General features: G+C 43.4%; 44 protein-coding genes and 1 pseudogene. 7 read left to right on the forward strand and 38 right to left on the reverse strand.

What is annotated here, in order from left to right:
- A partial coding sequence (locus tag HUJ21_RS17830) for an endonuclease/exonuclease/phosphatase family protein (RefSeq protein ID WP_291371919.1) occupies nt 1–965 on the reverse strand: 965 nt, incomplete at its 3' end.
- 145 nt (nt 966–1,110) lie between these two features.
- Nucleotides 1,111–2,388: a DUF445 domain-containing protein gene (locus tag HUJ21_RS17835; RefSeq protein WP_291371920.1), complete on the reverse strand. Its 1,278-nt coding sequence runs from the start codon at nt 2,386–2,388 to the stop codon at nt 1,111–1,113.
- Between the two features lie 388 nt (nt 2,389–2,776).
- On the opposite strand from HUJ21_RS17835, the gene HUJ21_RS17840 reads away from it, so the two are divergent.
- Complete coding sequence (locus HUJ21_RS17840) at nt 2,777–4,132, forward strand: ATP-binding protein (protein ID WP_366483711.1); 1,356 nt, start codon at nt 2,777–2,779, stop codon at nt 4,130–4,132.
- A 2-nt stretch (nt 4,133–4,134) separates the two neighbouring features.
- On the opposite strand, the gene HUJ21_RS17845 is transcribed toward HUJ21_RS17840, so the two are convergent.
- The 12 genes and pseudogenes from HUJ21_RS17845 to HUJ21_RS17895 form a co-directional block, all read right to left on the reverse strand.
- Nucleotides 4,135–4,872 (reverse strand): NYN domain-containing protein, encoded by a 738-nt coding sequence (locus tag HUJ21_RS17845; RefSeq protein ID WP_291371922.1) that lies wholly within the window; start codon nt 4,870–4,872, stop codon nt 4,135–4,137.
- A 67-nt stretch (nt 4,873–4,939) separates the two neighbouring features.
- The gene (locus HUJ21_RS17850; protein ID WP_291371923.1) at nt 4,940–5,800 is read right to left on the reverse strand and encodes a universal stress protein; all 861 of its coding nucleotides are present in this window, start codon (nt 5,798–5,800) and stop codon (nt 4,940–4,942) included.
- Complete coding sequence (locus tag HUJ21_RS17855) at nt 5,797–7,398, reverse strand: BCCT family transporter (RefSeq protein WP_291371924.1); 1,602 nt, start codon at nt 7,396–7,398, stop codon at nt 5,797–5,799. The genes HUJ21_RS17850 and HUJ21_RS17855 overlap by 4 nt, the downstream gene beginning before the upstream one ends.
- A 12-nt stretch (nt 7,399–7,410) precedes the next feature.
- Complete coding sequence (locus HUJ21_RS17860; protein ID WP_291371925.1) at nt 7,411–8,739, reverse strand: hypothetical protein; 1,329 nt, start codon at nt 8,737–8,739, stop codon at nt 7,411–7,413.
- Nucleotides 8,740–9,247: 508 nt separating this feature from the next.
- Complete coding sequence (locus HUJ21_RS17865; RefSeq protein WP_291371926.1) at nt 9,248–10,090, reverse strand: alpha/beta hydrolase; 843 nt, start codon at nt 10,088–10,090, stop codon at nt 9,248–9,250.
- A 284-nt stretch (nt 10,091–10,374) separates the two neighbouring features.
- Complete coding sequence (locus HUJ21_RS17870) at nt 10,375–11,445, reverse strand: putative zinc-binding metallopeptidase (protein ID WP_291371927.1); 1,071 nt, start codon at nt 11,443–11,445, stop codon at nt 10,375–10,377.
- A 336-nt stretch (nt 11,446–11,781) separates the two neighbouring features.
- Complete coding sequence (locus HUJ21_RS17875) at nt 11,782–12,339, reverse strand: Uma2 family endonuclease (RefSeq protein WP_291371928.1); 558 nt, start codon at nt 12,337–12,339, stop codon at nt 11,782–11,784.
- A 204-nt stretch (nt 12,340–12,543) separates the two neighbouring features.
- Nucleotides 12,544–13,398 (reverse strand): sugar phosphate isomerase/epimerase, encoded by an 855-nt coding sequence (locus tag HUJ21_RS17880; protein ID WP_291371929.1) that lies wholly within the window; start codon nt 13,396–13,398, stop codon nt 12,544–12,546.
- 249 nt (nt 13,399–13,647) lie between these two features.
- A complete protein-coding gene (locus HUJ21_RS17885; RefSeq protein ID WP_291371930.1) occupies nt 13,648–14,259 on the reverse strand; it encodes a Uma2 family endonuclease in 612 nt (203 codons plus the stop codon).
- Between the two features lie 195 nt (nt 14,260–14,454).
- A pseudogene (locus tag HUJ21_RS25110) lies at nt 14,455–14,631 on the reverse strand (RNA polymerase sigma-70 factor); the annotation flags it as partial.
- A 21-nt stretch (nt 14,632–14,652) separates the two neighbouring features.
- Entirely contained in the window at nt 14,653–15,645 is a 993-nt protein-coding gene (locus HUJ21_RS17890; protein WP_291371931.1) for a sugar phosphate isomerase/epimerase family protein, read from the reverse strand.
- An 11-nt stretch (nt 15,646–15,656) separates the two neighbouring features.
- Nucleotides 15,657–17,066, reverse strand: coding sequence for a Gfo/Idh/MocA family oxidoreductase (locus HUJ21_RS17895; protein ID WP_291371932.1), 1,410 nt, complete (start codon nt 17,064–17,066; stop codon nt 15,657–15,659).
- Nucleotides 17,067–17,268: 202 nt separating this feature from the next.
- On the opposite strand from HUJ21_RS17895, the gene HUJ21_RS17900 reads away from it, so the two are divergent.
- The 4 genes from HUJ21_RS17900 to araD1 all read left to right on the forward strand — a co-directional run bounded on the left by HUJ21_RS17900 (nt 17,269) and on the right by araD1 (nt 23,207).
- Entirely contained in the window at nt 17,269–17,844 is a 576-nt protein-coding gene (locus HUJ21_RS17900) for an RNA polymerase sigma factor (RefSeq protein WP_291371933.1), read from the forward strand.
- On the forward strand, nt 17,831–19,129 hold the full coding sequence (locus tag HUJ21_RS17905; RefSeq protein ID WP_291371934.1) for a hypothetical protein: 1,299 nt from the start codon (nt 17,831–17,833) through the stop codon (nt 19,127–19,129). Before HUJ21_RS17900 ends, HUJ21_RS17905 begins: the two co-directional genes overlap by 14 nt.
- A 119-nt stretch (nt 19,130–19,248) precedes the next feature.
- Nucleotides 19,249–22,182 carry a PVC-type heme-binding CxxCH protein gene (locus HUJ21_RS17910; RefSeq protein WP_291371935.1) on the forward strand — a complete coding sequence of 978 codons (2,934 nt, stop codon included), beginning with the start codon at nt 19,249–19,251 and terminating at the stop codon, nt 22,180–22,182.
- 62 nt (nt 22,183–22,244) lie between these two features.
- On the forward strand, nt 22,245–23,207 hold the full coding sequence (gene araD1 / locus HUJ21_RS17915) for an AraD1 family protein (protein WP_291371936.1): 963 nt from the start codon (nt 22,245–22,247) through the stop codon (nt 23,205–23,207).
- A 495-nt stretch (nt 23,208–23,702) separates the two neighbouring features.
- On the opposite strand, the gene HUJ21_RS17920 is transcribed toward araD1, so the two are convergent.
- The 17 genes from HUJ21_RS17920 to HUJ21_RS18000 all read right to left on the reverse strand — a co-directional run bounded on the left by HUJ21_RS17920 (nt 23,703) and on the right by HUJ21_RS18000 (nt 44,387).
- The gene (locus tag HUJ21_RS17920; RefSeq protein WP_291371937.1) at nt 23,703–24,704 is read right to left on the reverse strand and encodes a carbon-nitrogen hydrolase family protein; all 1,002 of its coding nucleotides are present in this window, start codon (nt 24,702–24,704) and stop codon (nt 23,703–23,705) included.
- Between the two features lie 90 nt (nt 24,705–24,794).
- Nucleotides 24,795–25,661 carry an alpha/beta hydrolase-fold protein gene (locus HUJ21_RS17925; protein ID WP_366483712.1) on the reverse strand — a complete coding sequence of 289 codons (867 nt, stop codon included), beginning with the start codon at nt 25,659–25,661 and terminating at the stop codon, nt 24,795–24,797.
- Between the two features lie 41 nt (nt 25,662–25,702).
- Complete coding sequence (locus HUJ21_RS17930) at nt 25,703–26,665, reverse strand: ThuA domain-containing protein (protein WP_291371938.1); 963 nt, start codon at nt 26,663–26,665, stop codon at nt 25,703–25,705.
- Between the two features lie 286 nt (nt 26,666–26,951).
- The gene (locus HUJ21_RS17935; protein WP_291371939.1) at nt 26,952–28,394 is read right to left on the reverse strand and encodes a sulfatase; all 1,443 of its coding nucleotides are present in this window, start codon (nt 28,392–28,394) and stop codon (nt 26,952–26,954) included.
- A 12-nt stretch (nt 28,395–28,406) separates the two neighbouring features.
- On the reverse strand, nt 28,407–28,709 hold the full coding sequence (locus HUJ21_RS17940) for a hypothetical protein (protein WP_291371940.1): 303 nt from the start codon (nt 28,707–28,709) through the stop codon (nt 28,407–28,409).
- 143 nt (nt 28,710–28,852) lie between these two features.
- On the reverse strand, nt 28,853–29,236 hold the full coding sequence (locus HUJ21_RS17945) for a PIN domain-containing protein (RefSeq protein ID WP_291371941.1): 384 nt from the start codon (nt 29,234–29,236) through the stop codon (nt 28,853–28,855).
- Nucleotides 29,233–29,439, reverse strand: a complete 207-nt coding sequence (locus HUJ21_RS17950; protein ID WP_291371942.1) for a type II toxin-antitoxin system VapB family antitoxin — start codon at nt 29,437–29,439, stop codon at nt 29,233–29,235. The genes HUJ21_RS17945 and HUJ21_RS17950 overlap by 4 nt, the downstream gene beginning before the upstream one ends.
- Before the next feature lie 345 nt (nt 29,440–29,784).
- On the reverse strand, nt 29,785–30,882 hold the full coding sequence (locus HUJ21_RS17955) for a hypothetical protein (RefSeq protein WP_291371943.1): 1,098 nt from the start codon (nt 30,880–30,882) through the stop codon (nt 29,785–29,787).
- 24 nt (nt 30,883–30,906) lie between these two features.
- On the reverse strand, nt 30,907–32,286 hold the full coding sequence (locus HUJ21_RS17960) for an FAD-dependent oxidoreductase (protein WP_291371944.1): 1,380 nt from the start codon (nt 32,284–32,286) through the stop codon (nt 30,907–30,909).
- Nucleotides 32,287–32,429: 143 nt separating this feature from the next.
- A complete protein-coding gene (rhaT, locus tag HUJ21_RS17965; protein ID WP_291371945.1) occupies nt 32,430–33,488 on the reverse strand; it encodes an L-rhamnose/proton symporter RhaT in 1,059 nt (352 codons plus the stop codon).
- A 130-nt stretch (nt 33,489–33,618) separates the two neighbouring features.
- Nucleotides 33,619–33,915, reverse strand: a complete 297-nt coding sequence (locus HUJ21_RS17970; RefSeq protein WP_291371946.1) for a glycosylhydrolase-like jelly roll fold domain-containing protein — start codon at nt 33,913–33,915, stop codon at nt 33,619–33,621.
- A 168-nt stretch (nt 33,916–34,083) separates the two neighbouring features.
- Nucleotides 34,084–35,496 carry an L-fucose/L-arabinose isomerase family protein gene (locus tag HUJ21_RS17975; protein ID WP_291371947.1) on the reverse strand — a complete coding sequence of 471 codons (1,413 nt, stop codon included), beginning with the start codon at nt 35,494–35,496 and terminating at the stop codon, nt 34,084–34,086.
- Between the two features lie 223 nt (nt 35,497–35,719).
- Nucleotides 35,720–37,144, reverse strand: coding sequence for a sulfatase (locus HUJ21_RS17980; RefSeq protein ID WP_291371948.1), 1,425 nt, complete (start codon nt 37,142–37,144; stop codon nt 35,720–35,722).
- 227 nt (nt 37,145–37,371) lie between these two features.
- A complete protein-coding gene (locus HUJ21_RS17985; protein WP_291371949.1) occupies nt 37,372–38,898 on the reverse strand; it encodes a RagB/SusD family nutrient uptake outer membrane protein in 1,527 nt (508 codons plus the stop codon).
- 27 nt (nt 38,899–38,925) lie between these two features.
- Nucleotides 38,926–42,360, reverse strand: coding sequence for a TonB-dependent receptor (locus tag HUJ21_RS17990; protein WP_291371950.1), 3,435 nt, complete (start codon nt 42,358–42,360; stop codon nt 38,926–38,928).
- Nucleotides 42,361–42,517: 157 nt separating this feature from the next.
- Complete coding sequence (locus HUJ21_RS17995) at nt 42,518–43,633, reverse strand: FecR family protein (protein WP_291371951.1); 1,116 nt, start codon at nt 43,631–43,633, stop codon at nt 42,518–42,520.
- Nucleotides 43,634–43,787: 154 nt separating this feature from the next.
- Nucleotides 43,788–44,387 carry a sigma-70 family RNA polymerase sigma factor gene (locus tag HUJ21_RS18000; RefSeq protein WP_291371952.1) on the reverse strand — a complete coding sequence of 200 codons (600 nt, stop codon included), beginning with the start codon at nt 44,385–44,387 and terminating at the stop codon, nt 43,788–43,790.
- Between the two features lie 405 nt (nt 44,388–44,792).
- Here HUJ21_RS18000 and HUJ21_RS18005 point away from each other — a divergent pair, with 405 nt between their 5' ends.
- On the forward strand, nt 44,793–45,899 hold the full coding sequence (locus HUJ21_RS18005) for an aldo/keto reductase (protein WP_291371953.1): 1,107 nt from the start codon (nt 44,793–44,795) through the stop codon (nt 45,897–45,899).
- 126 nt (nt 45,900–46,025) lie between these two features.
- Here the strand turns inward: HUJ21_RS18005 and HUJ21_RS18010 are convergent, their stop codons facing one another.
- Nucleotides 46,026–47,525, reverse strand: coding sequence for a hypothetical protein (locus HUJ21_RS18010; RefSeq protein ID WP_291371954.1), 1,500 nt, complete (start codon nt 47,523–47,525; stop codon nt 46,026–46,028).
- 316 nt (nt 47,526–47,841) lie between these two features.
- Between HUJ21_RS18010 and HUJ21_RS18015 the strand changes: the two genes are divergently transcribed.
- On the forward strand, nt 47,842–48,453 hold the full coding sequence (locus HUJ21_RS18015) for a Uma2 family endonuclease (RefSeq protein WP_291371955.1): 612 nt from the start codon (nt 47,842–47,844) through the stop codon (nt 48,451–48,453).
- Between the two features lie 489 nt (nt 48,454–48,942).
- On the opposite strand, the gene HUJ21_RS18020 is transcribed toward HUJ21_RS18015, so the two are convergent.
- From HUJ21_RS18020 to HUJ21_RS18045, 6 genes are all read right to left on the reverse strand, one after another.
- A complete protein-coding gene (locus tag HUJ21_RS18020) occupies nt 48,943–49,614 on the reverse strand; it encodes a DUF502 domain-containing protein (RefSeq protein ID WP_291371956.1) in 672 nt (223 codons plus the stop codon).
- Between the two features lie 214 nt (nt 49,615–49,828).
- A complete protein-coding gene (locus HUJ21_RS18025) occupies nt 49,829–51,142 on the reverse strand; it encodes a M23 family metallopeptidase (RefSeq protein WP_291371957.1) in 1,314 nt (437 codons plus the stop codon).
- Nucleotides 51,143–51,341: 199 nt separating this feature from the next.
- Nucleotides 51,342–51,902, reverse strand: coding sequence for a type 1 glutamine amidotransferase domain-containing protein (locus HUJ21_RS18030; RefSeq protein WP_291371958.1), 561 nt, complete (start codon nt 51,900–51,902; stop codon nt 51,342–51,344).
- 229 nt (nt 51,903–52,131) lie between these two features.
- Nucleotides 52,132–55,335 (reverse strand): error-prone DNA polymerase, encoded by a 3,204-nt coding sequence (locus HUJ21_RS18035; protein WP_291371959.1) that lies wholly within the window; start codon nt 55,333–55,335, stop codon nt 52,132–52,134.
- 39 nt (nt 55,336–55,374) lie between these two features.
- Nucleotides 55,375–56,865, reverse strand: a complete 1,491-nt coding sequence (locus HUJ21_RS18040) for a DNA polymerase Y family protein (protein ID WP_291371960.1) — start codon at nt 56,863–56,865, stop codon at nt 55,375–55,377.
- Nucleotides 56,858–57,601: an Error-prone repair protein ImuA gene (locus HUJ21_RS18045; RefSeq protein ID WP_291371961.1), complete on the reverse strand. Its 744-nt coding sequence runs from the start codon at nt 57,599–57,601 to the stop codon at nt 56,858–56,860. The genes HUJ21_RS18040 and HUJ21_RS18045 overlap by 8 nt, the downstream gene beginning before the upstream one ends.
- Between the last annotated feature and the right edge of the window lie 70 nt (nt 57,602–57,671).

Here is a 57,671-nt window from a genome sequence, read left to right on the forward strand (position 1 = left end):
GAAAACTGCGCCAAAAATGACAAATGATCCGAAATTCTCCAGGACATTAGAAAGGGTGATAAGGCCCTGGTCTTCAACAAGTGGGGGCCAAAATCAAAAACACCACCCGCTACGTATTTTATGGAGAGTTGGGGGATATGAAAGTGATTTTCAAACCAGGCAATTTGAGAATAAAATTTGGTTTGGTTATCGATTAGTGTTCTTCGGATATGCCAAAGATCTTCAGGGACCGTAATACCTGTAGAAACAAAAGCCTCATAGCGTGGATCCCCCATTCTATCAATATTGAAATCGCCCAGCAAAATTAAACTCTGGTCAAAGGACTGCATATTGCTGGCCCAGTCCTTCATCCATTCCGCAATGGCCTTCAATTCATTTTCTCTATCCGAGATTACTTTTCCATACAAAACATGCATGCTTACCAATACAAAAGTCTTGTCTTCCACTTTAAAACCAACGGCATAGGGTGTCCTGGCAAACTGCCTTGAAAAAGCCCCTTCTTTAATGCCTTTTATTTTTTCATTGGGAACCACCAATTCGCAGGCAAGTCCGGAAAGTTTTACCTTTCTGGTATCAAACAGAAAACCCAGTCTTTCGTCATTGCCTTTATTGCCACCTGAAACATCTGTTAAAATAAAGCTCCAGTGATTTCCCAAAACTTTCAGCATGTGCCGGAAAGCCTTTATGTTCCCCTTAATTTCCTGTATGGCAACAATATCAAATCTTGCAATGATCTGGGCAATGGCCAGCAATGAATGCAGGTCCCTTTTGGGAGAATCCGCCGGTTCTGCCTCCCATTTTTCTGTTAAATCTCCAAAAGTACGGATGTTCCAGGTAGCGATCAGGATGTTATGGTCTAGCTTTTTAAATGGCAGCTCCAGGTCCAGAACCTGATTCAGGGCAGCGATTTCCTCCAGCACTGGTGCAGGTGGCTCTTCTAAAATTTTAATGGTTTTATGACTCATTCCGAATGAAGGTGAAGGGTTTATAAAACAGTAACTCAGGATAAAAATAAGCTTTTAAGCCTTTATTAAAAAATAAGCCTGATTTTGTCCTGTTTATAAATTTAAAAATTGGTCTTTTTCCCATTTTTCGAAAAAAATAAGAATGCTAAAGCAAGAGCCACCTGACAGTGGCAATCAATATACCGACCATACCGCCTACAACCGCCCCGTTTAAGCGGATATATTGCAGGTCATTTCCCACTTTTTCTTTAATCTGCAGCATGATGCCTTTATCATCCAGCTTACCCAGACTGCTTCTCACCATATTTCCCAGTTCATGATGGTACTGATTGACCAACTGGGTTACGCTGGCCCTGATCCACTGATCCAATTGGCTTCTGCTGTCACTGTCAGCTCTCAGATCTTCCAGGAACCGAATCAGTTGGTTTTGAATAAACTGCATCAAAGGGGTATCAATGGTCACCAGTTGATCGGCAACATTTCCTTTCATTTGCAGCAAAACTTCCCGAATTATATCTTTGGTTCTGTCATTCAGTACCCAATTTTGCTTTAATTTTTCTATATATGCCAGGGTTTTTTCCTCTCCATTCTCCAGATTGTCAGCAAATTCCAATAGGTATTGGTCCAATTTCAGCCGCAAAGGATGGTTGGGATCATCCTTGGTCTCCTCAATCAGTGCCAGCGCCAAATCAAGAATCCGGTCGGTTAGCAAGTCCGGATCTATCCCTCCTGTTCTTCGACCAATCCATACAGCCGATTTTTTGACCCAATCCCTGTTAGCGTAAGCCGCCAATGCCTCCTTTAGTTTATTCAGCACAAGCATTCTGGTCTCCGGCTCCTGAATAGAAAGTGAAAACTGATTTAGTGCCATACTCATCAATTCATGGTGTTTCCTACCCGTAATGGCTTCCCGAAGCCACCTTCCAAGAGGCTTGGCCAGGTCAATATGCTGAAGCTTGTCCTTTAGAAATTTTTGTAGGAGAACAGGCAACTTAGGATGGTCCATTTCACCTGCAAAGCGGAGAAAAATTTGCCTGATAAAATCCAGTAGTTTGTCCACATTTTCTTTTGTTTCCAGGGACTGCAAAAGGGTTGTGGAAATCTGCATATTGGCTAACTTTTCCTGAAGTACCTCTGGAGAAAGCCATTTGGTGGTCACCAGCTCAACGATACCTTCTGTCAACTTTGCCCGGTTTTTTACAATAATATTTGTATGCTTCCGTACATAGGGAATGGGAATTTCATAAAAAAGGGCACTTACGGCAAACCAGTCAGCCAGCCCACCTATGGTGCCTGCTTCAAATCCGGTGGTCAGTATCCGCCAAAATGGCCCCTCCAACCATTTTAGGTGAAGCGCTGTTTCCAGGGAAACAAAACCAATAATGGCCAGCAATAGGGAGTAAATTCCGACTTTACTTTTCAAAGGATAATTTTTTTTACAAGGTACAAAAATGAAACAAAAACCAGGCTTTATTTGCGGCCAGAAAGGGTCAGTGATCCTTAGCGACCAATGGCTTTTAACTGTCTCCTATTGAGAATACCCTTAAATCTTAATCCAATAGCTAATTCAGCAAACGAATTTGCGGTGAAACTTATACCCACATTGTGAATGATGGCCAAACATCATGCCCTTCCTGCCGGTTAAAAATAATTCCAATAAGAAATGGCCGAGATGGTAAAGAGAAGCAACTATAATTGATTAAATTTACATCATGATATGTAGCGTTTATGGATACATTTTTTCGACTGAATATAGCCTCAGCCGTTTTTAATGCAAGAAAGAGCGCTTTGGATAAAAGCCCAAATTTGCCATGTTGGAAAAGTATCGACTATATATATTAAAAACCTGTCTAACCCCTCACCAACCATCAGGGACTTTAAGCTATTGGAGAGATTATTTGTTCGTTTCAGCACTCATTTTTGTTATTCCATTGTGCACCATAGCCCTTATTCCGGGTCTTTACCTATCCTACCTATCAAACCTTTGGGGACTACTGATTTTTGACTGTATGGCCTTCCTTGGTTTTATTGGAATAGCGGGTATTCCTGGAATACCTTTGTCTATCAGGAAGTGGATTTTTATAGCAATTACCTATATGGCTGGGTTCTTCCTGATCTATTTTTTAGGAAATTTTGGCCCTGGCTTATTATACCTGCTTTCGGTTTCGGTTTTCATGCTCCTGGTACTACCGGAAAAATATGCCTTCGTTAGTTTTATTTTGAATTTATTGACCTGCATTTTTTTTGGATGGCTGATCTATCGGGAGGATTTACAGCAATCTTACTTTTCCTCTACTGTAGACATCCAATCCTGGGTTGCCATCTCTTCAAACCTGGTTTTTTTAAGTGCGATGTTTTCCATATTGATTCCAATGTTATTTAAAGGGCTTCGTCAAAGCCTTGAAGAACAATCACAGCTGGAAACAGCACTTAAACGACAAAAGGAAAAGTTGAAGCAATCCCTGACTGATCTTGAAACCAAAAATAATGAGCTGGAACATTTTACCTACGTGGCTTCTCACGATTTGCAGGAACCCTTGCGCATGGTGACAGGTTTTCTGCAATTATTGGAAAAAAAATATGGGCATCTGTTGGACGCTAAAGGTAAAACCTATATCAATTTTGCTGTGGATGGTGCCCAGCGCATGCGACAACTTATTTTAGATTTATTGGCCTATTCACGGGTAAAAAAAATAGACGGGAAAGCCGAACCTGTGGATTTCAATCAACTTCTTGAGGAAATAAAATTGACCTTCCGCCCGGAAATAAAACGGCTAAAAGCAGAAATCACATCTGATACACTTCCCATTGTTCATGGCCATTCCAGCTTTTATTTTCTACTGCTTCAAAATCTCATTGGCAATGCATTGAAATATTCCAAAGCCAACATTCCTCCCAAAATTCACATTTACCTGGAAGAAAGAGAAAATGAATGGCTATTCCAGGTAGAGGACAATGGAATAGGAATAGACCCGGCTTATTTTGAAAAAATTTTCGTTCTATTCCAAAGGTTACATCAGCGAAAAGAATTCGAAGGTACTGGCATGGGGCTGGCGATCGTTAAAAAAATAATCACCAGCCTTGGAGGTGAGATATGGGTCAAATCCAGTCCGGGAGAAGGAGCCGTGTTTTTGTTTACCCTGCCCAAATTGGTTCAGGCAGCATAAGCTCAGCTTTTGTTCCTTACGTAAATCAACTTGTATTTACCTTTTTGGTTTTCCCGCTGCTCTATTTCAAATTTATTGATGGAATTGATCAGCGGTGTTAATTTTTGAAAACCGTAATTCCTTGAATCGAAATTGGGCTGCTTTTTTTGCAGGAGGTTACCAACATCTCCCATAAATGCCCAACCGTCATCATCAGCCAAATCCGATATGGTGGAGGCAATCAAACGGATTAGCTTGGGATTGACTTTATCAACCTGCGGTTGTTTGGTGGATTTTTCTTTGCTTCCTGCAGATTCATCGGAGGCCTGTTGGAGGATTTCCAAATAGATGAATTTATCACAAGCCACAATAAAAGGATCAGGGGTCTTTTTTTCACCCATCCCAATTACCATCAAACCTGCTTCACGCAGCCTTGTTGCCAGTTTGGTAAAATCACTGTCACTGGAAACCAAACAAAAACCATTTACTTTTTCCGAATAAAGGATATCCATCGCATCAATGATCATGGCGGAGTCGGTGGCATTTTTCCCGGAGGTATAGCCATATTGCTGAATAGGGTTGATGGCATTTTCCAACAGTACATTTTTCCACTTTCCCAATTGGGGCTTGGTCCAGTCACCATAAATTCTCTTAATGGTAGGATTGCCATATTTGGCCACCTCTTCCATCATTTCCTTTATTTGGTTGGAAGGAACATTGTCCGCATCAATCAGAACAGCTATTTTAATATCGGCTTGCATAGGTTATTTTAAAAGTGATAAATCTTCGACTGTGCGAAATTACGATTCTTTTCTGCAAACCTTGGTATTATTTGACAATCAAAACCGGAAGGTGCTTGTCTGAAGCGATCAAACGTTCTGCCACAGAGCCTATCAGCAGGGTATCGTCGTCTGTTTTTCCTTTCTTCCCCAGTACAATCAGATCCGCTCCTTTTCGGATGGCAAAATCATAAATACTCCTGCTTACAGGTATATCCTCTCCCTTGATAATTTCCAGATCCTCCGTCAATCCAATTTTCTTCTTGAGTTTTGCATAATTTGAAACGGCTTTCTTTTCCAGTGCTTCCTTAAATTCGGAGGGTTTGCGAATATAAGGGAAATATTGCATACCTACTTTTAAAACATGTACGGGCAAAACTTCTGCCCCCGTATGCCCGGACAATATTTTAACCATCTTCGCCAGGCTTTCGGAATAATCCGAAAAATCAATGGGCAAAACAATTTTTTGAATAGAAGCTTTTGAAGTTTCCGGAATAAAAAGCGTATTGGAGGAAGTTAGCCGAACCACTTTACTGCTAAATATACCCGTTCCACCATGTACCGATTTCTTCCCCAATAATACCAAATCGAATTTCTGTGCATCCACCCATTCAACCAAACTATCCAGTTGCCCACCGGAATAGATTTTTACATTTATGCTACTTTTCCTTTCTTTGAAGACAGCTTCTACTTTGTCCAGGGCCTCCTCTTCCAGGATTTCATCCAGAGATTTATCCAAATATGGCAACATGTCGCCTATTTCTTTGGAAACTTCTTCCAGAGCCACAAAATGAATCAGTGTCAGCTGCTCAAAATCAAACTTTTCGTCCAATTGCTGTATGTATCGTAATAATAAATCATCCAGATCGGACAGGTCGATAAACAACCCTATTTTTTTAAGTTTATTCATGATTTATCTTGTTTTTCCAGTTTTTTCATAATTACATCCGATAATCTTTTTTCGTAAGATTTGCGGTCCAGGTCTTTATCAAATTGACTCAGCCGTGCGTATTCCTGCTGCAAACCTTTTTGAAGGGAATAGCACATGATGACCAAAATCACCAAAAAAGGTAAACCTGTGGTAATGGCTGCCGTCTGTAGGGCCGTCAATCCCCCACCTATGAGCAAAACTGCTGCCACAGTTCCTTCTGTGGTTGCCCAGAATATCCGTTGCCCCACAGGAGCATCCAGCTTGCCTCCTGCAGTAATACTGTCTATCACCAAAGAACCCGAATCAGAGGAGGTAACAAAAAAACTGGTTACCAATAAAATCCCGATAATGGAACCTATACCGCTAAATGGAAATTTTTCAAGAAACACAAACAAAGCAATGGAAACATCATCCGTAATCGATTCTGCTAAAACATGGTTGCCACTAAGCAAGCCTTCTTGCATGTCAATAAAGATGGCCGAACCTCCCAGGGCCGTAAGCCATAGAAATGTCAATAAAGTGGGCACCAGCAGTACCCCAAAAATAAACTCCTGAATGGTACGACCCCGGGAAACCCTGGCAATAAACATTCCTACAAAGGGAGACCAGGAAATCCACCAGGCCCAATAGAAAACCGTCCAGTCGCCTTGCCATCCATTATCCCGGTAAGCCTCCGTCCAGGTAGAAACTTCAATAATACTGGTGAGGTAATTTCCCATGTTTTGAACAAAACTTCGGAAAATAAATAGTGTAGGCCCTACGATCAGCACAAAAATCAATAATATGGCTGCAATCCTTACATTCCATTGACTTAAAAATTTCACCCCTTTATCAATTCCAGAAACGACGGATATGGTGGCTATCAAGGTGATGCCAGCTATTAACAATACCTGAACCATTACAGTGTTGGGAATGCCAAAAAGGTAAAACAAGCCTCCACTGACTTGTTGAACCCCCAAACCCAAAGAGGTGGCCAAACCAAACAGCGTGGCCAGGACTGCCAATACATCTATGACATTCCCCATCCAGCCATTCATCCTTTCTCCCAACAAGGGGTAGAAAACAGATCTAATGGTAAGGGGTAATTTTCGGTTATAAGCAAAGAAAGCCAGTGCCAGGCCAACCACTGCATAAATGGCCCATGCATGAAAACCCCAGTGTAAAAACGTAAGGTTCATGGCCCTTTTGGCCGCTTCCAGGGTGTGCGCCTCACCATATGGTGGGACTGCATAATGATAAACAGGTTCGGCTACCCCCCAAAACAACAATCCAATGCCCATACCGGCACTGAAAAGCATGGCAAACCAGGCTCCGGTAGTAAATTCGGGTTGGGCTTCCTTACCTCCCAGGCGAATAGCACCATACTTGCTGAATCCAAGGTAAAAACAGAAAATGATAAAGGTGTTGACTGCTATAATAAACAGCCATCCGGTTTTATCTGTAATGAAGGTTTTTATGTCAGTAAAAACCAAAGCCATGGGTTCTCCAACCCATAATGTAACCGTAATAAAGAGAATGATTAAGGCCACCGAAGGCCAAAATACAGGTGCATGGATATCAAAGTATTTATTTTTCATCAAACATCATTTTTAGAAATAATAACCAATATTTATATTTAATCTTGTGTTCCATCCGGGATCTTGGGCGGTGGGGTTAAGGGCTGAAACAGGTTGCCTGTAATCCATTCCCCTACCGGTCCCCAATGCATTTCCACCGAAAGCATTGGTCAGCCAGGGGTGGTTGTACCCCATTGCCACATCAAAGTAAGCATATACCTGACCGGCTGAGAGCAGGGCTCCAAAGACATTTTGTTGCGATTTCTTATATTCTTGAACCGGGCCCACAGGTCCGGAAGTAAATTTTTGCATCAAGGTATAATCGTTATACAATTGGATGTGGCTAACGGGACCCCATTCCAGCGGAATATCATAGGCCAGGCCAAGGACATAAAGTGCAGCACTGTTGGCCACATCATAGGTTCCAAAACCATAAGCTCCCATTTGGACCACATCCAAAACTTCACCCGCATCATTTCTTACATCATTGTAGGTATAATAGATGGCTTCGGCTTTTACATTCCACGGACCCCAATTTCCATCATGATGTATAGCAGCCGACCAATGAGATCCTGAATGGGTACTTTGTATGTTGTACAATTCATGCCATTGAAATGAAAAACCTGTTTCATGACCTGACCAATTTTTAGCTGCCCTGAGATTTACCTGATGGCGCTCAATATTGGAATTGCCCGGAACAGGTACCACATCATAGGAATACCTGGCAGTGGAAAATGCCCCGAAGGTAGCTTCATTGGTTCCCCTGGGTTCGGACAATACGAAATAAGCACCGTCTAACCGCCAACTATCTGTCTCATGCGATAAGTGAAAACCCATTTGGTGATCATCTTCAAGCCCCAGGTAATAAGGCAACTGAAACCACCAGCTGTGGGAAGCGTAGGGCAATAGGCCAAAAGGAACCTGCGTAATGCCCATTTTCAGATTGGTGTTTTCGGTAAAGCGGTAGCCAAGCCAACCGTATTTCAGGAAATGGGTGTTGAAAGTGGGATAAAAGCGGTATTCAAAGGAAAGTTGAATCCCTTCACTGTAGGCATCTACATTGACTCTCCAGGTATCCCATGTCCATTCGTTCCTAAGAAAAGTTCCCAGAGGAAAGGTCTGGCCTTCATAATGAGTATACAGGTTATTTAACCGAAATGCCCCTCCAATTTTAAGCCAGGTAGTATCCCGGTTTATTGCCAGTTGGGGCTGATGAAGAAGTTCAAGTGTGCTTTTTTCATTCCCGTAATCATGACCCAGGTATAAGGGAATGTTTTTTCCTTTTCTATTCAAAGAATCTTCACCTCCAAGCGTATTTAATGCATTAATAAAGAATAAAAAAATGAATAAACAATATCTCATGCGTTGGCTTTTGGTTCCTTTCAAATTTTAAATTATAAAAATTTAAAGGGAATAAAAACTTTTGAGACCATTCATTTATCTCAAAATCAATATTAACCATCATTTTAACCACCCATCATTTTAAGTTGAATAAAAAATTTACAAGCAAAATTCTTTTTGTGTTTTTCTTAAATAAAATGAATCCTTTAATTTATGGGATGTACAACCTATCCCTGTAAAAATCATTCGGGAGAAATCCCAATTGCAAAATTTATTCGATTTTGGTTACGATTCAATGAGGTGCTGATAAGAATTTCGAAAAATAATATCGAGCCTGCTTGATGCAGACAGGCTTGAAAAGACTATCATACTGTGAGATGCTCTAATAACCCTCCTCCCACAGATAGCCATCGGGGAGAGGGGGAGTTATGGGAACTTCTTCTGCGAGTCGCGACTGGCTATCCCGATAAATCGGGACAAGTTTTGGCCGTTTAAACAATGATAACCAGGTAAAAAGGATATTATTTCCTTAAAAGTTTTTTTCAATAAATGCCTTTAGTTTTAAAGAGGAGTCCAACAGGTTAAGCCCAATCCAACCATGGCCTTCATTGGGATAAAAATGAAATTCATGGGTTACCTGCAGTTCTTGCAGCCGTTCTTTGAGGGAAATTCCCTGACTATTTGGGATAAGGGGATCCTTCCCCCCATAAAAAAGGATGGTTGGGGGAGCTTTGTCCTGCAGCTGAAACAGGGGACTTGCCGCCCGGAGCATTTCTTCATCCGCACCAAACACATCCAGCATTTCTTTGAGTTCTGAGTTTTGGGTATTCAGATAGGCTTCGTCCAGCAGGTTTGTAGGGCCCACAATGCTGCAAACCATTTGCACTTGCTCCTTTACATCTCGGGTATAACTCCATAGAAGGGCCAAATGCCCTCCTGCACTAGCTCCTACAAAGCCTACCTTTTCTCCAATCTGGTAATCGTCCCGGTTACTTTCCAAATGGCTTATCACCGAAGTAATATCCTCCAGCTGCATGGGGTAAGGCGAATGGTTTTGATCCGCCAACCTGTAGTTCATATTCACCACAGCATAACCTGGCAATTGATCCCGCAAAAAGTCCTTGAAAGGATTCATATCGGATTTATTTCCTTCCATCCATCCTCCACCATGGAGTAACAGGATGGTGGGGGTATTTTCATTTCTATTTGCAGGCAAATAAATGTCATACACCTGCCGCTCATGTTCACCATAAGCCACATTAGAAATGGATTTAAATTCAAGGTTTATTTGTTGCTGTGGTCCATCTTCCTGTGGGATACATGAGGCCAAAATCAAATTGAACCAAAGAAAAAAATATTTGAGATGCTTCATTCCCTGTTATAATTTTATTGAACAAAAATTAAATAATCCGGGAATTTAAAAATTATATTTTATCATTTTAAGAAAAATAAAAGATAAATTTTTATATGCATCATTTTACCTCTGATGTCAGCGAAAAAGCTTTTGATGCTAAAGATTTTCAAAAGGATTTATAATCCTACTTTCGGAAACATACCACCCCTTTTTCAAAGAAAGAACCTATCCGGCTTGGATTTCTTATAAAATTAAAACCAAATTCACGGGACTATTGATAATGACCCTAAAAAAAGCAATTATCAGGGTGACCTAAAACCCGGAGACCAGGCCTGAATGACCTGGTGGACAAATGCCAATTTTAGTTTTACCTCTGGATTGATCACAAAGGGATAGCTATCCTGTAGCCCCATACTTCGGTTCAAACTATTTAATGCCAGAGAAAGTGGAATCCATTGATCAATTATTTGTTCAAAATCCGTACAGCAGTAAGCGTCTTTGGTAATTGAACTGGACATTATAGGCACATCCTTAGGAAGTCTGGGAGCTAAAGTCAATCCAAATGAGTAGGCTGTCTCCAAAGTATCTACTATATGGAGGTAGTGAGCCCAGGTTTCTGCCCAATCTTCCCATGGATGAGAACTTGCATAGGCGGAAATATAATTTTCCTGCCAACCATTTGAACCAGATCTTTGATAATGGTTTTCAAGGGCTTGTTGATAAGAGGTCCTTTCATCTCCAAACAAACCCCTGAAATCAGACAAATTATCCGATCCTGCAATCAAAATATCCCAAAAATAATGACCAATTTCATGTCGGAAATGACCTAAAACCGTGCGGTAAACTTCATCCATTTGTTTTTTGGCCATTGCTCTTTCCACATCATCTGCCTCTGCAATATTCATGGTGATGATGCCAGAGGCATGGCCTGTCATTACCGGTTCATATTCTCCTGCAGCCTTAAATTCAAATCCCAGACCTCTCACAGGGTTCAGTTCCTTTGAACTAAAGGGCAGATTCCACCGCAAAATTGCATACAACAACCTGTGTTTGGCATTTTCTATGGTCTGCCATCTTTTTTTGTAGGCTGGGTTTGAAAGATCCGGAATGATCTGGTTGAGAACACAAGCCTTGCAATAGCGGTCAGTGGAAGCCATAGGGATCAACCAATTGCAACCTTCATGTTGTCGATTCAGGCAATAACGAAAAGGATTACCTGCTGAATCAATCAACGAAGCATCGCTTCCCTGTTCGAAAAGGGCCATCAAATCCAATTTTTCGGGATCAAATCCCAACAGCGTACTGCAATGGCTGCATTTTGTGTTCTCAAAATAAGCGGGCTGAAGGCAATGCTTGCATTGGAAAAGTTTCATGGTTCTAGTTTGATATAACACAAGCAATTTTTGAACCACAAATATTATATTTTTAAAAGGATGCGCAGCAAATAAATTGAGTTCTTCCGAAATCCTTAAGCCATTACGTATAGAGAAGGCAGTACCTCCAACCAGATAAAAACTTTCAATTCAGAAATAGCCTGAAGCACATCAGGCTAAAAAACGCCCCCAATTAATCAATCGGGCCTGGCATCATCCCCCCGATTTGAAAAATCCACCTCCTCAAAGAAATATTCGAATACCCGTTTTTGATTCAAGTAAAGTTCTACATGATTGTGGGACTCCTCAGTCATGGTTAGGAACTCAATTGTTTCTTTAGCTCAAAATTAGCAGCTCTTTTACGGCGAATTTTCTACCCATTACGCTGAGCTCATCACCGGGTCGAAAAACCCGTGTTTCTGTATAGGCATCACCTTGGGGTTTCGAAAAATATTCAATTTGATTCGTATCCAGATCAATTATCCACAATTCCGGAATACCATGTGTAGCGTAAAGCGGAGCTTTTACTTCCCAGTCAAACCTGATGGAAGAACCGGCAACCTCAATGAGTACAAATACATCGGCAGGTCCGGGATGTGCCGATGTATAATAATCCGACCTAAATTTTAGTAGGGAAATATCCGGCTCAGGCTCATTGTCATAATCTATTCTAATTGGATTTTGAACTCTAACAGTAGCTTCTCCATCCATAAGCTTATTCATTACCTTTGCGCAATAATCAACTATTGCTGCATGCCTGCTTCCTATTGGGCTCATTTTAAATATCTCACCGTTTATAAGTTCTACACGGTCTTCAGGCTTTAGAATCCCTACTTCGGCCATTTTATAATATTCATCCACATTGATCAAACGTTTCACTACTTCAGTTGCCATGATATTCAACAATTTACCTTACTAAAGTTAGCCAATTAATCGGCTAATAACAACAGTCTAAATTCCCAGTCAGGAAATTCTGCACATAAACAAGCTCCCATCCATCACGAAATCGGATTGGGGATCATGGTCCGGTTTGCATGACTGACCGGAATAATATAGATTTTTATTGTATAAAGAATTTTTGCAGACTTTTTGCCTTTTTTAATACGTTAAACCCTGCAAAAATTCAATGGACCTGGGCACCTGCTTGTAATAAACCGGACTCTCGTCCTCTATGTAATAATGTTCAATACCCGCTTCCTTTGCCGCTTTCAGGATAGCTGGAAGATCCAGTTGGCCTGTGCCCAATACTACGTCGTTTTCCTTGGGAGTACCGCCGGACATGTTTCCTTCGACTCCTTTTTTAAGGTCTTTCAGGTGCATTAACCTAAACCTATCAGGATATTTATTGATCAATGCGGCAGGATCCTCTCCGGGGAAAAAGGTCCAGAGGATATCTATTTCATAGCTTACATATTCCGGATTGGTCTCCTCCATCATGTAATCGAAGAGAGTTCCGTTTTCATGGGGATAAAATTCGTACCCATGGTTGTGGTAACAAAAGGTGAGGTTATGCTCCTCCTTTAGGATTTTTCCTGCCTTATTAAAATCGGCAATGGCTTTCTTGGCATCTGCAAGGTCAAAAGGGGCCTCATGAGGAATCCAGGCCACCCTTACAAATTTTGCGCCCAGGGTTTTGGCATTTGCTGCCACTTCCTGGGTTTTATTGACCAAATCAGGATAACCCACGCCAAAGGAAGAGCAAAACATACCCCTTTCATCGAGCAGTTTTCGTATTTCTGCTGCCGTGGTCCCAAACAGGTTGGAGAATTCCATGTCCTTGATGCCCATGGCCTGCAGGGTATCCAGGGTGGCGGCCACGTCTTTGGAGAAGCTATCCCGGTAAGTATAGGAAACCATACCGGGCATTTCTTCGAAAATGGGCCGGTTGCCCTGAGCGAGGAGGCTATCCATGCTTATAAGCAGGAAAATTACAAAGGGGATTAATTTTTTCATTTTTTTAGGTCAATTTGGTTTAGGCTATCTGGACTACAATTTAGTTGATTTATTCAAATATGGCCAAAAAAATTAAAAACTGATTCGTATTAATCGCTAAGCCAAAAATTTGTTCAGGAAAAATCGGGGCCTTACTGATTTAAAATTTACCATCCTATCGAATTAAATTTCGAATGATTCGTTGAGATACTTTGGAGGATAGATTCCGAACCGCTTTCCAACAAGTCATTTTTTGCGGTATTCATTACATTAGTCCAAATCCTTAAAAACATATTCCAAATCCAACTGGAATCCGGAAATGCTTTTGGACGCAATAACATCCCCCGATGTAAAAAGTCTCGATGGGACATATTTCCCTTCCACCAGGGTGTAGGTCATAACGGTCTGCTCGTCCGGGTGAATGATCCAATACTCGCCCACACCGCTTTCTTCATAGACTTCATATTTGTTTTTCAGCTCCTTTTTATTGCTGCCTGGCGAAAGAATCTCAATAATCAAATCCGGAGCACCTATACATCCCAACTGATCCAGTTTGCTTTTGTCACATATCACGCAGATATCCGGCTGGACAACTGTATCAATGTCCTCATTCCTTTTGGATTTTACAGGCAACCGTACATCGAAGGGTGCTTCATAGACCTCGCAGTGTCGTTCCTCCAGAAAATTAAAAATTTTAGCGAAAACTTTACCAGAAATTTTCTGGTGGATTCTCCTGGGTGCAGCCGCTGCCTGCCGAAACACCTTGCCTTTGATCAACTCCACCATTTCATCCATCTGCCATTCAAGGTAATCGGAATAGGAATACCTTCCGTATTCGGTAAAAGGCTCGTTAACCTTGTTTCCGGCTTTTTTCTGCTTCATTATACTAATATAATGGAATTGGATATAATTACCCAAGAGGCAGTGTATTGCCGCTAATTGTCCTAAGTAAAAAATACTATTCTTACAATAATAGAAAATATAAAAAATCCATTTTTCAGGATCATTTTGATCCATCAGGAGGTAATCTTGTAAATCATCAACAAGTACTTTTCCGGAATCCCGCTTTTTATTGGTTTTTAAATAAATCAGGCACTCGTGTTTCACCATTTTAAGAAGGTAGCCTTCCAAATTCTGAATAGCCATCAGGGATTCTTTCTTGCGCAGTAATTTGAGAAAAACCTGGCCTACCACTTCTTCCGCCTGATCAAACCTGAGGACAAAAAGCAGGGCCAGCCTGATCAACCGTGTATGGTAATGATCAAAAAATTTAAATCATTCAAACTGCTTTACATAATCCAGAAATTTTTTGGCGGTGGCATCCAGGTTTTCAATCGTGCCACCACCTTCCAGCACTTCGCACATTTCATAGACCAGGTAGCCCTGGTAGCCGATTTCTTTCAGGGCTCCGATAAAATTCTCATAATCAATAATCCCCTCCCCCATGGCCGTAGCCCGCATAACAGGTTTATCGGATTGATAGTTGGTAAGCGCATGTACGTACTGGTACCTGGGTAGCGGCCTATAATCTGCCAAAATGGTATTTGCCAGGAAAGGCTTCATCTTCAATACGGAATTTCTGATTTCCTCCTTGCTCAGTCCTTCCAAAGTGGGAGACCAGGCATCCCAGCCCGACATGACGTTGGGCATGTTAATTTCTTTCAAAAGCCAGTGCATGGCATCATGGTGAATGGCGATATCATGGTGATTTTGGACCACCAAGGTCACCCCATACTTCTGTGCCTCTTTGGCGGCAAGGGTGATTCCTTCCACTACCATGGCATACTGTTTATCATAGGGAATACCCGGCCTTTCATAGCCAGTAAAGATGCGGATCATTTTTGTACCCAGATCACCGGCCAGTTCCGCCAGTTGCCCGATATAGGCTGCCTGTATCTCGCTATGGGGTATTCCGGGCTTGTCCATGCCTGCGGTAAAATCCGAATATCCTGCAAGTCCTACCAGAGTTAAATCCAGCTCCGCTATCCTACTTTTTAGTTGTGTGCGCGCTTCTTTATCGTAATCCAAAATAGAAAGATGTGGGGCTTTTGCCATGAGCATTACACCATCATATCCCAATTCACTGGCTTTGACTAAAAATTCATCCACTGAAAGTACGGCTTGTCCGCGCCACAGGCCGGAATAGCCAATGGAATGCAGGCAGGTTTTCACTTTAAAATCAGCCGAATCGCCCGTAGGTAAAGCCTGTGTAAACGCCTTGCCGACAGTAAGCAAGAAAATTATACCGATGAATACGTAATTTTTCATAGTGGGTAAAATTAAAGTTTTGCAGGAAAGGAAAATGGTTCTCTGTATATCTTGGACAGGTAAGTATCAGCTTCTGCATCGTTGGCAAATTGCTCCCTATCTCCCAGAAATCTCAATTCACGCTTCACCCGGTAGGAAATATTCGCCAGTAGTGGCAATGCGGAGGAATAAAACCCTTCCTGCATGGTGCACTGAAGCTGGTTTTGGTCTCCGGACCGGATGGCCTCCAGGAAGTTGGAAAACAAGCTGGCTTCCTGGGCTGAATCACCTACTTCAGAGCCCGCAAAAGGTTCGGTCTCCCGTTGGCGAAACGCCCTCCAGGTGTTGCCTGAAATTTCCAACCATCCATTCGAGCCATAAAATAGGTTGCCCACTTCCTTGCCATCGCTTCCTTCATAGTTGGTATATCTTCCCCTGGCTTCATATTCCAGCAAGGTGCCATCGGCATAGGTAAAGGATGCCGTTTGGATATTTGGCGTTTCCTGCATGGATCGATCATGCCCATAGGTCTCCACATCCCCATAGACCATGGTCCCCGGAGTACAGTTGTTTGGCCTGCAATCATCCTCGTTGAAACCATAAATTCCTCCTCTGGAATAAACCCTTTCCGGATGTTCGTACTTTTGAAGTCCCCAGCGGGCGATGTCTAATTGGTGGGTACCAGTATTGCCAGAATCCCCATTGCCCGTATCCCAGTACCAGTGCCAGTTGTAATGACTCCGCTTCTCATTATAGGGTCGGTAAGGAGCCGGACCCAACCATTGGTCGTAGTGGAAAGCTGGCGGTGGATCACTGTCTTTTGCCGTACCGTATGAGTTGCGCAGCTTGTAGGTAAGAGCGCGGGCCATGTACACCTTTCCTATTTCGCCTTCATGAAGAAATTGGATGGCATCCCTAACATTTGTATACGCGCGATTGGTCAATCCAACCTGTACCGTCAATCCACTCTTTTGAGCTGCCTCCACCATTTTCCTGCCTTCCCAAATCGTATGTGAGGCCGGTTTTTCCACATAAACATGTTTCCCTGCCTGACAAGCCCAAACCGTGGCCAGGGCATGCCAGTGATTGGGTGTAGCCATGGAAACGGCATCGATTTCTTTGTTTTCCAGCACTTTCCGTATATCCCATTCCAGCTCAGGTTTGATACCCGTTTTATCAAATACTATTTTCGATTTGGCATCAAAAAGTGCTTCATCGGTGTCGCAAAGCACTTTTAAAGCCACATTATGACTGTCCTTCAGCCTGCAATAATTATTGATGTGGACGGTCCCCTGGTTCCGGATGCCAATTTGGGCGAGGTGGATACGATCATTAGAACCTATAATAGAGGCATAACTTTTGGCACTGAATCCCAAACCACCAACCACAATTCCTGCTGAGCTTATGGTGGTTTTTTTTAAAAATTCCCTGCGTTTTGTCATGATAAAATAAATTTAGCGGTGTATGATCAGGATATTAAACATTTATTTTAAATATTTAAAATGAAAACAAATTTTTTTGGGTTCCTTGTATCTCTTAAGGGCCTTAATTCTTACCTAAATACAGAAAAGTTACTATTGTAAGCAAAAATATTTTTATCCTGCAAACAACCCCCCTTGTCATTATTTACGTGATGTAAACAATATGAACCTGCATGAATCCCCGGAACTGAAAAAAATTATTGAGCAATGCTGCAAAGGCAAAACGAAGGCGCAATACGAGCTATTTAAATCTACCTATCCCTATGCCATGAGTATCTGCGCTCGCTTTTCATCCGGTCCCGAGGAAGCCAAAGAAATTCTCAACGACGGGTTCCTGAAAGTTTTTACGCAGATCAAGCGGTATTCACCAGATCTATCGTTTGCCGGCTGGTTAAGAAGAATCCTAATCAATACCGCCATAGATCATTATCGGAAAAATAAAAAATACAATAACCAACATGTGGAAATCGGGCAGGATGTAGACAGGCCGGATGCTGAAAGGACCTTATCCCATTTGCATGCTGAAGATATCCTTAAGTTGGTGCAATGTCTCCCTCCGGGCTACCGGATGGTTTTCACCTTACATGTCGTGGAAGCTTTCAGCCACAAAGAAATAGCCGAAAAACTTGGGATTTCAATGGGCACTTCTAAATCAAATCTCTCCAAGGCAAGGCTGAAACTTCAGCAGGCACTGAATAATATTTCTACTTCAACGCAACAGGTATATGGAAAAGGATAAAATGGATCGCCTGATCAAGGAAAAACTGGAAGATTACCATCCTGAATTTTCGGAAGCTGCCTGGACGGATTTTTTGCCACATCTGAAGAAAATTCCCTGGTGGAGAACCTGGTGGGCGGTTGTCCCTGTTTCAGGGTTATTTTTATTGGGAACTTTTATATACTTCCAATACCCCGGACCCGAAACACAACAAACCTCTTCCATTCAGATAGAAGAAAAAGCCCCAAATATTAATTCACTATCGGAGGGAACTGACAAATCGAATCAACCCTTCCCTAATTACAATGAATCTGAGGGCTATAAAATCGAAAAGAATCAGGATTTATCAGAAGATTTAAACGAAGAAATTAAAGAAGAAAACCACGGGAACCCAACCGGAATAAAGGGCAATGCTGGAAAAAGAAAGAAAATAGCATTCCTAAAAAAATATTCAGAGGATAAAAAGAAGGCTTCTGCAGTAAATAATGTTAGATCAAAGCGACACTATTACAGTTACCGTCAGAAAAACCCTCAAAGCTATTTTAGCCTGGATACCCTGTCTCAGCAGGAACTGCTCCGTCACTTGCTGACAATTGAGGACAGCACCTCAAGCATTCCCTCTGCCACCGTGAAGGGGACTGGAGCCGTGTATAAAATTAAAGAGCCTTTACATTGGGATCTAACCGTAAGTCCGGTTGTAAGTTGGCTTTATCCTGTAGATGGTTTCAGCACCACGCGCCTACCCTATTCGGAAGAATTATTTTCCTGGCGTTTTCCCGGATTGAATATGGCCTTGATAATCAACCAAAAGTGGTCTGTTTCTGCAGGGGTGTTGGGTGGCAATACCGACAATTATATTTCAATTGGTGAAGGCTATCCTATTGAAAACCTGACGCATTTCCCCGATTGGTCAGAGGTAACCTATCCAGTAGGCCATATCTGGATCGAATCTAAGCAACTACTCTTTCCATTTTCCATCAAATACCATCAAAAAATCATTGGTGATTTTGGTATGAACCTTAAAATTGGTCTACTGGCACATCATATTGGAGATCAAAAATTTGCTTACAATAAACCTATATTTGCCTCGTCTTTAGGCCTTTCTACTTCAGTTTCTCAAAACACATGGCAACTGTCTTACCTGGAGGGGGGCTTGGGTTTTACCTATGATTTGAGTAAGCGGTTTTCCACCTATTTAGAAGGTGAATATTGGAAAGGCATTCAACCCATTGGCGGTGAACAACACAAATACCATCTTATGGGCGTTTCAATTGGGGTTAATTATCATTTGTTTCCGAAAGAATAAAAATGGGTGCACAAATATCCAATGCTTTCTTTTAATAGCATTTTTTTTTACTTTTAGCCTTAACTGTAAAATAACTATGGCCATATCGCCATGATACAATCCATTTAATTTTGCCCAAAATGCCATATAATTTATTCAAGTCAAGACCTGCCAGCTTTAGCATGGTCATCTTTTGCATGACTATCCTGGTCATCTCATTATTCACCCTCAGTTGTAAAAAAGAAGTTCAGGAGGAGCCTTTTTCATTGGGTGAAAAATATTATGATGACAGTACCGGGCTGTATTTACCTGAGGATTTAGAAGCCACCTTATGGGCGGAATCCCCCCAGTTTTTCAATCCCACGAATATGGATGTGGATGCAAAAGGGCGGATTTGGGTGACAGAGGCACTCAATTACCGCTTGTTCCGGAATGATCCTGAAAAGTTTAAAAACCATGAATCGGGAGATCGGGTAATGATACTGGAAGACAAAGATGGAGACGGGGTGGCCGAAACTTCTAAGGTTTTCGTGCAAGACGAGGATTTAACCGCCCCATTGGGAATTTCTGTAATAGGCAACAAGGTCATTGTTTCCAGCGGGCCTTCCATTATCATTTATACCGATGAAAACGGCGATGACAAACCCGATAACAAAGAAGTGTTTTTAACCGGTTTTGGGGGCCTGGACCATGACCATGGATTACATGCCGTGGTGGCCGGACCCGATGGGAAATATTACTTCAATGCCGGCAATGCAGGACCACACATTGTCACCGATAAAAGCAGCTGGACGCTGCGATCAGGAAGTTTATACAATGGGGGTTCGCCGCATATGAAAGATAACGAACCGGGCATGGTCAGCGATGATGGCAAAATGTGGGTAGGTGGTATTGCCTTAAGGGTTAATCCCGACGGCACCGGTATGAAAGTGCTGGGCCATAACTTCCGGAATTCTTACGAATTGGCCCTGGACTCCTATGGCAATATGTGGCAAAATGACAACGATGATGATGGCAACAAGGGCGTTCGCGTTTCCTGGCTGATGGAAGGCGGCAATATGGGCTATTTCAATACCGATGGATCCAGGAAATGGCAGGCCGACCGGCGTCCCGGTCAAGCTACTGTAACCGCCCACTGGCACCAGGACGATCCCGGGGTAATTCCGCTCGGGGACAGCACAGGTGCCGGTTCTCCTACAGGTGTAACTTTCTACGAGAGTGATTTGATGGGGGAAAAATACCGGGGCACCTTACTGGCAGGGGAAGCAGGCAGAAATGTAATTTTGGCTTACAAACCCGAAACCAAGGGTGCCGGATTTGTTTTAAAGCGACACAACCTGATCACCTCCCTTAGGGAAGAAGAGGTGGAAGAAGCCAAAAGTCGGGCCACGGATGAAGATAAATCCAAATGGTTCCGTCCCAGCGATGTGCTGGTAGGAACGGATGGAGCCATCTATGTGGCCGATTGGTATGACGGTATGGTTGGAGGCCATAGGATGATTGACAGTACGGGCTATGGCCGCATATACCGCATCACGCCTAAGGGTAAAAACCTCCCAAAACCTGAAATCGACCTCTCCACTACAAGCGGACAAATAGTTGCTTTATTGAACCCGGCTGTCAATGTTCGGAATGCGGGCTTTGCCTTGCTGGCAGCACAAGGCAGCCAGGCCATTGAGGAGGTCAGGGCTGTTTTGGAAGATGACAACCCTTACCACCAGGCCAGGGCCATCTGGCTCTTGGCTCAAATGGGCGATGAAGGGGTTTTGGAAGTAGAAAAACAACTGGAAGCCGGAAATCCGGATCTGCGCTTGACTGCTTTCAGGGCTTTGCGTCAGGTTAAATCAGATATCTTACCCTATGCAGGGGAATTAAGTGCAGATCCCTCGCCTAAGGTCAGACGTGAGGTAGCAGTGGCCCTGAGGGATATGCCTCTGGAAGCGGTAGAAGAAACCTTGATTCAGTTGGCTTCCCAACACGAAGGTACAGACCGCTATTATGTAGAAGCCCTGGGATTGGCTATGGACGGAAAAGAAGCAGAAATTTATCCTGCCCTGGAACAGGAACTTGGATCTGATCCCATTAATTGGCAACCTGGATATGCGGATTTGATGTGGCGCCTGCATCCCAGCCAGGCCATCCCCGGATTGAAAGAAAGGGCCATGACAAATCAACTAACCGCTGCCCAGAAACAAAAAGCGGTTACCGCCCTGGGTTTTATCAATGAACAGGAAGCGGTAAATGCCATGCAGGAAATTGCGGCATCAGAAATTGCCGGTGTAAAGGACCAGGCTTTGTGGTGGCTGAGGTACAGGAGAAACAATGACTGGAACGGTTTTGATATGGAAATTCCGGAATTGAAAGCAAACCTCAGTCCTGAAATCCAGAAGGAGATGCTGGCTTTGAAATCCACTATTGAAAGTAGCAACGCCGCAACAGCCGAAAAAATTCAGGCAGCCAAAGCCATGGCCAGGGATAAAACCGGAGGACTGATGCTCCTTGGACTGGCAGAAAAAGAAGCATTATCCCCTGAATTGAAAGCAGCCGTCAGCGAGGTGATTTTCGACAACCCGGAACAGGCCATTCAGGTGCTGGCAGGAGATTATTTTGACCATCCATCCCCTGAAACAGCTTACTCCCTTGCCAACATCACGGCATTGGACAGTGACCCCGTAAAAGGAAAACAAATATACCAGGGCAAATGTGCCACCTGCCACCAAATAGGGAATGAAGGCAGGAATATCGGACCAAACCTGAGCATGATTGGGGCCAAGCTGGATCAGGAAGGCTTATTGGATGCGATCACCAATCCAAGTGCCGGGGTAGCCTTTGGTTATGAAATGTGGCTTATCACTTTAAAAGATGGGACGGTGGCTGCAGGCTTCCTGCAGGCGGATGGGCCGATAGTCGTACTGGAAGGAATGCAAAATGAGGCTTATAACATTTCCTCAGAAGACATTGCATCCCGGAAAAGGTTCAATACCAGCATCATGCCTGATCCCGCACAACTGGACATGAATGAAGCAGATTTGGCTCATCTTACGGCTTATTTGAGCGGATTACGTTCAGAGTAGGATTCAGACCCAATTTTTAATATTGGATCATGATTACGCCTCTATCAACTTAAATCAATCCCATGAGAATTGTACAATTTAAAAATAAGGATTCTGCTTCTCAGGTAGGGATGGTAGAAAGAGACTATCTCCGTATAGTAAAAGGAATATCCAGTACCTATGCCCTGACCCAAAAAGTATTTGAGACAGGAAAATCCATTTCAGATCTGGTAGAAGAACATTTGGGAAGGGAAACCCAAGCCTATGAACCGCTTATTGCGAATAATCAAATCCAATTGCCCCTTTCACATCCGGACCCTTACCGGTCGTGGATTACGGGAACAGGCCTGACCCATCTGGGATCGGCTGCTTCCCGGGACAAAATGCACCAAAAACTTGAAAGCAGTAAGCCCGACGAACTGACAGATTCCATGAAGATGTTTCAGATGGGATTGGAAGGTGGAAAAATGCATGGGCATGATCCTGGAGTTCAGCCCGAGTGGTTTTACAAAGGCAATGGACTTTGTGTGGTACCTTCGGGACATACCCTGGTTTCCCCTCCCTTTGCCCTTGATGGAGGAGAGGAACCCGAACTGGCTGGACTGTATGTTATCGACCCGCATGGCAAGCCGTTTCGGGTTGGTTTTACCCTGGGCAATGAATTTTCGGACCATAAAATGGAAAAAATCAATTACCTCTACCTGGCCCATTCCAAACTCAGGCCCAGTGCATATGGGCCGGAACTGCTTGTCAGCGATCTACCGGATCACTTACAGGGGCTGAGTTCCATCAAAAGAGGCGATAAAGTAGTTTGGCAAAAAGAATTTCTTACCGGCAATGCCAATATGAGTCATAATATCGCCAACCTGGAACACCACCATTTCAAATATGAGCTTTTCAGACAGCCTGGCGATGTACATGTGCATTATTTTGGTACTGCAGTAGCCAGTTTTGCGGATGGCATAGAAGTGCAGGATGGAGACCGGTTTGAAATATCCATTCCGGAAATGGGAAAACCATTGATCAACCCTTTAAAGCAGTTGTAGCTCTATCTTAGCATCCGACCCTTTACTTCAGATCATTTCTTGTTAAGGTATTACAAACAAGTCCCATAGAAGAATTGGATGTGCCAATTTAAGGCAGCACCTGAGGTAAAGACCGAATAGGCGTAATAAGATAAGGGAGCTGGCTGGATCTGGTACTTTACGGGGAAAAAGCAATAAAAACAAGTACCTGCAAAGCCAAAAACATAGGTTCTGCCGCATGGTTTTGAATTGGAGTCCTGTCTTTATTTTTGAGCTTTTCTAGCAATTGCCAGGTACCTATTGAGTCTTAGCTTACCTCAGGATCAGAGATCCCGGATTATTGGGTTAAGTTTGTCCAAGATACAAATTAAACCCACGACCTGAAACTAAATGGCAAATGGGACGAACATCTGTTTCACATTGGGTCATTGCCCTGTCAATTTATTTTCGTAGAAGAAAGGTGCTTTTCCTATTCGAAAACAGGATTGAAGCCGCAGCGTATTTTACGGTATTCTTTTAGTAAATACTGGTTCGGTCGGCTGATTTGGGATCTGCAATTACTTCCCCGCTGTTCAATTTTCCCTGAATAGCATTTGGTCGAAAAGGTTTGCTCGCATCATAATAATTTCGAGACAGATCAATATCTGATATCAGCACTCCTGGCTCATTTGGGGGGAGCTTATTTTGTATCAGTCCATCCGGCGTAATGAAATGACCCGGCCAACTTTCCGGAGCCGAAGAATTGGTCAAGGACATATAAAAATAGTTGGAAGCCGCCATTGCTTGCGATGTAACAGGCATGATCAAGGGGTGAATACTTCCCTTTTTCTGCCGGGCGTTATAAAATGATTGGAAAACAATATCTGCATTTAGATTTCTGTATTCCCGATACAGTTCCGGAAACCTGATATCGTAGCATATCAGCAACCCACAGGTAACACCGTTTAGCTGAAAGGTAACAAAATGATCACCGGGTGAAAAGTAATTCAAATCACCGGAGGTGCAAAACCGTTTATCATATCTGTCTACAACCTCACCGGAAGCATTGATGACATACAAGCTATTGTGCGGCTTGTTTCCCTCGCTTAACTGATGCATGGATCCTAAAACCACCCAAAGACTCAGCTCTTTTGCCAAATTTCTGATCGAGTCGGTTGCATGAAACAATTCTTCCCAATTGAAATCGTCTATTGAATGCATGTCCACACCAGGGTATCCCGATAATGCGCATTCCGGAAAATGAACGATATCTGCCTTCTTGAGTTTTGCTTCGACCATTTGCCGCTTTATCCAGCCGTAATTATCTAATATGTTTGCTGAAATAGGAAATTGGCAGGAAGCTATCCGGATTTTTCCACTTTCAGAAACAGTTGACATTCGTGCACTACCAGGCTCAGTCCCCAAATGGACAATTGAGTTTCCCTGCCTCGCCCAGCCCAAATCGACTGCCGAAGAATAAATTATCAGAAACATCCAAAGGTATAAGTGAAGCCGGGTTAAATTATTTTTCTTTTCCACGATTATTCAGAATAGGGACAAATTGTTCAAAACCAATTGAATATACAAAAAAAAATAATTATCTGCCAGTCTGTACAAAGTTTCAATAAGTTACCCACCTGTTGATCCATAAATCGATTTATCCACAGGCTTAAAGAGCAATTGGGAAAAACGATAAAGTCCGCCTTTCCAGACCTTAAAGTCATGTCCTCCGGGCTCAATGAAATATACATGAGGCACACCATGTTCGTCCAGGTACTCGTGCGTGCGCTCGCTGAAACGTAACAGCCGGTCTTCATCTCCACAGGATAGCCACAAAACTTTTAAAAGATTCTTTGCCGCCTGAGGATCTGGAATCAATGTTTCAGGTGCTTTGGTATTGGGTGCTGCAGAAAACGCGCCCACCCAGGCAAAAGTATCCAGGTTGCCGAGCCCGAAATTCAGAGATTGTCCGCCGCCCATGGACAGACCGGCTAAAGCCCGGCTTTCTCTATCCTTTATCACCCTGTAATTGGTTTCAATAAAAGGAATAAGGTCATTCAATAGGTCTTTCTCAAAGGTGGCGAAAGCGGCCACTTTTTCGGGCTCCATCACATTTCCGCCTGCGCGGTCATCTTTCATGGCCCGGCCATTGGGAAGAACCACGATCATGGGCTCAAGCTTTCCATCCGCATAAAGGTTATCCAGAATAACCTTGGGAGTCCCGCCCCTTAACCACTCTTCCTCATCTCCACCTATGCCGTGCAACAGGTACAGCACGGGATAATTCTTTGCCTTCGAATATCCAGGGGGCAAATAGACAAAGGCCCGTCTGACTGTATCCACCGTTTTTGAGGCATAATGAATGGTGTCTATTTTTCCCTTGGGAATCCCAGTTCGCTCCTGATCAAAATTGGCCGCAGGCTGCTGTTCCAAACCTTGTGCAGAGATACTGCTGCACAAAAGGAAGCTGAACAGGCAAAAAAACAAGTTCTTCATAGTGTTTGGTTTGATTTTGAAGTGCTATTGGCTTTTTGTTTTTATTTCATATGGGGATTTCTCAGGCTGGGAAAATCAGCAGTAGGAAAATCAGGTGGAACCGGAAAATCCACCTTGCCAGTTGCCAGCCATTCGGCTACCCTCACTACGGTGGTTTGATACCCCACGCAGCGGTAAGCCGGGGGATAGGTTTCCCCTTCCCAAAGGTGTCCTAAACTGGAATTGTACACTTTGCCTTTTCCGTAACCCACCACCCACTCTACAGGCCAGTTTTGATGGGTACTAGTGCTGTCATAAGCATAAGACAGTACCTCAATATTTTTAGCATCACCTCGGGGAAAGTAATAAACTTCGGTATTTACCGTCTGCCAGGCATCCGGATATCCCTGATTGATTGGGTGTCTGTTTAAAATTTGGATAAGGGCATTGAAACGGTCACCATGCCCGGTGCCTCTCCCCTCACCCGGGGGGTATCGTTTTACATTTCCCTGTGAGTCAATTTCCAATGCCGTACCCACCGATTGGGATCTCCAACCCAACCCTATCATTTCATTGTAAGCTTCCCAATGGGCAAATGCGTTGTTCGCCGAATGAAGGATATATAATCCACCTCCCTTGGCCACGTATTTTTCTAATGCCCTTTCGGCTTCTTTGGGCCACCTTAAGCTGGAATTATGGATATTATTGGTGTTTTGAATGACCACGGTATATTTGTCAAATTTGGGAAGCCACGATTTCCTTGCTATGCTGTCTTTAGGAACTGTGCTTATGTCAACTTTAAATAATCCGCTTTCTTCCAAAATCCATTGCGTAACGGTCGATGTTTGTTGCCAATCGTGGTTCCTGAACCCATCCACAATTAAAACGGCAAGCTTTTCGTTCTGCTGGGCCTGAATTTCGGGATTAATTACCAAAAATAAATTTATCAAAAACACCAACCGGATCCAATGCACCAAAATAGATCGTCCACCAAAATTACTGAAGAAGGAAATGATGTGTCCCATGGGTTTTTGGATAATTGGGTAGATTTTCAAAATTAACATTCAAGTTAATCTAAAAAATATAATTAAGTTCAATATTCGGTAAATAAAAACATGATTTGGGAGCCGTAATGGCAAAAAGAAGGGTTGTTTTTGGCAGATGAAAAGTATTGGCCTTCGACAAGCTCAGGCACCACAGGGACCAGGTTGGGAGATAGAACTTAAGGAATACAAAGTATTTAAACCAACCTATTCATTAACTCCTGGCAAATCCTTTCTTGCTTCCATGTCAAATCCAATTGCTGCCTACTTATTCACTTTGCTCTTTTTTTTGTTTTCGGAAATAATCATTGTTGTCATAGCGGGATGTCGCAGCCCACTTCACGTTGATTTTTGGTAGGTACTGCGCCAGCTCCGATTTGACAGGTGCAAATTTTTCCTCAGTGGCTACATTGTACCACTCATTTGGATCTGCCGCCAGGTCATACAATTCTTCGGAACCATCCTCATAGCGGATGTAGCGATATTCCTGGCTGACAACCGCATGGTTGTTCCGGGCCCATGTAGTAATTGCAGGGGTTGCCCATTTACTCTTGGGATTTTCCAGCAAGGGAAAGATGCTTTCGGCTTCAATATTTGGGGGGTTGGGGAGCTTGGCCAGGTCCGTAAGTGTCGGATAAATCGAGAATAACTCCACAGGAGCGTCCACACGCTGGTTTTTTGGGATTCCGGGACCGGCAAAGATCAGTGGGGAGATGGTGGCCCTGTTCCAAAGTGCCACTTTGGCAAAGGTGCCTTTTTCTCCCAGCCGGTAGCCATGATCAGACCAGAGTACCACAATGGTATTTTCCGCATGGGGACTTTCTTCCAAGGCATTCAACAACTCCCCAATATAGTGGTCAACAAAAGATACACAAGCCAGATAAGCATGAAGTATATTTTTCCATTGCCCGTTTTCTATGGCCCATTCTGTCGTAGGCATCATGGGTAAATCATCAATTTTCAAGGCTATCTCTGGCAGGTCATCCCTGTCATTTTTAAGGTATGCCGGGTAATGGATCTTTGTTCTGTCGTAAAGGTCAAACCATTTTTGCGGTACATGCCAAGGCACATGAGGACGAAGAAAACCCACGGAGAGGAAAAAGGGTTGATCATATTCTTTTTGAATCCTTTCAATGGCCCATTTGGCCGATCGGTAATCCGGCATCTGATCGTCTCTTTCGGGGAAGGCACCCCAGTCCGTGGAGGTGCCCTTTTTGTCCCAATGGAAGCTTTGTGCCGGTGCCGGACCAAAGCCAGGCTCCCTGCCCCCGCTTTCATCCAATAAGCCGTCGGGCGCATGGTTATGGAAAATTTTTCCCACACCCATGGTATAATAGCCGGCATCCTTAAAATATTGATGCATGAAAGTGGCCTGTTGGGTGGCTTCGTTAGTTTCCTTGATTTGGTTGTCCTGGATAAAACCATAAATCCCCGTAGTGGAAGGCCTCAAGCCGGTCATAATGGCCATTCTGGAGGGACTGCACATGGGTGCCTGGCATTGGGCGTTGCCAAACAAAACACCCCTGGAAATCAGACGGTCCAGATTGGGGGTCAAGGCATCCGGATGGCCCATTCCACCGATAAAATCGTTCAGATCGTCCACGGAGATCATCAGGATATTGGGTGGCGAAGCTTGCCGGGCCTGTAACAAGCCCGTGTTTAAAACAAATAGGAAAATTAAAAAGGAAAAAACAGGATAGTTTTTTTTCATTACCGGCAAAATTCAGATTAATTCCATATGGTAAAGCACCAAAAATAAGACCAACAGGTTTAGTACCGTCCTTAAAATAGCAAAAAACCAGTTCCTACGAATATTTTTTTCTTCCTCGTCATTCAGGATCTGGTAAAAAAGTATAGCTATCAAGATGATATTAACCGTCAAAATAAGTAATGACAGGTACCCCACCCAATGGGGCCAGTACAAATATACCATCAAACCATTGAGTACATAGGCAGTCACGGTCAGGATACTCGTATTGCTATGCAGTTCCCTGGGATGAAAAAAAGATATTGGATTGGCTTCCATGCTTTTAATTTGGATAAAAAATCAGGGATTATCAAGGCCTGAGCTATTAATTTGAGCTAAGCCACAAAAATAATTGAGGTGGCTATTTTTTCCATGAGGCAAACAACCGTCTTTTTATTTTCTCCGGCTCAATAAATGACGACTTAGGGGTAATACAACAAATCGTACCCCACAACTTGCTTCAGTTTTTTATCCAAAGTCCAGAGTTTGAGTTCGTTTTTCTGAACTGCATTAAAAATTATCGCATCGATTATTCCTACTCCATGATGAACCAATCCAGAATGATAAGCAAGTAAACCTGATGCCATCACCAAAAAAGGTTCATCCAAAGCGGGAACCAAAGATGCATACTCCAGAATAACATTTACCTCTCTTTTGCTTTTTGCACCTTGCAAAAGTTCTGCAAAAATAAGCTCAAGACCAAACACCCTGCCATTTTCAAGAAGTTCCTGGCAAATATCAAAGAAGCTGGGATTTCCTTTCAGGTATTCAATCCAGATGGAAGTATCGAACACAACCCCTCTCATTCGCGATTCAAGTCCCGTATTTCCTTCGCAGCGTACCTGAACGCCAATGGTTCATTCAAAACCGTGGTTCCCAATTGCTTGATTTTTTGGGTTCTGATGTAGGCAATTAAAGCAATTTTTACCGTTTCTGTGATTGTATCTGCCTTGGATAATTCCATGGCTTCCGCTATCAACTCGTCAGGAATAATGGCTGTAACTTTCATACTATTAACTTTTTACGAATATACGATAAAGTATCGTATGATTACCAGTTATTAAAAGCAAAATTTTAATCAATTTGGACTTAGGAGTTTTTACTGAAATTGGTGGAGCTATAAGCGATTTATTTCCCACAATAGAAAAAACCAAAGGTCTCCCCTATGCACCAGGGATCTCTTTAACCCGGATTATGTATTAGCCTTCGTGACGAGGGCTTAAAACGCGAGAAAATCAATCACTTTGGATAGTGAGGCGTAGTCACCCCTACGGTGAACTCGAAAAGTGGAGCGAAGCGGGTGATTTTGAAGCGTTTTAAGTCCGAAGTAGAAAATCTAATGCATATTTCGGGTTTAATGATCAGGACTATTGCCATGCTTCTCCAGAAACTCCAGTACCTGACGCTCCACAAAACTGTTTTCATGGGGTATCATTCTGCCTAGTGCTCCATTAAATTTGGCTGAATTTATCCCATGATCTGAATATAACTTCAGTAGCTTTACCAGCTGCGGACCAGTCATCTGGTTAAGGTTCGTCATTGAATGGTTCACCACATCCGGATTTAAATGGGCTGCTTCAGCCAATTGATCAAAAATCAGGTTTTCTATGCCATGGTCTACCTTACCGATAAGCTTGAAAAGTTGAAGTTGTAAATCCTCCGATCCCAGCTGTTCAATTGTAAGTGATTTCAATAACAGGTAGGACTGGAAATATTCTTCTTCAAGTAAGATTTTAATTAATCCATCCATTACCAAATCATTTAATTCCGGGAGTATGTCAAGCCGCTCCAATGCCCAGGTTCTGTCACTCTGATCGGTACTTTGCAGGATCTTTGTAAACAGATAGGGATCAAAGCTGCTTTCTGTCAGACCTATAACTTGCTGTTGAACCGGGCCGTGGACGACATGGTATAATTTATGGGTAGTATAGGCAGCCCCAGGCACCACATAATCCAGCACATCCTTTGCCGTAGCACCAGATACCCCATCTGCTGAATGGCTTACTGTGTCCGTATTTTTGATTAAATCCTCAAAAGCATAATTTCCCAATGGCAGAAATGGATCTGCCAGCAGTTGATGCAATTGTTCGTATTCCATTGGTGAAAAAGGATCATGATCATATTTGCTCAGAAACTCTCCATCTTGCAGCTCGAAACCCAGGTACCTGCCGGTAATGTTCCAGTAGACCCTTATTTTCAAGGGACGACACTTGTTGTCAAAGCATACTCCGGTGTGCAAATCCATAAAATAATTCAGCGGAATACTGACAGTTCCGTCTTCCTGGCGCATTTCCTGCCGGTACAGGGAATCATTAATGGATATGGTGATCAAGCTGGAAGAATCAGATATGGATATGGTAGCAGGTTGAAAATACCTGATATCCTCCTTTTTTTCTAAAAAAAACAGGACCAATGAAAGCCCGATCGAAAATCCCTTTATCCAATTGATCATGTATCTCTGCTTTGTAGGTTTTGCTTAAGCTTCCGGTACAATCCCTCCATGCATCTTTAGCATATTTTTCAACTCATCAAGGGGGACCTTAGCCGGGGTAACCTTGAGTTTAATCGCCAAAACGGCCGCTGCTGCCGCCGCTTGTCCCATGCCCATACAGGATGCCTGAACCCTCAATGCTGAATTGGCCAGCCGGTCACTGCTCAGACAACGCCCGGCAACCAAAAAATTCTGGCTGTTTTTTGGTATCAATGCCCTTAGTGGGATGGTGGCCACAATGTCTTCTTTGAGAAATTCCTGATAAATAGATTCCCCATCTCTATGCAAATCAATGGGATAAAAAGAATAAGACAAGGAATCGGGAAACACTTTTCCGGAAACATAGTCTTCATGGGTGACCTTATAAAGTCCGTCAATCCGGTAGGTTTCCCGAACGGCAGTTTCAGTCTGGGCATCCATTAATTTTAATTTTTCACATCCCGGAAATGTTCGCAATTTCCTGATCAGGTTCAATAGGGACGCTCTACCTTCTATATTGGCTTTTGTATGCAGCTCGGCTGTAGAAGAGTCGGCCCCATGCACATAAACGTAGTTATAGGGCACGGTAGGTGGGAAATTATTAACGGATGAATCCACTTTCACGTCCTCATTAATCAGCATATTTTGCCTAAGCCTGCCATGGTATTCCTGTGGAATTTTAGAAAGGTCCAGGGATTCAAAATCATAGCCTCCAATCCGAAAGATAAAGGATCCTGGTTGTGTATCTTTCTCTCTTAATAAGTCAAATCCAGCAATTGAGGCGGCGGCGGCATTACCGGAACAATCGATGATCTGATCACAAATGATTTCATTGGCAACTCCTTTCCCAACCGTTTTGACGGTCCATTTTCCATTGGTAAAATTAATGGTTGTGGGCGTTTCATAATAGTGAATGCCAACGCCTGCATCAAGGCACTTTTCCTCTGCCAGCAAGGCATAAAGTGCCTTATTGACGGTTACCTGATGCCTCCAATGACGAATGGTGTCATTGTTGGGAATGATAGAGAAATTAGGGAGGATATCATCGTTTAGTTTTACCGCATCCATCACCAGCTCCCATCCTATTCCTCCGATAATCTGCTTCCCCCAGGCATGAAATATCCCGGGGAAGGATACCCCTCCGGTGGTAGTCGTCCCTCCCAATTGGCTGCCACTTTCTATCAGGGTAGTTTTGGCCCCTGCTCTTCCTGCCTGTATGGCTGCCACAACGCCGGCAGTTCCCCCACCGACAATCAAAATTTCGGTTTCAATTTTTTGCTTTTTGATGGTATATGGTGCTGCCAGCATTTCCCCTTTTGTAAGCTGCGGGGCGGTCAGTCCTACTGATATCGCTCCCATTCTGGCAATCATTTCTCTTCTTTTCATCTTATATTGGGTTTGTATAACGCAGACCTCCAGGCTTTAAAAACCTGGAAGTCTGCTATAATAATCAATAACCGGGGTTTTGGTCTGTTGCCGGATCAATGGCACCATTGAAATTGGTTTCCTGTAAAGGAATGGACCCAAGGTTATGTTTCTTTAAAATTTCCAATCCCTACTATGAATATGGACATAATAATGATAACAATTCCTGAGGCTATGGTCCACTTGGTTTTTGTTGAAGTTTCCTTCCACTCTTTTCGGTAAAAGCCCCAAAAATTAGCAGTTAAAATAATTGTTGACATATGCAGTATCCATGAACTTGCACCATTACCCAGCTTACTTTCGCCCATTCCGTAAAAAAAGAACTGTAAAAACCAGATTGTCCCCGCAATTGCTGCAAACATATAATTATTAAATAAGGGAGTTGTTTTATTGTAAAAATCTTTATGTGTACGATTTTTTAAGCTCAAAAATGTTGTCCAAATAAAGTTGGTGGTAAAACCTCCCCACAAAATTACTACAAAACTAACATTGTTTTGATAAAGCGGGTTAAATCCTGCCTCCACAGCGGCATTTGCCAAAGGTTTCCCAGCCTCAATTCCATAGTTGAAAAATGCACTGAGAATACCCGAAAAAATGGCAATTATCAATCCTTTCACCAGGCTAAAATCCTTTATACTTTTTCTTTTCTGTTCTTCCGATAGTTCTCGTTCTTTCATCATACCGGCCCTTCCCGAGACAGCAATACCTGTCAGGCAAAGAAGGACACCCAATAATACCAAACGGCCTCCGGTACTGTTTATCATATCAGTAAATGAAACTTTCCCAACGGCAGGGTATAAATTGTAGTATATTGATGGAACCAAGGCCCCAAAAGCTGCTGAAAAACCCAAAACGACAGAACTACCCAAAGACATGCCCAGGTACCTTATTCCCAGGCCGTAAGTTAATCCTCCGATGCCCCACAAAACTCCCATTAAAAAAGTAAAAAAAATAATATTCATTGAAGAACTACTGATAATTTGCATAAAATCAGGAACTGTAAGCCAAGCCGCCAGAGGAGGCACTATTATCCATGAAAAAAGACCTCCTACGATCCAGTAACTTTCCCAAGCCCAACCTTTTACTTTATCAAATGGCATGTAAAAACTACCTGCGGAAAATCCACCTATTGAGTGGAAAATTATTCCAAAAATTGCTTGCATTGATTAGTGAATTTTGAATTTGGTTAAGGTACAAAAAACAAGCATAGCCTGGGTAATCTGAGGCTTTTTGTAAGGCTGAAATAGCTCAAAGACATACCGGTATTTACATAGATTTAGGCTTGCATTGACATTAGAATACTTTTGCCTGTAAAATAGTAACCGGCCCCAATAAACCTGATGGTTCCAATAGTATTTCGTCAATGGGTCTGTCTCTATAATCATGTTTCAAATCGGTGTTGGTGGAGATGAATTTCTTTTTATTGTGTAAAGTCTGGTCACCGGCTACACGATTGTAAAATGAATTCACTACTTTAATTTCAAGGATATTGTCGACTTTTTGTAGTGCATCGCTAATTTCTACCCGAAATGGCGATGTGCAGACGATGCCTTTGTCTCGTCCATTTATTTTTACCTCGGCAATACCCATATCTTTTATGATTTGGAGTTGCCAATATTTCGTAAGCAAATTTTTAATATTAATAAATAACTTCAAAATACGCCAATAATTTTTCAATAAATGTGTCCTGAAACCTTTACTATTTTCCCACATTTATTCTTATTTTTTTTTCTAGTATTCAAAAATTTGCTGTAATAATTAACAAATTTTTACCACATCGATATTCAAAATTTGACCCAACTTTTCAATTTTGTCAGCAATATGTCCAAGTCCAATAGCACAATGATGTGCCGGTCCCTGTTTAGACCATTGATCCATAAACATTTTAGCACCAATAGGGAATTTATAGCGGCTATTGGTGTTTCCGATTTGCAATACAGGCCCAGCCACTGATTCGCCTTCTGCGATTAAAAAGAATAAACCATCTTTTCCTTCCACCACAGAGAGTAAAGTCACCCGTCCGTTTTTTACATTCATTTGAATGGACAAACCTTTCCCGGGCTTGCCATGATAAACGGGCAGTGGAACCAATTTTACTTTTTCCTCGGCAATGGCGGGATGTGCAGGCCCATCGTGACCCAGATAGATGGCATCATCTTTAAAATCCATCAGGTAGAATTCAGAAAAGGAGCCTCCTGCCCCAAATTCAGCCATTATTTTCATGGCCTGTGCATTTTTTACCTCACATTCTCCAGCTACAGGAATGTTTTTCCCGGTTAATAAGGTATTGCCGGCTATTACTGATGTTACTATATTTTCATATTCGTTTCCGGATTCGCCTTCATAGTAATAAGCCATCGCTCCAAGAGCGTGGGCTTCGACCAGCTTATCCAATGCTACCGATGTTTTGGCTGCCCTTTCGATCTCACTTTTCTCACACTCAGGTGAGACCTCAAATGAGTTTGAAAATTCTTCAATCTTTGAGAGCACTTCGCCTTCTGTGGCTGCATCCCTGTATTTTTTCAATTCACACATTTCCAGCAATTCGATGTGCGTGCCGAATGCAGTGCATTGTTTTGTCAGGTCGGTATAAACATCCAACATTCCACCATAGTAATGGCCAAGAACCCCAAGCCGATTGTTTCTCATTTTAGCGGCAACCCTTGCTGCCTCCGTCCAGGCTTTTATTTCCGACCAGGCTTGTTCATCTTTTAAATAACCGGTCACAATATCATATGGGATGCCAGACCGGTTAAACACACTTGCAATTTCAGGTACTGAACAGGCCTGACAATGTTCCAACCAGACACCGGTCATTTTTCCACGGTCATCAAGCGCATTGAATTTTTCGTAATCTAATTGGGGAACAGGTTGAAGATTTAAAATAACGATTGGTGCCTTTACTTTTTGCGCTATGGGTAATACGGTTGACGACAAAGCATAAGTTGAAACATAAAGAAAAACAATTTCTACATCCTCTTTCTTAAGCAATTCAGCAGCTTCGCGTGCTCTTTCTGGATTATCTATCATTCCTGCATCGACTACTTCCAAACCAGAGCCTGATATTTTGTTTTTAATTTGTTCCTGATATCCTCTCAGGTTATCGAGCAATCCCTCAAATTGTGGCCAGTAGGTGTCAAGTCCAATTCCGAATAGTCCGACTTTTATCATGTCTGATTATTTTAAACTATTTTTAATTTTCATTTCCTATTAGTATAAGTCCCATACTTTAATAAGCTCATTGGTCTGATGATGGCTTTAGCAGAATTACGAAAATAATGTGGTCCGGCCATGAGGCGAACAATAGGTATCAATTGTTAAATTTATTGAACTTTTATACAAACTGGGACAAAAAATGCTCCAAGGATAAGTAAATCAATCCCTTAAACCTAGGTTAATTATTTTTGAATCCCGGACTTTGCACTTTGGTCTCATAATTTTTATAGGGAATTTCATGTCCCCTTTCCGTATTCACTTCGTAGCCCCAAATGGTCAAATATTGTTCTTTAGGTAGAAACAGATCACCCCTCTCTTTAAGTTTGGCCTGGAGTGTTTCATCAAGTTTATTTTGAATGTCCCGGTAACTTATATTGTTAAGCAAATTCTCCATTTGATAGGGGTCTTCCAAATTATCATACAAAAGCCATGGTTGATCCTGGTTTCGAACATAGGTATAGCGTGCCGTTCTTATGCCTCTATAAGGGATCCCTTCGTGGTAGCCGGCAAAAGGATAAACACTCATTATCAAAGCAGCCCGATCATCCTCAATCTTGTCATTTGAAATAAAATGGGTAAGATCTTCACCCTCAATTGAGCTGGGTATGGAGACTTCTGCTATGGATAACAAAGTGGGTAGAATATCGGGCGTATTAATTGGTGCATTTATCTCATATCCTTCGTTCCCGTAAACTGCCGGATACTTTATTAGAAAAGGAACACGTATGGACTCATCCCAGGGACGTTGTTTCTCTTTGGGTGGCTCTCCTTGTGAACCCAGCATTTCTCCATGGTCTGCAGTAAAAACTACTATTGTATTTTCTGCTTGACCTGTCTCTTCAAGCGTCTTCATTAAATTACCTATACAAAGGTCCAGTGCCAGGATATGGGCATAATAACCCTGAGCCTCTTTTCGAGCTTCCTCTTGCCTCCATTCAGGCACATTAGGACGAAGTTTTATGGAATCTAAAGGATATTTCTCTTTTAATTCAGCGGGCGCTGTATGATGCGGGAAATGGGGTATGCCATAGGAAATCATCAGTAAAAATGGTTTTTCATCGGAAGAATGTTCTCGGATGTAGTTCTGAGCATCTTTGGTCTGAGCATAGGCATCATAACCTTCCCACTTAAGCTTTGTAGTATCCTCATTCGCATAATAAAAAGAATTGTTATAGTCGTGTGTACATTCCAGTGCTTTCCAATACTCAAACCCTTGGCGGCGATTTTTAGGAATAAAACTTTCCCTACCATGCCCGTCCAAATGCCATTTCCCAATGTATCCTGTTTTATATCCTGCTTCCTTAAAGATTTCAGCCATGCAAAGTTCCTCACTTGGCAAGTACAAATCATTCATAAACATTCCTGTACTCAGTGGAAAACGACCCGTCATGAGTGCCGCTCGGTAGGGAGTACATACAGGACTTACAGCCACTGCATTTTTAAAATTAATTGCACTGGCCGCTAGCCGATCCAGATTTGGGGTATTTGCATTTGGGTCTCCACTGTAGCCCACAGCCTGGGCCCGTAGTTGATCTGCAAGAATATATATTATATTAGGTTTTGTTGATTTTTCAGAAGCTTGATTACTATTTTGAGTACACATACTCAGCATAAGAAAGCAACAAATCATTAGGTATTTTTTAAGTATGGTTAAGTGCTGTGCCATCATTTTTTGTGAATTTTAATTATTCAATTGAGCTCATTTCTACTTTAATCTGCGATACCGAAACCAGTAATCCAATGAACCTATCATTTATGTCAAGCTTAACCTACTGATTTCAGATTAGCCGGAAATTTATTCTCTGTCTGGTTTTCAACCTTCCTATCTCATTAATCAGTTGGATTTTGATCGATAAATGGAGCTAAATTCAGTTCACCGCTTGGTATTTGATACAATAATTTATTTGGCGTCATCACCCAGCAGGTTTCATCATATGGCAGAAAATTTGGTGGAGGTGTTGTTGGATTGGCTAACTCTACCTGTCCATACGCCGTCATCACTTCAATCGCCTTGTCCGTTCTTAACAGATCAAACCAACGATGATTTTCAAAGGCCAATTCAACCCTTCTTTCATGAGCGATAGCTGTGCGAAATGCATCCTGATCGGGCAAATCAGTAGGAGTCAAATCGGGCAAGTTAGCCCTGGACCTGATTTCATTCAAATAGGTAAATGGTAATCCAGTACTATATGCTTGCTCATTGATGGCTTCAGCTAATAAGAGCAATACGTCTGCATAGCGATATATTGGCCAGTTGTCTGGTGTTGTAGCAAAATTTGGATCAACATCATTGTCGTACTTCTTCACATAGGGTACCGTGAGGTTATTCCTATCAAAAAACCCGATTGAAACATCTTTTCTAATATCATTGACTTCATACGTATTGACCATGTCCAAAGTGGGAATGTTTCTTCCTCCACCATTTCCCGGTCCAACAAAAACGGTCCCTCCGGAACCTACCGGAGCAAATTGGTAAATAAAATTACTAGCCTCTCCGGCAGTTCCATCTAAATACTGCACTTCAAAAATTGACTCCTTACTATTTTTCATGGCCGGATCAAAAAGATCCGCATAGCTGGGAAGAATTTCAAAAAGACCGGAATTTACAATATCTTCCAATTCACTTTGCGCCAAACTATAGTTGCGATTATCTTTACTTGTCATGTATACTTTAGCCAGCAACATCCTGGCAGTATAACTGGTAACCCGCCCCCTGTTGCCACCGGTATAAGTGGGTTCTAACGAAGAAATGGCAAATTGCGCATCCGCGATAATGGACTGGTAAACTTCTGAAACAGGTGCCCTTTCAATGGCAAATGCTTGTTCTGCTGAAGTTATAGGTTCTAAAAGCAGTGGAACATCACCCCAGTATTGAACCGCAATAAAATGGAAATAGGCTCTGAAAAACCGCAATTCTCCTTCCAGTCGCTGCGCCAAAGCAGGGTCGATTTCGGCAGTTTCCAATTGATTTAAGGGAACATTGCAATCCTTTATCGCATTGTAAATAGTATTCCATGGACCGGCAATGGAATTGGCATCGGAGGTTTCTTTAAATTGGTCTAAAAAGCCAAGTTGTGCCGCACCTCCTAAGGATCCCTGATCGTTCGCATTATCGTAGGTTGTATTATCAGATCTACCTTCCTGTAAGACATGAGCACTTAAAATAAAGGTTTGAAGGTCTCCATACACGGCATTTGTCGCCTGAATAAAATCATCATCCGTCTGATAAAAGTCCGCCTCGGTGGTATAATGCTGTGGTGTAACGGTTAAGAAATCTTCACTACATCCAAAACCAACAAATATGGTGCACACAAAGCAACAAATTTCTATATTTAGTTTACTCGTATATTTTCTCATGATTAATTTAATTATATTAATAAATGATCAAAGCGTGATACTTGCACCCAGTGTAATGGTACGGGGAACCGGGTATGAAAAATCATCCACACCAATCCTGCTGGGATTACCACCATTTTGACTTACCTCTGGGTTATAACCTGTATATTCAGTGAACTTAAATAAGTTCTGAGCACTGAGGGTAAACCGAACATTGGATATAAATTCAGTTCTGTCGATCAGTGCGGCAGGTAATTGGTAGCCAAGCGTTATATTTTTTATCCAAAGATGATCACCGTTTTCCACATAAACATTTGATACAAAGTGTTGTCCAGGGTAGTAAATAGCAGGAATACGACCAGCACCGGGGTTTTCCGGAGACTTCCATCTTGTCAGGAATGCCTCATCTACATTCCATCTTCCTACTTCATTATACGATGCTTCATAAAGTGCATTGGCTATTTGATAGCCAAATGATCCCGTCATTAATATAGAAAGGGAAAGGTTTTTATAGGAAAATTGGTTATTAAAACCTAAAACAGTTCGAGGATGGGGATTACCAATATTCGTCTTATCCTGAGCATTAATAATTCCATCATTATTTACGTCTCTATAGATATATCCTCCAAAGTCTTTTGCTCCTGGATATCCATATAAATCAGGGTCATCCAATTGTTCACGGGTATTGAAAATGCCATCTATTTGATATCCATACAAAGATCCTACAGGTATTCCTTCCTCTGTGATATTATCCCCTATAATGATCCTTTCAATCTGTTCTGGCATCGAAGTGACTATATTTCGCAACAGAGACACATTTAGATTACCATTCCACATAAAATCGTTTATCTGATGGGATCCAACCGCCTCAAAATCCCAACCCTTGTTCTGCATTTCACCAACGTTGATCCTACTGGATGAAAAACCCGAAGCCTGTGGCACTGACACATTAAATAACATGTCTTCAGTGGTTTTTTCATAGTAATCCACTTTTAGCCCAAATTGATCCTCAAAAAACCCTAATGATAGTCCAATATCAAATTGCTTGGATGTTTCCCATTTCAAATTTTCTGAGCCAAGTGATGCAAGGGCTTTTCCGGTAACAATTGCACTGTTTAAAACATAGTTGTAGTTGTTGTTCAAGTTATTCAAATTGGGAATGGATAAGATTTGTCCATATTGGTCAAAATCACCAATGGCACTATTACCGGTAATTCCATAACTAGACCTGATTTTCAACTCATTTATAAAAAAATCTTTGGGGTAAAAACTTTCCTCTGAAACTCTCCAACCGATGGAGGCCGAAGGGAAATTCCCATATTTGTTTTTGGCCCCAAATCTGGAAGACCCTTCTCGTCTGAAATTCACTTCAGCAAGATATTTACCATTAAAGTCATAATTTAACCTTCCAAAAAAGGCTGCAAGCGCCCAATTGCTACGATCTGTAACTGCAGCTGATACCTGAGACGCTTCCAGGAAATTGATATTATTGTCGTTGGGAAAATTGGAGGCATTGATAGAGGACATTTCTCCGGATTGTTTCTGTGAAGTATACCCTAATAATGTGCCAAATGAATGCATGCCTATCCTTCTATCGTAACTTAAGAGATTATCAAATCCCCAATTTGTAATGTTAAAGTTTACATTGGTAGCACTATTGGTCAGCGGTGGCCTTCCTCCGTTGCCAATTGCAGGCCTTCCCACAGTGGTTGGGATAAATACATTATTCGTAGTGGTCAATAGCCTACTATAAACCCGTGGTCTGAAATGTAATCCTTCAATGATTTTAATATCTAAATTCATCCCGGCATAAATGTCTCGACTTATGGTTTGATCTTTTGTAACTTTAGACTTAAACAATGGATTGGCGAATGAAAAATATCCAGGAGAATCTCCATCAATATATGGAACAAGTTCACCGTTTTCATCATAGGGTGATTTCAACGGGCTTAAGGTCATAGCTGTCATAGAAATCCCTCTTGGTCCCAGCTCAGGCGTTTCATTACTTTCAGTATGTGAAACAGATAAATTGGCTCCCGCACTCAACCAATCATTAAATTTACCATCAACATTTGTCCTTAGCGAATATCGTTTGAAATTGGTGTTGGGCAATAATCCATCCTGATCCAAGTAGCCAGCTGAAACAGCGCCTCTAAGTTTTTCACTTCCTCCTCTATAAGTAAGATTATGGCTCTGAAACCGGGCATCTGAACCCTCCTGAAAAACTTCATCCTGCCAATTCGTTCCTGGACCATAATTGGGATCAGCCAAAACATCGAGGTAAATTTGAGGAACTGGATTGGATGTATTATTTCGAGCATTCAATTCCTGAATTCGCTCCACGTTATATTGTGCATACTGCTGTGCATTTAAAAAGGTAGGCCTCCAATTTTGAGGAAGATAGTTGTATCCTCCACTTACTGTATACTCAACCTGGCTCTGAGCTTCTTTTGCTCTAACAGTTTCTATCAAAACCACTCCATTGGACCCTCTGGCACCATAAATTGAAGTAGATGCCGCATCCTTAAGTACAGTGATTTTTTCAATATCGTTTGCACTTAAACTGGATGGAATATCACCCACTGGGTTTCCGTCAATTACAACAAGGGGAGATACACCAGCATTGATTGAACTAAGGCCCCGAACTTGAATACTGGGAGTTGACCCTGGAGCTCCGTTATTGTCCCTAACAGTTATTCCAGATGCTCTCCCTTGTAGAAGTTGACCTGGTTGAGATAATGGTAAACTTTTTAACTCAGAGGTATTTACTTCAGAAATAGCCGAGGTAACCTTGGCTCTCTCCTGGGTGCCATACCCTGTAACAACTACCTCTTCCAATGAAGATTGGTCTTCCCCCAATGTAACATTAATAGTATTTTGCATCCCAACAACTATTGATTTGGATTCATATCCTATATAGGAAAATACTAAAGTTGCATTTTCCGGAACAGTTATAGAATAATACCCATCAATATCTGTTACAGTTCCAGATGTGGTTCCACTTACGGTAATAGATGCCCCAGGCAAGGGTTCCCCGTTTTCATCGGTAACCCTTCCGGTTATGTTAATCTCCAACAATGCTTCAACATTGGCGACACGCTCCAACTCTTTTGCTTGCTGAGGGACTTTCCTGACATGAATATTCCGGTTAACCTGTTTGAAATACAAACCCGTTTGCCGGCCAATTAGTGATAGTAAGTCATAAACCGTCTGGGTTCCCCCGGCAGTAGTGACCCTTGGAGTACCTTTTAATTCCCTATCTGTATACACAAAACTAAACCCGGTCATTTTCTCAATGGTGGAAAATGCCTTTTCGATTTTGGTATCTTCAAGGGTTAAGGTGATCATTACTTCTTCAATATCCTTGATCTGTGCATTGCCATTCCAGGCAAACAGAAAACTCATAGAAAGGAATTGAATCAGAAACGCATAGGTAAATAGTTTGGTCATGCGTATAACATGTAATAGTATAAGATTTTTCATACCTTTACTTTGTTTGTTTTAAAACTATAATGAATGGTTTTGAATAAACATGCCCCGGAATTCCGTTAGCTAGTTTTTCCGGAGATCGATTTGGTCGGGGATGTTGGCGCATTCCCGACCTTTCTTAAAATTGGGGTTATTTCATAGGCAAATTTTCTTATTCTTTAAATATGATTTTTACATCTTCCTTTTCAATTGTGAAATCAAATCTTGCCGAAAACTTTAGTCCTTCAAGAACGTTTTCCAAGGTCTCGTCCTGAAATTTTCCCGAAAGCAACACGGGATTGAGGGGCTTATTTTTTACTGAAATTTGGACCCCATACCAATTTTCCAGGACCCTGATGGCTTCCACCAATGATGTTTCCTGAAAAATGATCCTTTTTTTTGTCCATCCCATCACCAGGTCCTGGTCAAAGCCGGTTTTTTCCAACCTGTCCTTTTCCATATCGATTTTTAAGGCTTCTCCCGGAAGTAAAGTGATTGGCTCTTCCATTAGCTCTTCCTTGTTTATGGCTACCTTTCCGGTCAGCAGAGAAACGTCCAATGTTTCTCCCTCATAGGCCTTGACATTGAAGCTGGTACCCAGAGCTATGGTCGTTGTTTCCCTGGAATTGACGATAAAAGGTCTCAGTGAATCCCTGGCTACCCTGAAAAAAGCTTCTCCTTTTAATTGAACTTCCCTCCTGCCCTTCTCAAAATTTTTGATGTACCTCAATTCACTTCCTGAATTCAGAATAACCAGGGACCCATCACTTAAGGTAAGATGCGATTTTACACCGGGAATGGTCTTGTGTTCTACATATTCCATAACAGGTGAATGGAGCTCGGGAATAACGGGAACGGACACCAGCCAACCTGAAAGGTAGCCCAGGCCAATGGCCAAGGCCAGGATACAGGCCACCCTGAAACTGAATTTGGCAAAAGGATTATACCGGGTTGAGCTGTTTGAAGCCCCTCTTTCCAAAGTGCTATAGGAATGGATAGGGATAACTTTATCCTCCTTTATACACCCATTCCCCATATATGCAGCTGACATTTTGAAATCAATATTCCTCCACATCTCCGAAATCTCAGCCTCAGAAAGTTTGGGTTGATTTTTGGTGTTCAAGCTGAGAATGAGTGCACGCGCTTTTTTGGCTTCTTTGTATTTGGAAGGATTTTTGGCCAATAATCGCTCCCAAAAAATATTCGATGTTGCATTGGGTTGCATCACCCATTTTTTGAATGATGGGTCCAAAACAAAATCTTCTGCGGTATAATTGGAAATATCCATTTTATAACAAATTCACCCACATAAGTACCGAACTTTAAAAACCTATCCTTATTCGGTGGAATTTTTTTTATAAATACAGAAAAATCAAATATCAATATAAAAAGGAGACTTTATGTTAATAAAAACAAGTAAATGATACTGATTTGACAATGAATCAGGTAAAAAATGCAAGTAGAAAAAACCAAACCAATACCATTCGCTTCTTTAAATTAGCCAGGGCCTTCCAGGCAAGCGTATAAACAGATTGCACATTGATTCCCATGATCTTAGAAATATCTTCATAAGAATGATTTTCGTAATACAGCAGGTGGATCACCTCTTTTTGCCGGGATGGGATTTGACCAAGGGCATTATTAAGACTGATTTTTTTTTCTAAAGACATAAAGGATGCTCCTGCGCCCGTCTCTTGCTCCACTTCTGTTTCCAGGTCCGTGTCCAGGTGACCATACCGTTTTTTATCCTTGCCTACCTCTTTGTGAATTTTATTGCTAAGGCATTTAAAAAGGTACAGTTTAACATTATCAGTGGCTTTTACGGTATGTCTGTATTGCCAGATTTGCAAAAATACTTCCTGTATGCAATCTTTTACCAAACTGCGGTCCCCCTTGATGGACATGCCCAGCCTGAAAAGTTCCCGGGTGTATTTTACATACAAGGCTTCCATTCCAGCCCTTTCATCATTTGTGATTTGCATCCAGTATACCGCATCATCGGCATTTTGGTCAGGCTTAGTAAAATCATTATCTTGGTACATGTAAAGTAATCCGGGTTTATTGCCATCTAAAATACGTACAAATCAATGAATTTAAAAAGGATTTGGTGTTTATTGCTCATATGCCAGTAAATACCTGTATTATTTCCAATTCAATCAAAATGATATTTCCATGTTCCCATCAAAATTATTTTATTTTAAGGACGATGGTACCATCCCCAACAGTCCACTACCTCTGCTGGGAAAAGAAAGTGGGTTAGTGAGCATTTGGACCCGGTAAGGTTGCCTTGCAAGTTCATATACCGTAATTTTACTTTGACAGGTTAATAATTTATTTTCCATCGGAAAAGAACCGGCATTAGGTTCTTACTTCCCTTCGGATTTGGGTTTTAACTTGAACCGGAAAATCGAAAAACCGGAAGGTTTACTGATTGAAAAAAAAACCAAATGAACAGCAGAAGAAATTTTATCCAAAAATCCCTGCAGGTTGGTTTGACAGCTGGAATGGCTACCTACCTACCCGGATATGGACTTACCAACACAGAGAATACGAAAGAAAAAATGAATAGAATTAAAGTAAATTTACCAGCCAACTTTGGCCTTGGAGGCGTAGCCATAGGGAATGGTTTCAGACCAACTACTGATGAACAGGCACAATTGGCATTGGAAGGTGCCTGGGAGGCCGGCGTCCGGTTTTTTGATACTTCTCCCTGGTATGGATTGGGTTTAAGCGAACGACGTTTTGGGCGTTTTCTACACAATCAAAAACGAGAAGAATATGTACTGGCCACAAAGGTCGGCAGGATATTAAAGGCGGCCAAGGGCCCACCAACAAACAACTCCTGGAAACAGGCCTCTCCTTTTGACTATGAGTACGACTACAGTGCTTCAGGGGTGCGCAGGTCTATAGAGGACAGCTTGCAAAGAATGGGCATCAACAGTCTGGATATTGTTTTTATCCACGACCTTTCTCCTGAAAATGGAGATATGAAGAACAATTGGATGGAATATTTCAAAGTGGCAGCCAAAGGTGCCATGCCCGAACTTACCAAAATGAAGGAGGAAGGATTGATCAAAGGTTGGGGCCTGGGAGTAAACCGCATAGAACCAATATTGGAAACCTTTAAAGTAGCGGATCCCGACGTATGTCTTTCAGCAACCCAATATTCGCTGATGTACCATGAGGATGCCCTTGATCGGTTGTTTCCCTCTTGTGAAGAAAAAGGAGTGGACATCGTTGTGGGTGCTCCACTGAATGCCGGCTTCCTGGCTGGCATAGACCGTTACAATTACTGGGGAAAAATGCCGGAAGGCTTTAAGGAAAAGCGGCGACAAATGACGGAAATTGCCACACGACATGGGATTGACCTGATCGCTGCTGCTTTGCAATTTTCTGCCGCACCTTTGGTGGTTTCTGCTGTGATTCCAGGTACAAGATATCCGGATCAGGCCAAGGCCAATGTAAAAGCAATGCAGGTGAAAATACCACAGGCATTTTGGGAAGAGCTGGTAGAGAAGAAACTGATTTCGGAAAAAGCTCCCTGGCCACAGTGATTTGCTTACACCTTTAGAGGCCTTGATAGCTGCCCCCTTGATTTCTGAGCCTATTTCTGCTTCCATTCCAACACTATAATTGATGATGGTCAGGTATTAAAGTAAGCTTGCATTTACTTCCCCAATTCAATATTGTTTGTATAGTTCCAACAGAGCATACATAAAATCTGGGCCTCCTGTAATGGCTTCATAATGATTGTGTTGATTGCTTGCTTTTGGCAATGGAGTTCCATCAGAAAGAAATAAATCGATGCCCAGCCACGCGAAGTATTTCGCCCGCTTGAAAAACTTTTCCTCTCCTGTTAATTGGTAGGTATTGATCATGAGTTCCACCACTTTGGCAAATGCATCAGGTTTTTGCAATTCATTTTCATCAGGACTTGCCGCAAGATACTGCTCTGCTGCAGCAACTATGAGTGTTTTGTATTTATCTGCCAGTTGCGGATGATTTTCTTTTAATTGCAAATACCTGGAATAAAGCAAATTAGCTAAATCGGCATGGGTGGAATACCCGTAACCTGTAGCCCAAACTGCTGTATAAGGAATATTCATGGACCGCTGCCTGGGTTCGCCTGTTTTTGCATGAAGGGTAACGGAAAAGCCCCCGCCTTCAGCAATGTAGTGGTCTGTTCTATGAAAATCCATATCCTGCTGTATGGCCAATTTCTCCATTCGGGTGGCCAGGTTTTCATCAAGAAATTTGATTTTATCTGCTGCGTCCCATAGACATCTGGCCATTTCAAGATTATTGTTCAGCCAAACTACATTGATATGGTCCCCTTGCTCTGCCCTTCCCGCAATCAGGTAACCGGATGCTGCTATTTTGCTATTCTCTTCCATGCGGACCAATACAGTGGAAATCGCATTTATCAAGTCTCCTCTTCTACTTTTCCCTTTGTTCTCCTCCCGAACATAAGCATCTGTCCAGGTTGAAATCATTTGCCCGGCATATCGGGGGAATTCAAATCCCTGATACGTTTCGCGACTTGACCAACGGGCATGTCTGGAATAATCCCCGGTCTCCTTGCTGTCAATTTGATTGTCCCATAAACCCAGTGCAAAACGCCAACTCTCTTCAGGTGCCAACCGGTAACATTGGTCCCAGAACGGCCATTCACCATTGATCTCGTGCATGTCTGTTCCCCCTACCGATTCGCTGCGAAAATCCCAAAAAAGGTGTTCTCCCCAGGCCATTAATCCGGTTTCGGGACTTTGACAATGGTCAAAGAAATATTTCAAGGATTTATCTGCTTCACGGGCATATTTTTCCTCAGCAGTAATATCAGTCAGCTGGTAAAGGATGGCATACAAGGATCGGTCTTCCTGAGGATTGGCCCCTCCCAATGACCGGTCACTTTTACGAACACCCTGAATCTCACCAAAACTTTCTGTAGATCCAAGGGTCATTCCGGACCTGTCAAGCGCTGCTGCGAATAGGGGCGATTGCAAATCACCATAGTTGTCCCTGCCTTTTTCAATCATGGCATCTGCATATGCCTTTACCTTTTTCAAGAGCCTGTCCTTTTCATTCTCTTCATTGGAAACAAAGGAGTACAGGCCCAGTATGAACAAACCTGAAAATAGCACTACAAACCGCTTCATATCATTTGCATTCTTCATTTTCATAACGCACGTATTTTTTCAACCTTATTCCCCACAGTAAAAACAGATTTATCTTCTCCATAATTAAAAGGACCTTCGAGTGCCCCCTGTTAAAAGACCAATCCAAACCAAAAAACAGGATGTAATCTCCAATAAGGGAAATACAGCCTGTTTCCCCTCTTTAAAACAGATCTCATACAATTAATGGACGGGTGATGCCCCATCTGATTGAGGAAATTAAAAATACAGATAATTATTTAAAACAATAAGACCTGGAAATGTAAGCGGGAATATTTTGATGCCGGGATAAAACTTTGCTTCCAAATTGTTATATTCAGGTATGGAAAAAGAAAAGGCCAAACCTTCGGTAAAAGAACCTGATTTAAGTTATGGGGGGTATACCTATGCAGATTATCTGTCCTGGGATATGGAAGAAATGGTCGAACTGATCAAGGGCAAAGTTTTCAAAAAAACTGCCGCAGCTCCAAACAGGATTCATCAACGTCTGACGGGAGACCTTTATACAGAACTAAACATGTTCTTGAAAGGCAAAACCTGCCAGGCCTATATCGCCCCTTTTGATGTCCGGCTTCCAGTCAAATCCAAAAAAGACGATAAAATATATACTGTTGTACAACCGGATATCTGCGTGGTCTGTGACCTTGACAAATTAGACGACAGGGGCTGCATTGGAGCACCTGACCTGGTGGTGGAAGTACTCTCCCCGGGCAACAAACAACTTGAACTACACCATAAATACGAGGTGTACGAAGCATCCGGGGTAAAGGAATATTGGCTGATGGATGCAGCCGGACAGACCCTATTAATTTACACCCTGGTCCAAGGCAAGTACCAAAGTTCCCGCCTGATGACTTCCGGGGATAGGGCAAAGTCTTCTGTCATTTTGGGATTTGAACTGGACCTGGAAGCATTTTTTGCGGAAATTAAATGAAATTAGTTGACCAATAAGTGGCTACTGGCCAAAACCTAAACCAGGTATAAGAGAAACTTTTCCAAAGTTTATTACTTATTCTAATTCCTCCTGTTGATCAAAATCTAACTTTGGAAAAGTTAGTGGCCGTTTTTGGAAGAACTTTTCCAAAGTTTTTTCTTGTTCTAATTCAGCCTGATGATAGAGAGCTTACTTTGGATAAGTTATTGACTGTCTTTCAATAGGATTATTATCAAATACGCCAAATTCTTCTACTAATTTTTTCCTGTAGGGTGACTTTGGCTGGATTACCATTATCCTCAGTATGGCCAACTTTCCAATAGGCTCGATTTCATCAGGGTTAATTTAACCATGAAAGGGGGTATTGGGTAAAATATTTTTTTACGAAATTATCCTTGCGCTGAGGTAAAGTTAATTTTGTATTTTCAGCATTTATGATTTTTGCCAGACGATACTTGTTCCGCCTTAAATCAAAAAACTCATCCCAAATTAATCAACTGGCGCCTGCTGCTTAAGTCCATCTTTTTCAACAAACAATATAGAAGAACCCGTACCCATACCCACAATAGACCGCATTGCTTTTTCAGGTTCTATGTCTAAGAATTTCAGTTGGGATACCGGGACATGGTAAATATTCCCATTCATAGGATTTGGAGCGGTGGGTACAAAAATCGTGTATATTTGCTCTGATACTGATTCGGTAACAAATCCTGTAAGCAATACGCCGGTATTAAAGGCATCCACAAGCACAACTTGGCTAAAGGGCATTTTTTTAAGACCTGTAAACTGGGCAATGGTTTCCTGTATGGTTGAATACAAAGGTATTTGTAATAAATACCTGTATTCAAAAACCTTGAACATGCGTTTGCTTCTTCCATTATTGAGTATCAAACCGATCACGAAAATAATTGCAATGAGAATAAGCAATGCCAGGATATTGATAATGAGGGTCGGTGATTCGGAGCCATTATCCAATAAAGCACTGATTGGCGAAACCAAATTAAAAACGAATTTAAAAATAATGGATAGTAAAAATAATATGATGATGATGGGTAATATTAGGAATAAACCATTCAATAATGTTTTGATAAAGAAGGATTTGGTCCAGAAACTTTCTTTTGGGAATGTGTCCCCGGCTGGCAATGGTGCGGTGTTTTTCATCGATTATTTGGGTTAAAATATCATTGATTCTGACTAAAAAATCTACAATACATGGTGCCTTTACACAGATTAAAAACGCAATCTCCCTCTTTTCCATCCGGCCAGAGGTAAGAAAAAGGAAGATCTTTTCACAATGGGCAAAATCCGTGCCCTTTTATCTCCTCTGATCCGATTGACAATTCGGAGAGCTGACTGCTAAAAAGCAAGCTACAAATCAATCGGTATTGCCTGCTTTGTTTACCCAAAGTTCCGTTCCATTACCTAAAGCTACCAAATCAAACTGACCGAAACTGCCCAGTACATCTGCATCTCCGGAAAAGGAGGCATACTGAAACTGAGGCGTGCTCCACTTTTCCTTTAACCAATCTGAAGGTTGAAGTGTCATTTGCTGAAGGGATGTGTCTGCAACCTCCGCCAGATTTTCTGCCAAAAACCCCTGACTGCTATCCGGAAGCCTGATCCTCAGCCAGCCGTCGGTTACGCCTTCAATTTTAAAAAGAGCCTGATTTTCCAACTTGCCCAAAATCCTAAAGCCGGTACCGGGACCTTGACGTAAATTGACCAGGCTCGCCTTTACCCTTCCCCAATGGTCCAGCATTACCGAATCAGTCAGCGAAAGGTTGGGTAGATCGGGAGCCGGTTGGAAAAAATACAGCGGATCTACACTATTCCATCCCGGCGCATAAATTCCAAAATGAAGGTGCGGTGCGGTGGTTCGCGCATTTCCCGTATTGCCCACCGTACCCAGGGTATCCCCAGGCTTAACCCTACTGCCCGAAGCGACCATCTGACTATCGAGATGGGCGTAATAAAAGGAGTATCTGCCTGAAGAGATCCTTACCGTTTTTCCTCCCAGCCGGTTGTTAGCTACCCTGGTGACCCTACCATCGCTGACAGCAAGTACAGGTGTGCCGCTCGGCGCGAAAATATCCACTCCTTCGTGTTTTCTCCTGCCTCCGTCTCTCGGATCACCAAAAAAACTGGCTATATTCAAATAATTTTTATTCAACAGCGGAAAACTCAGGCTGGCAGCATAGCTGACGGACAATTCCACCAAGCCACCTTTAAGCAATTCCGGCTGCAGGCGAAGCAGAAAGTTTTCTTCAGATCCGACAGGATACCGTCCAAATGATCCTTCTTCTTCAGGTCTCAATTTCTTCAATTCACCGTCTTCCTGCACCTCAAAAAGATCAGTAAACCATACCGCACTGGTATCGGAAAGCACTTTCAAATCTATTGTAATTTCCTGTCCTTCATTTGCGGAAAACACAAAGGAAACCGCCTCCGGCTCAGCAGGGTCAAACCGCACGAGTTCCCTGTAAGGAAGCTCTACCCGGTTAGTATCTGAAAGTGCCGCTTTTCCTGCCTCCTCCCAATCCCTAACCATAGCGTAGTCTTTCAGGTTGGAAGCCTTGAGCCCCTGCAGGTATTTGTCATAGGGACTTCCGGATCGCAATAGCTGCTCAATTTTTGTTCCCTGACAAGACAGACACAGACACAACAATATATAAAGCGATATTTTTCTCATCTGCTATTTCCTCTTTCTAAGGCCATCATATCCAATCCAACAAAGTGACAAATCATATTATAAATGAGTATTCGAAACCTGATGTCGGAAAATCTCAACAGCCTGTAGATTTCTGGTTTTGTATGATTTCCTCATAAATGCAAAGAGCCTGCCCATTTGCACAGGCAGGCTCTTCTATCAAGCTAATCCATTATAAAAATTACAGCGTTTTCTGCTCTTCATGAATTCCCTCCCTGATCTCTTCGATGAGTTTTTTATTGAAGGCAGGCAGATCGTCCGGCTTGCGGGCAGTTACCAGCGCTGAATCACAAACGCATTCGCTGTCTGTCCATGCTACTCCTGCATTAATCAGGTCAGTTTTGATTGAGGGCCAGGAGGTCATTTCTCTGCCATCCAGCGCACCTGCTTCGATCAATACCTGTGGGCCATGACAAATGGCTGCGACGGGTTTTCCCTTCGCAAAAAAGGCTTTGATAAACTCAATTGCCTCTTTATTTGTCCTCAGCTTGTCTGGATTAATAACACCTCCCGGAAGCACAAGGGCATGGTAATCTCCGGGTTTGGCATCCCTTAGTGGCTTGTCTATTTTGACTTCATCAGACCAGTTGCCGTCTTTCCAACCTTTGATCGAACTGGCCGGGGAAATGACATGTACAGTAGCACCCGCCTCTTCAAGGGCTTTTTTGGGGCTTTTCAATTCACTTTCCTCAAATCCGGTTTCGGTTAAAATGGCTACGGTCTTATCTTTTAGCGTTGGCATATTAATAAATAGTTTGGTTAAACAATCGTTTTTATTCCCCAGGGCCAGATCATTACTGCCGCCGGAGATATCACAATAGGCCCAAGTACCATGCCATTTAAATAACTATTTTAAAAAAACATAACATATCCAATTTTTTAAAGTATAAAACCTTTCAAAAGAACCCCCTATTACCTTTTTATAGGATTTATTTCAATTTAGCTATTGGGAAAAACGGACTAACCAACACTCATTTGAAATCTCTGGAAGGAAACAATTCCCCCTGTTGGCCCTTCTCTCCTGAGGAGGATTGGGGTATTTTTTTACCAAACTTTCCTTTACCTGCAGGACTTTGACCTGGAGGATCCGCTTTTAGCAGTCTGTTTAGGTTATGGCAGGAGCGTACCACCACATGGATGACTTCTCCTTCTACCTGAAGTTTACCCGAAACCATCAATAACCTGGATTGCAGGATGACGGACCGGTATTTTTCAAATGTTTTGGCCCATACTACCAGGTTGGCAAAGCCGGTCTCGTCTTCGATGGTGATAAAAAGCACCCCTTTGGCAGTGCCCGGGCGCTGCCTTACCGTAATCAGACCGCACACTTTGACAAAAGCCCCGTCTTTCATTTTTCCCAAATGGACCGTAGGACTCACCCGCAACTGATCCAGACGCTCACGCACATGGCTAAGGGGATGGGATTTCAGGGAAAGTGTAGTACTGGCATAATCCCGAAGCACCTGCTCCATGGGAGGTATAGCAGGAAGCACTACTTTCTTTTCGGTGGGCGTTTCCTGAACCTGCCCGGTAAACACCCCAATAGGCCTTCCCTGAAGCGCCAACACATCCCAAAGAGCCTGTCTGCGGTCCAGGCCCAGCGACCGAAAAGCATCTGCATCGGCCAGGCGCTCCAGGGCAGCCTTGGGTACGCCGGCATTGATCAGGTCGGTGATATGGACGTAGGGTTTTTTCCTTTGCTCCACCAGCAGTTGCATGTCTGCCTCATGCAAGCCTTTCACTTGACGGAAACCCAACCGGATGGATAAATACTGACCGGATTTTTCTTCAAACACATGATCCCAGCAGGAGCGGTTTACATCTACAGGCCTCACTTCCACTCCATGCTTGCGGGCATCATTGACGATCTGTGCCGGTCTGTAAAAACCCATGGGCTGGCTATTGAGCAGGGCAGTAGCAAAGACATCCGGGTAGTGGTACTTCAGCCAACAGGAAACATAGACCAGCAAGGCAAAACTGGCCGCATGGCTCTCGGGAAAACCATAACTTCCAAATCCTTCCAACTGCCGGAAAACCCGCCTGGCAAAATCCTCCTCATAGCCACGGGCCACCATACCTCCTACGAGCTTTTTCTCATACTGACTCACCAGGCCATGGGCTTTGAAGGTTGCCATACTTCGCCGCAGTCCATCTGCTTCTGCCGGGGTAAAGCCTGCCGCTACAATGGCAATCTCCATGGCCTGCTCCTGAAACAGGGGCACCCCCAGCGTGCGCCCCAGAATCTCCTCCAGTTCGCGGGAGGGATATTCCACCGGCTCTTCTCCCCTGCGTCTTTTGAGGTAGGGGTGCACCATATCTCCCTGTATCGGTCCCGGTCTTACAATCGCCACCTCGATCACCAGATCGTAAAAGGTCCTGGGCTTCAGACGTGGCAACATCGACATCTGGGCACGGCTCTCTATCTGAAATACCCCCAGGGTGTCCGCATGACTGATCATCTCGTATACCCTAGGGTCATCTTGGGGAATGTTAGCCAGGGTGAGGTGCCGGCCATAATGGGCCCGAACCAGGTCAAAGGCCTTTCGTATACAGGTAAGCATGCCCAATGCCAGCACGTCCACTTTCAGAAAACCCAGGGCATCGATGTCGTCCTTGTCCCATTCGATGCAGGTGCGGTTTTCCATCCGCGCTTGCAGTACCGGACAGAGGTTGGAGAGCTGGTCCCGGGTGATTACAAACCCCCCGGTATGCTGGCCTAACTGTCTTGGAAAACCCATGTACTGCCAGGTAAGCAGCAGTGTCTTTCGCAAATGGGTATCCCGCGGGTCAAATCCTTGAGAGGACACTTTCTCCCCTTGCAGCCATTCTTTCGTCAGTTCGTGTCCCGACTTTGCAAGCCGGTCTACCGCATCCAATGACAAGCCCATCGCTTTCCCCACATCTCGGACTGCCCCTTTCCAATGCAATCGCGTAACAGTGGCCACAATGCCTGCGCGGTCCCGGCCATACTTTTCATAAATATACTGCATCACCTCCTCCCTGCGCTCGTGCTCAAAATCCACGTCTATATCCGGCGGTTCGTTGCGGGCATCAGACATAAAGCGGGCAAAAAGCAGCTTGAACTTGGAAGGGTCCACCGAGGTAATGCCCAGGCAATAGCAGACTACCGAATTGGCTGCCGACCCCCTTCCCTGACAAAGAATACCCCGCTTACGGGCAAAGCGCACCAGGTCGTATACCGTCAGAAAATAAGAAGCATATTCCTTGCGGGCGATAAATTCCAACTCCTGCTGTATGGTATTCTTGAGCGTTTCGGAAAGTTGCTCTCCAAAACTGCTCCGGGCTCCTTCCCAGGTCCGCAATTCCAGTTCTTCCTGTGTGCTACGGCCTTCACTGCTGATTTCTTCGGGGTACTGGTAAGTCAATTGATCCAGCGAAAATTGGCAGGAGTCAGTAATTTCCTCTGCCCGGCGAAGGGCGGCCGGGTACTCCCGAAACAGGCGGTGCATTTCTTCCCGGGATTTCAGGTAACGTTCAGCATTGGGATGCAGGCGAAAGCCCGCACTTTGAATGGTACATTTTTCCCGGATGCAGGTCAGCACATCCTGCAGGGCCCTCCTTCCCGGCACATGGTAGTGCACGTCATTGACCGCTACCATGGGTATACCCAGGCTTTTCTCCCACTGTGCTATGCGAAACAGCCGCTTCTGATCGCTACCATTGTACGTAAAAGCGGCGGCCAGGTAAAGGTTGTCACCTATTGCCTCCCGATATTCCTCCAGAGAAGAATAAAAGGACGGCTCAAAATCCAGGTGGGCATTCAGGCTAGTTGGAGGAACTGCAATAAATACGCTGTCCCGGGCATGGGCGTATACATCCGCCTTGTACAGGTGGCAGATCCCCTTCTCTGCCCGGAGATTGCCCAGGCTGAGTAGAGAAGAGAGTCGGCCGTAGGCTTCCCGGTCTCTGGGATAAGCCAACAGGCTGGGACCATCCAGCAAGTCCAGACGGCAAGCCGGAATGAAGCGAAGACCGGACTCCCTGGCTGCCTTGTGTGCCCGGACAATTCCCGCAAGGGTATTCCGATCGGTGAGAGCCAGAGCTTCGTAGCCCAGTTCAATGGCTTGCTGGACCAATTCTTCCGGATGCGAGCCGCCCCTAAGAAAGGAAAAATTGGAAGTCACCTGCAGTTCGCTATAGGCTGTTGTTTGCATGTTTTGTATGTATCTGATCTTTGGATAAATTTTTCCGGATCAGGAAAAATAGCCGTGCAAAAACCATTGGGGTTTTCCTTTTCCGTAAAGCCCCAGCCGGAAAAGCCAGTACCTGCCTCCCTCGGTATCTTCCACACAGTAATAATCCCGGGGTGGCCCGGTCTGCAGCCACCACTCCTGCTCAATGCGCTCCGGCCCGTCGGCACGGGCCACCCGAACCAACTTGCCCTGATGCTTGAAATGCAGGGGAGGGTAATCGGGCAATGGTACCATGACCGAAATGGGCTCCGGCACAGACAGCAGGTGCATGGGACGAACCGAATCGGGCCAATCCGTATCGGGTTTTTCGTCCAGGGAGCACGCAGGACGCACCGAATGCTCCGGCCAATGCCGCTCCTCCGGCAGGTACCGCTGCATGTGTCCCGAACCCAGCCTGGTACCTATCCGGTCTACCAACTCTGCCACCGCAGCCGGATCTCCGGAACGGTGCCAAAGCTGCTCCTGTGGCAGTTGAACCTTTTCCACCATTAATCCTTCCAGGTAAAACAGCTCTATTCCCAATGCCGGCTCCAGGGATGGAATTTTCAGAGAAAAAAGCCGGAAAAGGTGCTCCGGATTGTGGGAAGCACGACCGGTACCAATGGAAATTTCTACCGTCTTCCCATCTACGCGCAGACCTTTGAAAACGGCCTTGCGCAGCCCCTTCCCTTCCCGGATCAGGCGCTGGCAAAGCCTGTCCAGCAGCTTCCGAAGGGCGATCTCAATGCCCCTGGCGGTGCGAATGGGCTCCAGACAGGGCAGTTGCTCTTCATAGGGAACCCGGGGCAGTACGGGTTGAAAGGCCTCCTCTTCCTCACCGAGGGCCTGCCCCAGCCGAAACAGCAGTTCCTCACCAAATCTCCTGCGCAAGGTAGCTGCGGGCAAGTCTATAAACTGTTCGATTTGCCGGAAACCCAATTTATCCAAGCCTTCCAGAGTCCGGGCTTCCAGTCGAAGGGCAGCGGGTGGCAAAGGCAGCAAGGCTTCCCGCTGCATTCCCTTCCCGGCGATACAGGCCTGTTCACCGTAACGTGCCAGTGCCCATGCCGCCCCGATGGTATCGGCAATGGCCGCCCGTACATGGTAGCCCTTGCTTTCCAATGCGGAAACCAAAGCTTGCAGATAAGCGGATTCTCCTCCCCAGAGATGTGGGCAACCTGAAATATCCAGCATCAAGCCGGAAGGAGGATCTGCAGCAGGCAATGGAGTATACTGCAGGCACCAGCCAGCCAGCCGGTGGAGGAGTCGCTTGCTCCAGCCAGGCTTATCGGCATAGACCTGTATATCCGGGAAAATGGCCCTGGCATCAGCCACAGCCTTACCCGGTCGGATGCCTCGTGCATAAGCCTCCCGGCTACTTGCCTGCACCACAGCCCGACCCCGTTCGTTACCCGCCAAAACGAAGGGTTTTCCCCGTAGTTCCGGATATCGAATGGCCAGCCGGTCCGTAATCAGGTGACTAAACCAGAGAGATAAAAACCGCTTAGGCATAATTTTTTCTGTTTTGAACAATTTTTTGTGACTGCTGATGGAAAAGCTCCTGAAAACCCTCTCCATCCCATTGCAATTGCCAGTGGCCCGGTTTTCCGTTTCGTGCCTTGAGCAAGGATACCTTCCAGGCAGGCCAGCCCATGCCCGGCATTCCTGCCGGCACTGTACTGGGTAACGGAGCCAGCTTCCAGCGGGTGGCACAGGCCAGAGCATGCAGGCTTCGGGGTTGGTGCCGGTGGAGAAAGCCAGTGACCCGGCTCCGCTCTACCGCCAACTGCAGGCGCTGGGATTCGGAAAAGCCCAACTCCCTCATTTCCCCTACCACCGCTACCAGCGCTTCACAACTTAAGGCCTGCTCCAACGTCCACAGCAGGTCCTTTTCCCTGGGAACATTCACAAAAAGCACCCGCTCCGGAGCTAGCCCAAAACACTTTAAAGCAGGAGGAAAGACCTGGGGACAGGTACCCAGCCAAAGGCAAAATCCGCCTTTCTGCATCAGCATGCCCAGAATAACTGCCAGAAAACCCTGAGTGGAAGCAGCCTCGGAAGAATTGTGGCTGATAAATTCGTGGTTGGCGGCCAGGGGAAATGCCCTGCCGGGGAAGGCCTCATGTAAGGGTCCCAATTGCAGTCTGGAATCGGTTTGCTGTCCTTTTTGGGGAATATACCCTTCCAGCTCCATAATTTCCTGCTTTAATTGCCTGAGTTGCTCGATTTTATCACTATTAAGTTTCATGGTTTCCGCAGAATGAGTATATTTGACACGATTCATAACAAAATTTTGACTCTAATAATACCAAACTTCG

It is taken from the genome of Cyclobacterium sp., from assembly GCF_014762705.1.
Classification (GTDB): Bacteria; Bacteroidota; Bacteroidia; order Cytophagales; family Cyclobacteriaceae; genus Cyclobacterium.

What these genes read in the sequence shown, in the direction of transcription:
- HUJ21_RS17840 (WP_366483711.1), top strand. Translation starts at nt 2,777, where the DNA reads ATGTTGGAAAAGTATCGACTATATATATTAAAAACCTGTCTAACCCCT.
- HUJ21_RS17845 (WP_291371922.1), bottom strand. Translation starts at nt 4,872, where the DNA reads ATGCAAGCCGATATTAAAATAGCTGTTCTGATTGATGCGGACAATGTT.
- HUJ21_RS17850 (WP_291371923.1), bottom strand. Translation starts at nt 5,800, where the DNA reads ATGAATAAACTTAAAAAAATAGGGTTGTTTATCGACCTGTCCGATCTG.
- HUJ21_RS17855 (WP_291371924.1), bottom strand. Translation starts at nt 7,398, where the DNA reads ATGAAAAATAAATACTTTGATATCCATGCACCTGTATTTTGGCCTTCG.
- HUJ21_RS17860 (WP_291371925.1), bottom strand. Translation starts at nt 8,739, where the DNA reads ATGAGATATTGTTTATTCATTTTTTTATTCTTTATTAATGCATTAAAT.
- HUJ21_RS17865 (WP_291371926.1), bottom strand. Translation starts at nt 10,090, where the DNA reads ATGAAGCATCTCAAATATTTTTTTCTTTGGTTCAATTTGATTTTGGCC.
- HUJ21_RS17870 (WP_291371927.1), bottom strand. Translation starts at nt 11,445, where the DNA reads ATGAAACTTTTCCAATGCAAGCATTGCCTTCAGCCCGCTTATTTTGAG.
- HUJ21_RS17875 (WP_291371928.1), bottom strand. Translation starts at nt 12,339, where the DNA reads ATGGCAACTGAAGTAGTGAAACGTTTGATCAATGTGGATGAATATTAT.
- HUJ21_RS17880 (WP_291371929.1), bottom strand. Translation starts at nt 13,398, where the DNA reads ATGAAAAAATTAATCCCCTTTGTAATTTTCCTGCTTATAAGCATGGAT.
- HUJ21_RS17885 (WP_291371930.1), bottom strand. Translation starts at nt 14,259, where the DNA reads ATGAAGCAGAAAAAAGCCGGAAACAAGGTTAACGAGCCTTTTACCGAA.
- HUJ21_RS17890 (WP_291371931.1), bottom strand. Translation starts at nt 15,645, where the DNA reads ATGAAAAATTACGTATTCATCGGTATAATTTTCTTGCTTACTGTCGGC.
- HUJ21_RS17895 (WP_291371932.1), bottom strand. Translation starts at nt 17,066, where the DNA reads ATGACAAAACGCAGGGAATTTTTAAAAAAAACCACCATAAGCTCAGCA.
- HUJ21_RS17900 (WP_291371933.1), top strand. Translation starts at nt 17,269, where the DNA reads ATGAACCTGCATGAATCCCCGGAACTGAAAAAAATTATTGAGCAATGC.
- HUJ21_RS17905 (WP_291371934.1), top strand. Translation starts at nt 17,831, where the DNA reads ATGGAAAAGGATAAAATGGATCGCCTGATCAAGGAAAAACTGGAAGAT.
- HUJ21_RS17910 (WP_291371935.1), top strand. Translation starts at nt 19,249, where the DNA reads ATGCCATATAATTTATTCAAGTCAAGACCTGCCAGCTTTAGCATGGTC.
- araD1 (WP_291371936.1), top strand. Translation starts at nt 22,245, where the DNA reads ATGAGAATTGTACAATTTAAAAATAAGGATTCTGCTTCTCAGGTAGGG.
- HUJ21_RS17925 (WP_366483712.1), bottom strand. Translation starts at nt 25,661, where the DNA reads ATGAAGAACTTGTTTTTTTGCCTGTTCAGCTTCCTTTTGTGCAGCAGT.
- HUJ21_RS17930 (WP_291371938.1), bottom strand. Translation starts at nt 26,665, where the DNA reads ATGGGACACATCATTTCCTTCTTCAGTAATTTTGGTGGACGATCTATT.
- HUJ21_RS17935 (WP_291371939.1), bottom strand. Translation starts at nt 28,394, where the DNA reads ATGAAAAAAAACTATCCTGTTTTTTCCTTTTTAATTTTCCTATTTGTT.
- HUJ21_RS17940 (WP_291371940.1), bottom strand. Translation starts at nt 28,709, where the DNA reads ATGGAAGCCAATCCAATATCTTTTTTTCATCCCAGGGAACTGCATAGC.
- HUJ21_RS17945 (WP_291371941.1), bottom strand. Translation starts at nt 29,236, where the DNA reads ATGAGAGGGGTTGTGTTCGATACTTCCATCTGGATTGAATACCTGAAA.
- HUJ21_RS17950 (WP_291371942.1), bottom strand. Translation starts at nt 29,439, where the DNA reads ATGAAAGTTACAGCCATTATTCCTGACGAGTTGATAGCGGAAGCCATG.
- HUJ21_RS17955 (WP_291371943.1), bottom strand. Translation starts at nt 30,882, where the DNA reads ATGATCAATTGGATAAAGGGATTTTCGATCGGGCTTTCATTGGTCCTG.
- HUJ21_RS17960 (WP_291371944.1), bottom strand. Translation starts at nt 32,286, where the DNA reads ATGAAAAGAAGAGAAATGATTGCCAGAATGGGAGCGATATCAGTAGGA.
- rhaT (WP_291371945.1), bottom strand. Translation starts at nt 33,488, where the DNA reads ATGCAAGCAATTTTTGGAATAATTTTCCACTCAATAGGTGGATTTTCC.
- HUJ21_RS17970 (WP_291371946.1), bottom strand. Translation starts at nt 33,915, where the DNA reads ATGGGTATTGCCGAGGTAAAAATAAATGGACGAGACAAAGGCATCGTC.
- HUJ21_RS17975 (WP_291371947.1), bottom strand. Translation starts at nt 35,496, where the DNA reads ATGATAAAAGTCGGACTATTCGGAATTGGACTTGACACCTACTGGCCA.
- HUJ21_RS17980 (WP_291371948.1), bottom strand. Translation starts at nt 37,144, where the DNA reads ATGTGTACTCAAAATAGTAATCAAGCTTCTGAAAAATCAACAAAACCT.
- HUJ21_RS17985 (WP_291371949.1), bottom strand. Translation starts at nt 38,898, where the DNA reads ATGAGAAAATATACGAGTAAACTAAATATAGAAATTTGTTGCTTTGTG.
- HUJ21_RS17990 (WP_291371950.1), bottom strand. Translation starts at nt 42,360, where the DNA reads ATGAAAAATCTTATACTATTACATGTTATACGCATGACCAAACTATTT.
- HUJ21_RS17995 (WP_291371951.1), bottom strand. Translation starts at nt 43,633, where the DNA reads ATGGATATTTCCAATTATACCGCAGAAGATTTTGTTTTGGACCCATCA.
- HUJ21_RS18000 (WP_291371952.1), bottom strand. Translation starts at nt 44,387, where the DNA reads ATGTACCAAGATAATGATTTTACTAAGCCTGACCAAAATGCCGATGAT.
- HUJ21_RS18005 (WP_291371953.1), top strand. Translation starts at nt 44,793, where the DNA reads ATGAACAGCAGAAGAAATTTTATCCAAAAATCCCTGCAGGTTGGTTTG.
- HUJ21_RS18010 (WP_291371954.1), bottom strand. Translation starts at nt 47,525, where the DNA reads ATGAAAATGAAGAATGCAAATGATATGAAGCGGTTTGTAGTGCTATTT.
- HUJ21_RS18015 (WP_291371955.1), top strand. Translation starts at nt 47,842, where the DNA reads ATGGAAAAAGAAAAGGCCAAACCTTCGGTAAAAGAACCTGATTTAAGT.
- HUJ21_RS18020 (WP_291371956.1), bottom strand. Translation starts at nt 49,614, where the DNA reads ATGAAAAACACCGCACCATTGCCAGCCGGGGACACATTCCCAAAAGAA.
- HUJ21_RS18025 (WP_291371957.1), bottom strand. Translation starts at nt 51,142, where the DNA reads ATGAGAAAAATATCGCTTTATATATTGTTGTGTCTGTGTCTGTCTTGT.
- HUJ21_RS18030 (WP_291371958.1), bottom strand. Translation starts at nt 51,902, where the DNA reads ATGCCAACGCTAAAAGATAAGACCGTAGCCATTTTAACCGAAACCGGA.
- HUJ21_RS18035 (WP_291371959.1), bottom strand. Translation starts at nt 55,335, where the DNA reads ATGCAAACAACAGCCTATAGCGAACTGCAGGTGACTTCCAATTTTTCC.
- HUJ21_RS18040 (WP_291371960.1), bottom strand. Translation starts at nt 56,865, where the DNA reads ATGCCTAAGCGGTTTTTATCTCTCTGGTTTAGTCACCTGATTACGGAC.
- HUJ21_RS18045 (WP_291371961.1), bottom strand. Translation starts at nt 57,601, where the DNA reads ATGAAACTTAATAGTGATAAAATCGAGCAACTCAGGCAATTAAAGCAG.